Annotated in this window: 50 protein-coding genes and 1 pseudogene (1 of these 51 running past the window's edge); 21 read left to right on the forward strand and 30 right to left on the reverse strand. The window is 64.8% G+C overall.

Going from position 1 to position 56,647, the window contains the following annotated elements; all coding sequences use genetic code 11:
• Positions 1 to 815, reverse strand: partial view of an MFS transporter gene (locus NLM15_RS12195; RefSeq protein ID WP_254117186.1) — the 5' portion only. Its footprint begins 433 nt before the window's first position; the window shows 815 of its 1,248 coding nt (coding positions 1-815); the start codon lies at positions 813 to 815; its stop codon lies off the left edge, out of view.
• Positions 816 to 1,036: 221 nt separating this feature from the next.
• On the opposite strand from NLM15_RS12195, the gene NLM15_RS12200 reads away from it, so the two are divergent.
• Positions 1,037 to 2,311: a sorbosone dehydrogenase family protein gene (locus tag NLM15_RS12200; protein ID WP_254117187.1), complete on the forward strand. Its 1,275-nt coding sequence runs from the start codon at positions 1,037 to 1,039 to the stop codon at positions 2,309 to 2,311.
• A 125-nt stretch (positions 2,312 to 2,436) separates the two neighbouring features.
• Complete coding sequence (locus tag NLM15_RS12205; RefSeq protein WP_254117188.1) at positions 2,437 to 3,006, forward strand: c-type cytochrome; 570 nt, start codon at positions 2,437 to 2,439, stop codon at positions 3,004 to 3,006.
• 188 nt (positions 3,007 to 3,194) lie between these two features.
• On the opposite strand, the gene NLM15_RS12210 is transcribed toward NLM15_RS12205, so the two are convergent.
• The 4 genes from NLM15_RS12210 to NLM15_RS12220 form a co-directional block, all read right to left on the reverse strand.
• Positions 3,195 to 3,551 carry a response regulator gene (locus NLM15_RS12210; protein ID WP_254117189.1) on the reverse strand — a complete coding sequence of 119 codons (357 nt, stop codon included), beginning with the start codon at positions 3,549 to 3,551 and terminating at the stop codon, positions 3,195 to 3,197.
• 107 nt (positions 3,552 to 3,658) lie between these two features.
• Positions 3,659 to 5,158: a CYTH and CHAD domain-containing protein gene (locus NLM15_RS12215; RefSeq protein ID WP_254117190.1), complete on the reverse strand. Its 1,500-nt coding sequence runs from the start codon at positions 5,156 to 5,158 to the stop codon at positions 3,659 to 3,661.
• Positions 5,159 to 5,290: 132 nt separating this feature from the next.
• The gene (locus NLM15_RS43680) at positions 5,291 to 5,608 is read right to left on the reverse strand and encodes an HGGxSTG domain-containing protein (RefSeq protein WP_309144925.1); all 318 of its coding nucleotides are present in this window, start codon (positions 5,606 to 5,608) and stop codon (positions 5,291 to 5,293) included.
• Complete coding sequence (locus NLM15_RS12220; RefSeq protein WP_254117191.1) at positions 5,557 to 6,225, reverse strand: hypothetical protein; 669 nt, start codon at positions 6,223 to 6,225, stop codon at positions 5,557 to 5,559. The genes NLM15_RS43680 and NLM15_RS12220 overlap by 52 nt, the downstream gene beginning before the upstream one ends.
• 405 nt (positions 6,226 to 6,630) lie before the next feature.
• Between NLM15_RS12220 and NLM15_RS12225 the strand changes: the two genes are divergently transcribed.
• Entirely contained in the window at positions 6,631 to 7,605 is a 975-nt protein-coding gene (locus tag NLM15_RS12225; protein WP_254117192.1) for a tripartite tricarboxylate transporter substrate binding protein, read from the forward strand.
• 6 nt (positions 7,606 to 7,611) lie between these two features.
• Here NLM15_RS12225 and NLM15_RS12230 read toward each other — a convergent pair whose 3' ends face one another.
• The 4 genes from NLM15_RS12230 to NLM15_RS12245 form a co-directional block, all read right to left on the reverse strand.
• Complete coding sequence (locus NLM15_RS12230) at positions 7,612 to 10,152, reverse strand: branched-chain amino acid ABC transporter ATP-binding protein/permease (RefSeq protein ID WP_254117193.1); 2,541 nt, start codon at positions 10,150 to 10,152, stop codon at positions 7,612 to 7,614.
• Positions 10,149 to 11,024 carry a branched-chain amino acid ABC transporter permease gene (locus tag NLM15_RS12235; RefSeq protein WP_254117194.1) on the reverse strand — a complete coding sequence of 292 codons (876 nt, stop codon included), beginning with the start codon at positions 11,022 to 11,024 and terminating at the stop codon, positions 10,149 to 10,151. Before NLM15_RS12235 ends, NLM15_RS12230 begins: the two co-directional genes overlap by 4 nt.
• A 27-nt stretch (positions 11,025 to 11,051) precedes the next feature.
• Positions 11,052 to 12,296, reverse strand: coding sequence for an ABC transporter substrate-binding protein (locus tag NLM15_RS12240; protein WP_254117195.1), 1,245 nt, complete (start codon positions 12,294 to 12,296; stop codon positions 11,052 to 11,054).
• A gap of 145 nt (positions 12,297 to 12,441) precedes the next feature.
• Positions 12,442 to 13,359 carry an IclR family transcriptional regulator gene (locus NLM15_RS12245; RefSeq protein ID WP_254117196.1) on the reverse strand — a complete coding sequence of 306 codons (918 nt, stop codon included), beginning with the start codon at positions 13,357 to 13,359 and terminating at the stop codon, positions 12,442 to 12,444.
• Between the two features lie 218 nt (positions 13,360 to 13,577).
• Between NLM15_RS12245 and NLM15_RS12250 the strand changes: the two genes are divergently transcribed.
• Genes NLM15_RS12250 through NLM15_RS12260 form a run of 3 tightly spaced genes read left to right on the forward strand, consistent with a single transcriptional unit; the run spans position 13,578 to position 16,520 of the window.
• Positions 13,578 to 15,377 (forward strand): thiamine pyrophosphate-binding protein, encoded by a 1,800-nt coding sequence (locus NLM15_RS12250; protein WP_254117197.1) that lies wholly within the window; start codon positions 13,578 to 13,580, stop codon positions 15,375 to 15,377.
• Between the two features lie 43 nt (positions 15,378 to 15,420).
• Positions 15,421 to 16,125, forward strand: coding sequence for an SDR family oxidoreductase (locus tag NLM15_RS12255; RefSeq protein ID WP_254117198.1), 705 nt, complete (start codon positions 15,421 to 15,423; stop codon positions 16,123 to 16,125).
• Positions 16,126 to 16,136: 11 nt separating this feature from the next.
• Positions 16,137 to 16,520 (forward strand): cupin domain-containing protein, encoded by a 384-nt coding sequence (locus NLM15_RS12260; protein WP_254117199.1) that lies wholly within the window; start codon positions 16,137 to 16,139, stop codon positions 16,518 to 16,520.
• A 4-nt stretch (positions 16,521 to 16,524) separates the two neighbouring features.
• On the opposite strand, the gene NLM15_RS12265 is transcribed toward NLM15_RS12260, so the two are convergent.
• Positions 16,525 to 17,472 (reverse strand): lytic transglycosylase domain-containing protein, encoded by a 948-nt coding sequence (locus tag NLM15_RS12265; RefSeq protein WP_254117200.1) that lies wholly within the window; start codon positions 17,470 to 17,472, stop codon positions 16,525 to 16,527.
• A 179-nt stretch (positions 17,473 to 17,651) separates the two neighbouring features.
• Between NLM15_RS12265 and NLM15_RS12270 the strand changes: the two genes are divergently transcribed.
• The gene (locus NLM15_RS12270) at positions 17,652 to 18,683 is read left to right on the forward strand and encodes a L,D-transpeptidase family protein (protein WP_254117201.1); all 1,032 of its coding nucleotides are present in this window, start codon (positions 17,652 to 17,654) and stop codon (positions 18,681 to 18,683) included.
• Between the two features lie 451 nt (positions 18,684 to 19,134).
• Complete coding sequence (locus tag NLM15_RS12275; RefSeq protein WP_254117202.1) at positions 19,135 to 19,422, forward strand: hypothetical protein; 288 nt, start codon at positions 19,135 to 19,137, stop codon at positions 19,420 to 19,422.
• 98 nt (positions 19,423 to 19,520) lie between these two features.
• Here the strand turns inward: NLM15_RS12275 and NLM15_RS12280 are convergent, their stop codons facing one another.
• From NLM15_RS12280 to NLM15_RS12290, 3 genes are all read right to left on the reverse strand, one after another.
• Positions 19,521 to 19,796: a hypothetical protein gene (locus NLM15_RS12280; protein WP_254117203.1), complete on the reverse strand. Its 276-nt coding sequence runs from the start codon at positions 19,794 to 19,796 to the stop codon at positions 19,521 to 19,523.
• An 80-nt stretch (positions 19,797 to 19,876) separates the two neighbouring features.
• Positions 19,877 to 20,734: a VOC family protein gene (locus tag NLM15_RS12285; RefSeq protein WP_254117204.1), complete on the reverse strand. Its 858-nt coding sequence runs from the start codon at positions 20,732 to 20,734 to the stop codon at positions 19,877 to 19,879.
• 153 nt (positions 20,735 to 20,887) lie between these two features.
• Positions 20,888 to 22,078, reverse strand: coding sequence for a urate hydroxylase PuuD (locus NLM15_RS12290; protein ID WP_254117205.1), 1,191 nt, complete (start codon positions 22,076 to 22,078; stop codon positions 20,888 to 20,890).
• 233 nt (positions 22,079 to 22,311) lie between these two features.
• On the opposite strand from NLM15_RS12290, the gene NLM15_RS12295 reads away from it, so the two are divergent.
• Positions 22,312 to 23,652 (forward strand): PQQ-dependent sugar dehydrogenase, encoded by a 1,341-nt coding sequence (locus NLM15_RS12295; protein WP_254117206.1) that lies wholly within the window; start codon positions 22,312 to 22,314, stop codon positions 23,650 to 23,652.
• Positions 23,653 to 23,811: 159 nt separating this feature from the next.
• Here NLM15_RS12295 and NLM15_RS12300 read toward each other — a convergent pair whose 3' ends face one another.
• The 3 genes from NLM15_RS12300 to NLM15_RS12310 are packed head-to-tail and all read right to left on the reverse strand — an operon-like array spanning position 23,812 to position 25,993.
• Positions 23,812 to 24,612 (reverse strand): SDR family NAD(P)-dependent oxidoreductase, encoded by an 801-nt coding sequence (locus tag NLM15_RS12300; protein WP_254117207.1) that lies wholly within the window; start codon positions 24,610 to 24,612, stop codon positions 23,812 to 23,814.
• Position 24,613: 1 nt separating this feature from the next.
• Positions 24,614 to 25,168, reverse strand: a complete 555-nt coding sequence (locus NLM15_RS12305; protein WP_254117208.1) for a carboxymuconolactone decarboxylase family protein — start codon at positions 25,166 to 25,168, stop codon at positions 24,614 to 24,616.
• Positions 25,169 to 25,180: 12 nt separating this feature from the next.
• Positions 25,181 to 25,993, reverse strand: a complete 813-nt coding sequence (locus NLM15_RS12310; protein ID WP_254117209.1) for an SDR family NAD(P)-dependent oxidoreductase — start codon at positions 25,991 to 25,993, stop codon at positions 25,181 to 25,183.
• A 232-nt stretch (positions 25,994 to 26,225) separates the two neighbouring features.
• On the opposite strand from NLM15_RS12310, the gene NLM15_RS12315 reads away from it, so the two are divergent.
• Genes NLM15_RS12315 through cyoD form a run of 4 tightly spaced genes read left to right on the forward strand, consistent with a single transcriptional unit; the run spans position 26,226 to position 30,076 of the window.
• Positions 26,226 to 27,059: a cytochrome ubiquinol oxidase subunit II gene (locus NLM15_RS12315; protein WP_254117210.1), complete on the forward strand. Its 834-nt coding sequence runs from the start codon at positions 26,226 to 26,228 to the stop codon at positions 27,057 to 27,059.
• Entirely contained in the window at positions 27,049 to 29,049 is a 2,001-nt protein-coding gene (gene cyoB / locus NLM15_RS12320; RefSeq protein ID WP_254117211.1) for a cytochrome o ubiquinol oxidase subunit I, read from the forward strand. Before NLM15_RS12315 ends, cyoB begins: the two co-directional genes overlap by 11 nt.
• Positions 29,049 to 29,690 (forward strand): cytochrome (ubi)quinol oxidase subunit III, encoded by a 642-nt coding sequence (locus NLM15_RS12325; protein WP_254117212.1) that lies wholly within the window; start codon positions 29,049 to 29,051, stop codon positions 29,688 to 29,690. The genes cyoB and NLM15_RS12325 overlap by 1 nt, the downstream gene beginning before the upstream one ends.
• Complete coding sequence (gene cyoD, locus NLM15_RS12330; protein ID WP_254117213.1) at positions 29,687 to 30,076, forward strand: cytochrome o ubiquinol oxidase subunit IV; 390 nt, start codon at positions 29,687 to 29,689, stop codon at positions 30,074 to 30,076. Before NLM15_RS12325 ends, cyoD begins: the two co-directional genes overlap by 4 nt.
• Before the next feature lie 217 nt (positions 30,077 to 30,293).
• Here the strand turns inward: cyoD and NLM15_RS12335 are convergent, their stop codons facing one another.
• The gene (locus tag NLM15_RS12335; protein WP_254117214.1) at positions 30,294 to 31,079 is read right to left on the reverse strand and encodes a thermonuclease family protein; all 786 of its coding nucleotides are present in this window, start codon (positions 31,077 to 31,079) and stop codon (positions 30,294 to 30,296) included.
• Between the two features lie 202 nt (positions 31,080 to 31,281).
• Here NLM15_RS12335 and NLM15_RS12340 point away from each other — a divergent pair, with 202 nt between their 5' ends.
• From NLM15_RS12340 to NLM15_RS12355, 4 genes are all read left to right on the forward strand, one after another.
• On the forward strand, positions 31,282 to 32,880 hold the full coding sequence (locus NLM15_RS12340; RefSeq protein WP_254117215.1) for a GMC family oxidoreductase: 1,599 nt from the start codon (positions 31,282 to 31,284) through the stop codon (positions 32,878 to 32,880).
• Between the two features lie 7 nt (positions 32,881 to 32,887).
• Positions 32,888 to 33,337 (forward strand): hypothetical protein, encoded by a 450-nt coding sequence (locus NLM15_RS12345; RefSeq protein WP_254117216.1) that lies wholly within the window; start codon positions 32,888 to 32,890, stop codon positions 33,335 to 33,337.
• Between the two features lie 91 nt (positions 33,338 to 33,428).
• Positions 33,429 to 34,448 carry a S1C family serine protease gene (locus NLM15_RS12350; RefSeq protein WP_254117217.1) on the forward strand — a complete coding sequence of 340 codons (1,020 nt, stop codon included), beginning with the start codon at positions 33,429 to 33,431 and terminating at the stop codon, positions 34,446 to 34,448.
• A gap of 59 nt (positions 34,449 to 34,507) precedes the next feature.
• Positions 34,508 to 36,238 (forward strand): FAD-dependent oxidoreductase, encoded by a 1,731-nt coding sequence (locus NLM15_RS12355; protein ID WP_254117218.1) that lies wholly within the window; start codon positions 34,508 to 34,510, stop codon positions 36,236 to 36,238.
• A 260-nt stretch (positions 36,239 to 36,498) separates the two neighbouring features.
• Here the strand turns inward: NLM15_RS12355 and NLM15_RS12360 are convergent, their stop codons facing one another.
• Positions 36,499 to 39,975 carry an indolepyruvate ferredoxin oxidoreductase family protein gene (locus NLM15_RS12360; RefSeq protein WP_254117219.1) on the reverse strand — a complete coding sequence of 1,159 codons (3,477 nt, stop codon included), beginning with the start codon at positions 39,973 to 39,975 and terminating at the stop codon, positions 36,499 to 36,501.
• 163 nt (positions 39,976 to 40,138) lie between these two features.
• Here NLM15_RS12360 and NLM15_RS12365 point away from each other — a divergent pair.
• The 3 genes and pseudogenes from NLM15_RS12365 to NLM15_RS12375 all read left to right on the forward strand — a co-directional run bounded on the left by NLM15_RS12365 (position 40,139) and on the right by NLM15_RS12375 (position 43,661).
• A pseudogene (locus tag NLM15_RS12365) lies at positions 40,139 to 41,094 on the forward strand (hypothetical protein).
• 205 nt (positions 41,095 to 41,299) lie between these two features.
• A complete protein-coding gene (locus NLM15_RS12370; RefSeq protein WP_254117220.1) occupies positions 41,300 to 42,004 on the forward strand; it encodes a cysteine hydrolase family protein in 705 nt (234 codons plus the stop codon).
• A gap of 4 nt (positions 42,005 to 42,008) precedes the next feature.
• Entirely contained in the window at positions 42,009 to 43,661 is a 1,653-nt protein-coding gene (locus NLM15_RS12375) for a regulator (RefSeq protein ID WP_254117221.1), read from the forward strand.
• A 69-nt stretch (positions 43,662 to 43,730) separates the two neighbouring features.
• Here NLM15_RS12375 and NLM15_RS12380 read toward each other — a convergent pair whose 3' ends face one another.
• The 11 genes from NLM15_RS12380 to NLM15_RS12430 form a co-directional block, all read right to left on the reverse strand.
• Positions 43,731 to 44,027 (reverse strand): hypothetical protein, encoded by a 297-nt coding sequence (locus NLM15_RS12380; protein ID WP_254124218.1) that lies wholly within the window; start codon positions 44,025 to 44,027, stop codon positions 43,731 to 43,733.
• A 124-nt stretch (positions 44,028 to 44,151) separates the two neighbouring features.
• Positions 44,152 to 44,985 (reverse strand): carbohydrate ABC transporter permease, encoded by an 834-nt coding sequence (locus NLM15_RS12385; RefSeq protein WP_256565429.1) that lies wholly within the window; start codon positions 44,983 to 44,985, stop codon positions 44,152 to 44,154.
• Positions 44,982 to 45,920, reverse strand: coding sequence for a carbohydrate ABC transporter permease (locus tag NLM15_RS12390; protein ID WP_254117222.1), 939 nt, complete (start codon positions 45,918 to 45,920; stop codon positions 44,982 to 44,984). Before NLM15_RS12390 ends, NLM15_RS12385 begins: the two co-directional genes overlap by 4 nt.
• On the reverse strand, positions 45,917 to 47,266 hold the full coding sequence (locus NLM15_RS12395; protein ID WP_254117223.1) for an ABC transporter substrate-binding protein: 1,350 nt from the start codon (positions 47,264 to 47,266) through the stop codon (positions 45,917 to 45,919). Before NLM15_RS12395 ends, NLM15_RS12390 begins: the two co-directional genes overlap by 4 nt.
• A gap of 59 nt (positions 47,267 to 47,325) precedes the next feature.
• Entirely contained in the window at positions 47,326 to 48,105 is a 780-nt protein-coding gene (gene soxA / locus NLM15_RS12400) for a sulfur oxidation c-type cytochrome SoxA (RefSeq protein WP_254117224.1), read from the reverse strand.
• Positions 48,102 to 48,419, reverse strand: coding sequence for a thiosulfate oxidation carrier complex protein SoxZ (gene soxZ / locus NLM15_RS12405; RefSeq protein WP_254117225.1), 318 nt, complete (start codon positions 48,417 to 48,419; stop codon positions 48,102 to 48,104). The genes soxA and soxZ overlap by 4 nt, the downstream gene beginning before the upstream one ends.
• Entirely contained in the window at positions 48,419 to 48,886 is a 468-nt protein-coding gene (locus NLM15_RS12410; RefSeq protein ID WP_254117226.1) for a SoxY-related AACIE arm protein, read from the reverse strand. Before NLM15_RS12410 ends, soxZ begins: the two co-directional genes overlap by 1 nt.
• A 4-nt stretch (positions 48,887 to 48,890) precedes the next feature.
• Positions 48,891 to 49,337 carry a sulfur oxidation c-type cytochrome SoxX gene (gene soxX, locus NLM15_RS12415; RefSeq protein WP_254117227.1) on the reverse strand — a complete coding sequence of 149 codons (447 nt, stop codon included), beginning with the start codon at positions 49,335 to 49,337 and terminating at the stop codon, positions 48,891 to 48,893.
• The gene (locus NLM15_RS12420) at positions 49,330 to 50,601 is read right to left on the reverse strand and encodes an NAD(P)/FAD-dependent oxidoreductase (protein ID WP_254117228.1); all 1,272 of its coding nucleotides are present in this window, start codon (positions 50,599 to 50,601) and stop codon (positions 49,330 to 49,332) included. Before NLM15_RS12420 ends, soxX begins: the two co-directional genes overlap by 8 nt.
• A 54-nt stretch (positions 50,602 to 50,655) precedes the next feature.
• On the reverse strand, positions 50,656 to 52,842 hold the full coding sequence (locus NLM15_RS12425) for a molybdopterin cofactor-binding domain-containing protein (protein WP_254117229.1): 2,187 nt from the start codon (positions 52,840 to 52,842) through the stop codon (positions 50,656 to 50,658).
• Between the two features lie 10 nt (positions 52,843 to 52,852).
• A complete protein-coding gene (locus tag NLM15_RS12430) occupies positions 52,853 to 53,302 on the reverse strand; it encodes a (2Fe-2S)-binding protein (RefSeq protein WP_254117230.1) in 450 nt (149 codons plus the stop codon).
• Positions 53,303 to 53,630: 328 nt separating this feature from the next.
• Between NLM15_RS12430 and NLM15_RS12435 the strand changes: the two genes are divergently transcribed.
• Complete coding sequence (locus NLM15_RS12435) at positions 53,631 to 55,253, forward strand: B12-binding domain-containing radical SAM protein (RefSeq protein WP_254117231.1); 1,623 nt, start codon at positions 53,631 to 53,633, stop codon at positions 55,251 to 55,253.
• A gap of 4 nt (positions 55,254 to 55,257) precedes the next feature.
• Here the strand turns inward: NLM15_RS12435 and NLM15_RS12440 are convergent, their stop codons facing one another.
• Complete coding sequence (locus tag NLM15_RS12440; RefSeq protein ID WP_254117232.1) at positions 55,258 to 56,646, reverse strand: MFS transporter; 1,389 nt, start codon at positions 56,644 to 56,646, stop codon at positions 55,258 to 55,260.
• Position 56,647: the final 1 nt, after the last annotated feature.

Below are 56,647 nucleotides of genomic sequence, written 5' to 3' on the forward strand. Positions count from 1 at the left end.
GCGATCATCGCCAGCGTGAACGCGCCGAGCTGGTTGCCGGCCTCGACCCGCGACAATCCCTTGATCTCCATCAGCCACGGCCCGCCCCACAGGCCGCGCAGCACCAGCGAGGTCGCAAGCGACACCAGCGCCAGCGCGATCAGGCCGCGCAACGGCCGCGACAAGCCGAGCCTGAGCACCTCGATCATCTGCGACAGCGGCGAGGAATCGTCCTTGTGCTCGGCCGGCTGGCTCGGCACCAGCAGGAACACCGCGAGCGCCACCAGCAAGCCGCCGAGCGCGGAGATCCAGAACCCGGCGCGCCAGCCGTAAGCGTCGACCACGAAGGCGAGCGGGCTCGCCGACAGCAGCATGCCGATATTGCCGATCGAGAGGATCGCGCCCGACCACAGCCCGAACCGCGCCGCCGACAATTGCTTGGCCGCCAGCGTCATCGGGCACATCAGCATGCCTGATGTCGCGATGCCGAGCAGCACCTGCCCGACCGCGAAGCTTTCCGGCCCGGTCGCAAAGCCCGACGCGATCGCGCCGATCACGGTTCCCGCGAGCAGGCTCAGCGACACCGGCCGGACGCCGAAGCGATCCATCGCCGCGCCGACCGGGATCTGCGCCGCGGCAAAGGCAAAGGGATAGACCGAGGTGAGGCTCGCCAGCGCCTGCGGCTCCATGTGGAAATCCGCGGCCATCAGATCGAGGCTGACCGCGGGGATGGTGCGCAGCAAGGTCGAGAGCATGTGCCCGCAGGCCAGCGCGAGCAGCGCAAAAATCAACGCGCGGGTGCCATCGCCCGCTTCTTCCGTGGCAACCGCAGTCATCAGCGTCCCGTCCCGGCAAGGGTTTGGGCCGGGTTACACGATTGGGGGGAGGGTGCCAATGGCGGGAGGGGCGCTGTTCACGCAGGGGCGCCCAGACGTGATGTCAGGGGTCCTCGACGTCGTTCCGATTGCAATTGCTCTCGCAACTTCACACACTGTGCATCGGAAAAGCCGCGGACGCGCCAGCGTCTGAAGACGGCTTCCGCTTTGGGGAGATCACCATGATGGCTATTTCGTCTGCGTCGCGCAGCTTGTTGCTGGCCGGCGCTGTCTTCGGTGCGTTCACGCTGTCCGCCGCGGCGCAGCAGCCCGCTACTCCACCCGCCGCCGGCGCTGCACCTGCCGCCCAGCCGCTTCCGCCCGGTTCGCCCTTGATCGGGCGTCCGGACGGTGAGGCCGCCGCCAAGCTCGCCCCCGTCGCGCCGCCGCCGATTCCGGCGCAGGCCGACAAGCTGCCGCTCGCCAAGCTCAAGGTGCCCGCCGGCTTCAACGTCGAGGTCTATGCCTCGGGCATGGCCAATGCGCGCTCGCTCGCGCAGAGCGACAAGGGCACGGTGTTCGTCGGCAGCCGCCTCGTCGACAAGGTCTATGCCATCGCCAACAAGGACGGCAAACGTGCGGTCAAGGTGATCGCATCCGGCCTCTATCGTCCGAACGGGGTCGCCTTCAAGGACGGCACGCTCTACATCGCCGAGCTGTCGAAAGTCTCGAAGATCGACAAGATCGACGACGTCATCGACAACCCGCCGAAGCCGACCGTCATTTACGACAAGCTGCCGAAGGACGAGGCGCATGGCTGGAAGTTCATCGGCATCGGCCCCGACAACAAGCTCTATGTCCCGGTCGGCCAGCCCGGCAACAATGTGCTGCACGACGCCGATCACGGCCAGATCCGCCGCATGAATCTCGATGGCTCAGGCGCGGAAGTTTACGCGGTCGGCGTGCGCAACACGGTCGGCTTCGACTGGAATCCTGACACCAAACAGCTCTACTTCACCGACAACGGCCGCGACTGGCTGTCGGAGACGGTGCCGGAGGATGAGCTCAATCGCGTCACCAAGGCCGGCGAGGATTTTGGTGCGCCGTTCTGCTACCAGGGCAACATCATCGACCAGGAGCTCGGCTGGGGCAAGGACTGCAAGAACTACACCGCCCCGGTCGGCCTGATGGGCCCGCACACCGCGGCGCTCGGCATGCGCTTCTACACCGGCAGCATGTTCCCGAAGCCATACCGGAACGCGATCTTCGTCGCGCGCCACGGCTCCTGGAACAAGTCGCAGAAGCAGGGCGGTGACGTCGTCGTCGTCAGGCTGAACAAGGACGGCAGCGTGAAGTCGATGGAGCCGTTCCTGACCGGCTTCCTCGAGGACAACAAATATGTCGGCCGCCCCGTCGACGTGATGCAGCTGAAGGACGGCTCGCTGCTCGTCTCCGACGACTGGAACGGCGCGGTCTACCGCATCAGCTACGGCAAGCAGAAGCTCGCGGCGCAGTAGGGTCGCGGTCATAACTGCCGTCATTGCGGGCGCAGCGAAGCAATCCAGAAATCCCAACGCGGAAACACTCTGGATTGCTTCGTCACCTCATTCCTCGCAATGACGGAATACGCGGAAGGAAGCCAATGCACAAAACACTCACCGCCGCTTTGGTGCTGGCCTCCTTCAGCGTCTCCGCAAGCGCCGAAACCATCCAGGAGCGCGCCGCGCCCTGCCTTGCCTGTCACGGCGAGCGCGGCACCTCCGAGACCGAGAACACGCCCTCGCTCGGCGGTCAGCAGGCGCCTTACGCGCTGATCCAGCTCTTCATGTTCCGCGAGAAGCTGCGCGTGTTCGAGCCGATGAACGAGATGGCGAAGCCGCTGACCGACGACGATCTGCGCACCTTCTCCGATTTCATCGCCACGCTGCCGAAACCCGCGCCGCCGGCTGACGCCGCCGACGCCTCTCGGATGGCGCGCGGAGAGGCTTTGTCGAAGCAGAACCGCTGCAACACCTGCCACAACACCGATTACTCCGGAAAAGAGAACGTCCCGCGCATCGCCAACCAGCGCGAGGACTATCTCGGCAAGACGCTCGCCGAATACAAGGACAACACCCGCCACGGCTATGACGCCACCATGGCCGACGTGATGCAGACCGTCGGCAAGGACCAGATCGCCGACCTTGCGTATTATCTCGCGCATTACCGGTGAGAGGCGGGATCATCGCATGTGCCGAACGAGCGCGGCCTGCGTGTTTCGCCCGGCGATGTGGGCATCGTCCGGAGACGCCCGCTTTGGCGGGCTCCTCACCATGAGGATATCTCGCCGCAAAACATGCCCTCATCCTGAGGGCCCGCCGAAGGCGGGCGTCTCGAAGGACGGGCAGCAGCAGACCTCGGCTACAGCGCGGCTTCCTTCAGAAGCGCAGTCGGGTAAACGGGCTTTGTGAAGAACTTCGCGCCGGCAGGCAGAGGCCGCGGAAGCGGATTGCCCGAGATCACGATGATCCGCACCGCGGCATCATGCTGCTTGGCATAGTAGGCGAGGTCGACGCCATCCATCTTCCCGACCAGATTGATGTCGGTAATGATCAGGGACGGGTGCCTCTTCTTCAGCGCCAGGGTCGCGGTCTCTGCGTCCTCGCATTGCAGCACGTCGAAGTTCCGCTGTTCGAGCAGCAGCGCGAGCATCTCGCGCTGAATGTCATCGTCCTCGACGACGATCGCGGTCGGGCGAAACGGTTTTGACTGGCCCATGATTGCACCTCGCTCTTCTTATCAAATGTTAATTTGCGAGGGGGCAGTTCCGTTCCGTGCAACATGCCCTAAGTTCGCTTGCGGATTTCTGTCAGCCCCGTTGTCACTCAGTCGGCCGGTCCCACGCGGAGACGATGCAACCGATGCAGCTCCTTCGCCGCGTCCTTCATCAAGCCGTCAGCCGCCTCGCGTTCCTGTCCGACGATGAATCCCGCTGCGAAGGCCTGTGCGCGGCGGTTCGCGGGAGGCGCCGCCAACGCGGCGTCCGTCGCCAGCTCGCGATGCGCCATGAAGTCGTTCAGTGATCCCAGGGCGGATTGAATCTGCTTCAGCCGGCCGGAGAGATCCGCGAGCACCTGCTGGTCGCGATTCGCATACAGGCTCTTGAAGAAGTCGACGGCATAGCGAATCTTCTTGATCCTGATCCGCAGCTTGTGGCGCTGCTGCGGGGTGAGATCGTTCAGGTGCTTGCCCTGCTTTCGCGCCTTCCTGATGCGTCGATCGAGCAGGGCGGCGGCGTAGGTAGCGATCGTGCGGTCCTGATCGGTGCGAGATCCCCCGGACTCGATCCATTCCATCACATCGATCAGCAGGCGGCGATAGCGGGCCGACGCAGCGACGTCGCGGGCGCGCCGGAAGGCGGCCGCGCGTTGCCCGGAGAATTTCTTGCGAATCGCACGAGCGCCGCGTCGCGGGACGCCCTGGGCGGCAATCGGCTGAATGCTCTCCTTCAGGAACACGTCGATCTCGCGCGCCGGCGCCAGCTCGCCTGTGAGCCATTTGAGTTCGGTCTTCACCCGGGCCGTGCTTGCGCGCGGCAGGATATCGTCAAAGAGGGAGATCGCTGCCCGTAACCGCCGCAGGCCAACGCGCATCTGGTGGACCCCTTCGGAATCCATGCCGCGCACCGGATCTGCGTTCCCCGTGATGTGACGAAGTGTCGAATGCGCGATGACGCGGAAGGCGTCTTGCGGTGACAGTCCGGATTTCAGCTGGACCGGTTCGGCGTGTTGTACGCCGCCGCCACTGCCCGTCGCGAGTTGAAAACCGCGCTCGGCCTTCGAGCGAAGATCGAGCTCTGCGTCCGTTTTGCGTTCGACGGTCCGTGCCAGCCGGAACAGATCGGCGGTTTGCCCGGACTTCAATTCCAGCTCGAGTTCGGCGATGGGCCGCGAGCGACGGCCGGCGGCGATCCGGCCGCGATCGACCGCGAGCTCGATCCGGCTCTTTCGGACTCGCCTTGCCTGGGTTGTGCGATGAACGTTGGTCTGAAAGGCCGGCTTGAGCTTGTGAGGAAGTTTTCCGGTCGCGAGGTCCTTGAGCGGCGTATCTTTCGTCTTCGCGAGATCCGGCCGTGCGCCCGCAATCTCGTTCTCCCACTCGCCACGCGTCAAGCTTCCCGATCGGGCCGCTTTCACGGTCTGCACATAGTGTCCGTCGACGTTGCGAACCCGAAGGGTGAAACCATGTCGCCTGAGCTTGTGCTTGCCCGTGTCGAAATAGGTCGACACGAGCGTTTGATCGCGGCGTCGCCCGGCACCGTTATGCAGGATGGACGACAGTTTTTGCGGCGCAACGAGGAATTTCAGTTCCGTTTCGGCGTTCATCGGGAGCGTTTCCGTTGCCCCGATTCAAAGCGGGGTCAGCGCGGGAGTTCCGGTGCGGGAAGATTTCAGTTCGTGATCTGCGGGCATCAGAATTTCACGGAACCGGGCGCAGACATGTTCGAGAGGCCGGCATCAAGGTATGTCCCGCAGCAGTTTGAATGCCTGATCCAGCAGTGCCCGGACGCCATCCCGCTCCGCAGTCGCGGCGCGCGAGAAGAACCCGTGCTTCCAGGCATTCCGGTTGCCGCGAGGCGCTCGTGATCCCGGTGCGCCGCCATGCATGCGGCAACGCGATCTGCCTCGCATGGCCGGTGCGCAGCAGGGGCCGCCATGGCGGGTCCTTGCGCCGCAGCGGCGGCTTGCGCGCATAGGGCCGGTATTGCGGGCGTGATCGCTGCTCATGCGACGACGCCGCGCGCTGCGCCCGGCCTGTCGTCGTTGCAACGGCATTCCTGCGGAGCCGTCATTCTCGCATTCGGAAATGCGTCCGTCGTCCTGCCCTCCGCGACGGTCACGCTGGCGTGCTGCGTGACGTGGCCCACGATCGCCTTGCCACCTTCCTGCACCGACAAATTCTTCACCGTGATGGCGCGCTCATCGCCGCTGCGATGGCGGCCGAGCGCCTCGATCTGCGCTGCGAAGGTGCGTGCCAGCCGGGACAGTGCGCGTGTAATGCTCTCCTGCTGCGGAAGGTCGTCGGTGCAGGCAAGGCGACAGGCGGAGCGCATCGCCGCCATGTGGACGCACACCATCTGCGCCGCCAGCATGGACTCGATGGAATCCCTCGGCGCGATGCTCTTCATCGTCGAGATCATGAAGGCGAGATTGGCCTCGTCCGGCTTGTGTCCGATCGCGCTCGCCTTCACCAATTGCTTGAGGATGCCGTGCAGCGCGTCGCGGTCGACGGCGCCGAGCGCGTCGGCCAGCAGCCGTTCGCCGGCTTGCGGGTCGGGATGGTCGATCGCGATGCGGCGCTTGTAGAGCTTGATCCGCGGGCTCGCGATGAATCCGCTGCGATCGTTTGCCGCAACCGGCGGCGTGGCGTGGCGTTTCGGGGATGTCGTCATGGGCTGTGTCCTTGGCTGGCGCAGGCGCGCGCGATCGTTCGCTTGCCGCGCGCGATTACGAATTTCGAGATGTCGATGAAGGGTTTACGCGCAACTGCGTCGGCGTGGCCCTGGCCATTCCGGTGGTGACGCTGACGATTGTTGCGATGATGGCATTCTGCCAGTGTTTTGCCCGACGAGTCAAAGGACATTGCGAAGCGCGCAAGTCCTTGTTCTTGCACGCGCCGCCTACTGTGCATGGGGTTGTTTTCGCATTTTTTATCTGGATGCGGCTCCCACCTGCCGCGCGGCGGAATGCCGGCGCGGAAACGCGATTGCGAAATCCGGCGCGGCCGCTAATCATGACCGTCGAATACGCCGCATCGACACATGCAAGAGCGCAGCGCGGGTCCGGGGAGAGAACGAATGCAACGAACGCTTCGCCTGCTGGCGATTGTCGCCGGATTGTGCGTGACGACCGAGGCTCTCGCGCAAAAATATCCGGTGCGCCCGGTCAAGATCATGGTCGGCTTCAGTGCCGGCGGACCGGTCGACGTCGTCGCGCGCATCGTCGCCGACCGCTTGAGCAACAAGCTCGGGCAGCCCTTCGTGGTCGAGAACCGCGCCGGCGCCAACGGCATGATCGCCGCCGAGGGCGTGGCGCGCGCGGACGCGGACGGCTATACGATCCTCGCCTGCAACTCGTCCACGATTACGCTGAACAAGACGCTGTTCAAGGAGGCCCGCTACGACCCGCAAGGCGATTTCGCGCCGCTCACCACTGTCGTGTCCGCGCCGCTCGTCCTCGTGGTCAATCCCGAGAATCCCAAGACGGCGAATATCAACACCGTCGCCGATCTCGTCGCTGCGGCGAAAGCCGCGCCGGGCGCGCTCGCCTACGGCTCGGGCGGCAACGGTAACCTTGCTCATCTCGCCATGGAGCTGCTCAGCCAGAAGGCCGGCATCAAGCTGATCCACGTGCCCTATCGCGGCGGCGCGGCGTCGGAGGTCGGCATCCTCGCGCAGGAGGTGCTGGCGGTGTTCGATCCCCTGTCTGCGGTGCCGCTGGTCAAGGCCGGGAAGCTGCGCGCGCTCGCGGTGTCATCAGCCGAACGGCTGCCGTCGCTGCCTGACGTGCCGACCATCGCGGAAGCCGGCTATCCCGGCTTCGACATCTCGTTCTGGGTCGGCTTCTTCATGCCGAAGGCCGTGCCCGCGCCGATCCAGGAAACGCTGCATCGTGAGATCATCGCCGCCGCCAAGGATCCGGTGCTGCAGGAGCGGCTGGAGACGCAAGGCGTCGTGAGCGTGCTCAGCCCGGCCGACTACGCCGCCAAGATCGCGAAGGAGACCAAGGAGCTTGCCGAGGTCGTCGCGGCCGCGAACATCAAGGCGGAGTAGGGGACGCTACAGCCACAAAATCTGCTTGCGATAGCCGAGATCGTTGAGCAGCGGCGCCGCCGGCCCCTGGTGGAACACGGCGCCGCGCTCCAGCGCGAAGACGCGGTCGGCGAGCGCCAGCACGAGGTCGAGATTGTGCTCGACGATCACGATCGACATGTGGCGGCGCAGCTGGTCGAACACCCCGAACAGCTCCAGCGTCACGGCCGGCGCGAGGCCCTCGAACGGTTCGTCGAGCAGCAGCAGTCGGACATTGCCGGACATGGCGCGGGCGACCGCGACCATCTGCTGCTCGCCGCCCGACAGATAGTCGGCGGCGATGTTCATGCGCTCCTTCAGGCGCGGGAAGTAATTGAGGATCTGCTCCTCGTCCCAGACCACGCCGTCGCTGCCATCGGTCTTGCGCGCAAGGCGCCCGAGCGCGAGGTTTTCGCGCACGGTCATGCCGGCGAACAGGCCGCGGCCCTGCGGCACATAGCCGACGCCGCGCCGGGCGATGTCGGGGGCGGGCAGCCGCGCGATGTCGCTGCCGCGATAGTCGATGCTGCCTGAGGCCGGCGGCACGAGGCCTGCGATGGATTTGAGCAGCGTCGACTTGCCGGCGCCGTTGCGGCCGAGCAGCGCGACGATCTCGCCCTCGCGCACGTCGAGCGCGGCGTCGTTGAGGATGTGGCTCTTGCCGTAGAAGGTGTTGACCCGGTCGAGGCGCAGCACGGTCTCGTGCTCGCCGGATTCCTCGAGGCTGCGCCGATGCTCGACGGGAGGAATGCCCTTGCCGGTATAGATCTCCTGCACCCGAAGATCGGCCCGCACCGCCTTGGGACAGTCGGACATCAGCACTTCGCCCTGGTTCATCACGGTCACGACCTGCGAGAAGCCCAGCACGCGGTCGATGTCGTGCTCGACGATCAGCACGGGAATGTTGGCCGCGATGTTCTTGACGAGGTTGCAGACCCGCTCGCGCTCGGCGGCGGCGAGGCCCGCGAGCGGCTCGTCGAGCAGCAGCACCTGCGGCTTGCTTCCGAGCGCGATGCCGAGATCGACCAGCCGCTGCCCGCCATAGGAGAGCTCGCCGCCCTCGATCGCCTCGATACCTTCGAGGCCGAGGAACTTTGTCAGTGCCGCGGCCTCGGCGTGGATGTCCTTGTAAGCGTCGATGTCGTTCCAGATGTTGAAGCGCATGGAACGGCGCGCCTGCAGCGACAGACGCAAATTCTCGTAGATCGTGAGCCCGCGAAACAGGTTGGTGATCTGGAACGAGCGCGCCAGCCCCTGATGGCAGATCAGATTCGCGGGCACGCCGGCGATGTCGCGGCCTTGCAGGCGGATCGTCCCCTGCTCCGGCGCATAGAGGCCGGAGATGAGGTTGAACAGCGTGGTCTTGCCGGCGCCGTTCGGTCCGATCAGCGCGTGGATCTCGCCGGCCGCGACCGCGATGCTGGCATTCTCGACCGCGCGGATGCCGCCGAACTTTCGCGAGACGCCGCTGACTTCCAGCACCGTTCCCTTCAGCGTCTCGGGCCGCAGGAAATCCGGCAGCGGCAGGCCGTCATAGATCTTGCGGCGGCTCATCGCGGCCGTTTCTTCGGCCGGAGGGCGGAGGCGGCGCATGATCAGCGCGCCGATGCCGACGAGACCGCCGGGCGAATACATCACGAAGGCCACGAAGGTGAGACCGAACCAGAACAGCCAGTCGGAGGTCCAGATCGAGAACAGTTCTCTGAACAGGATGAAGAACAACGCCCCGAGCGCGGGGCCGAGCAGGCTGTGCATGCCGCCGATCACGACCATCGCCAGCAGCTCGCCGGCGAAGGGCACCGAGACCGCTTCGGCCGAGACGAGATAATTGAGGAATCCGATCAGCGCGCCGGCAAGGCCGGTGACGACGGCGGAGATCACGAACACCGCGAGCTTGTAGCGCTCGACCGGGTAGCCCTGAAAGCTCGCGCGCAGCTGGTTTTCGCGGATCGCGACCAGCACATGCCCGAACGGCGAACGCACGAGACGCATCAGCACGTAGAGCACGACGAGGCCGATCGCCGCGACCACGATGTAATAGTTGAGGGCACTGTCGAAGCTGATGGGGCCGATGCCGCCGCGCTTGAGCCCGCCAAGCCCGTCCTCGCCGCCGGTGAGGCTCGTCCAGCGGAAAGCCGTGGTGTAGACGAGCGCGGCCAGCGCCAGCGTGAGCAGAGAGAAGTAGACGCCGCGCCGGCGCAGGATCAGCATCCCGATCACGGTTGATGCGATGGCGACCACGACCATCGATCCCAGCAGCGGCAGCCAGATCTCGCCGGGGAAGTAGCGAAGCTGGATCAGGCCGGCCGCGTAGGCGCCAATGCCGAACCAGGCGCTGTGGCCGAACGAGACGAGGCCGGTATAGCCGATGCAGAGATTGAGCCCCATGGTCGCGATCGCGAGCCCGACGATCCATGTGCCGGTGTTGAGCGACAGGCCGAACGCCTTCAGCAGGAAGGGCAGCGCGACGACCGCAACGGCCGCGATCAGCAGCGGTTTCAATCTGGCGATGGTGGAGGCGCTCCTCATTCGAACTTCTCGATGCGCTCGCCGAGCAGGCCGCGCGGGCGCACCAGCAGCACCAGGAACATCAGGATGTAGATCGAGGCTTCGCCGGCGGCGGGTTCAAAGTGAATGGCAATGCCGCGCACCACGCCGACGAGCAGGGCCGAGATGACGACGCCCCAGAAACTGCCGAGCCCACCGATCACGACAACGACGAAGGCCACCGTCATGATCTCCGCGCCCATCGCCGGATGCACGGTGGTGATCGGCGCAAAGAAGGCGCCGCCGAGCGCAGCCATGCCAACGCCGAGCATCACGATCCCTGTCATGTAGGGCTGCAGGCGAATGCCGAGCGCGGCGACCATGTCCGGCCGCTGGATGCCGGCCCGCACCACACGGCCGAACGAGGTCTTTTGCAGCAGCAGCCAGATGCCGAGCAATATCGCGGCAACGACGGCAAGGATCAGGAGACGATACCGGGAAAACAGGAAGTCGCCGACGATGACCGAGCCGCGAAAACTCTGCGGGATCTCGGTCGACACCGGTGCAGCGCCCCAGATCATGCGGATCGCCTGTTCTGCGACCATCGCGAGGCCAAAGGTGACCAGCAGGCTCAGGATCGGATCGGCCGTGTAGAAGCGGCGCAGGATGAAGCGCTCGAACAGGATGCCGAGCAGGGCGACCGCGAACGGGGAGATCACCACGGAAGCGCCGAAGCCGAGGCGCTTCGTCAGCTCGACACAGACATAGGCGCCGAGCGCATAGAACGCGCCATGCGCAAGATTGACGATGCCGCCGACGGAGAAGATCAGCGACAGCCCGAGCGCGATGAGCAGGTAATAGCCTCCGAGCACGAGGCCATTCACCACCTGTTCCAGCAGGAACTCGAACTGCATGTTGCGTCCTTGCCGCGCGTGTGCGCGTCAGGCCTTCATCTCGCAGGGATTCTGTTCCCGGGTCGGATAGATCGTCTCCAGCGGATCGTTCGCCGCCGGCACCACATCGCCGAGCACCAGCATGTCCCACTGGTCCTTCATCTGGTCTTTCGGCTTGACGGTGAACGGATAGGCCTCCTGCACGAGCTGGTGATCCCAGCTGCGGAAATAGGCTTTTCGCGCCTTGCCGATGTCGAACTGGGCCTGCTTCTCGAAATAGGCGATCAGCTCGTTGCTATCGGTCGACTTCGTCGTGTTGATCGCCTCCGCCAGCAGCTTCAGCGTCACATATTCGATCCAGGCGTGGTTCTCCGGCGGCTTGCCATATTTTTTGGTGAAGGCCGCGACGAAAGCCTGCGACGTCGGATTGTTCAGCGTGTGATACCAAACCGTCGGCCAGGTACCGCTGAGATTGCCCGCGCCCGCGGCCCAGGCATCGCCGGTGTTGAGATTGAAGCCGACCAGCGGATAGGGGAAGCCGAACTCGGCATATTGCTTGACGAGATTGGTGACCTGGTTGCCGGCGAGGTTGCAGCAGACCACGTCGGGCTTGGCCTGCCGCACCTTGAGGAGATACGGGCTGAAATCGGTGACGTCGGTGGCGATCAGCTCGTCGCCGATCAGGTTGGCCTCATGCGCGCCGAAGAACGATTTTGCGGCTTTCAGCAGGTCGTGGCCGAAGATGTAGTCGGCCGTGAGCGTGAAGAACTTCTTGCCCTTCACCATGCCCTTCTGCGACAGCGCGGTGCCGACCGCGTTGACCATCACGGTGTTCGGGATGTCGCAGTGGAAGGAGTACTTGTTGCAGTTCTTGCCGCGCAGCGCGTCCGAGCGCGCGCCGGTCGAGAAGAACACCTTCTTGTTGCGCTCGGCGACCTGCATGATGGTGAGCGAGGAGGCCGAGGAGATCTCGCCGAGCAGCACCACCGCGCCGTCCTGCTCCAGCATGCGCTGGGCCTTGGTGGCGGCGGTCGCGGGGTTGATCGAGTCTTCCGAGAGCAGGTCGATCTGCTTGCCCATGATGCCGCCGGACGCATTGATCTCTTCGGCCGCGAGCTTCACCCCCAGCTGGGCGTAGCTGCCGATCACGCCGAGAAAGCCGGTCAGCGGCGTCAGGTGCCCGATCCGGATCTTCTCGGCCTGTGCCCTGACGATGGATGGAAACCCGAGCGCGGACGCGCCGGCGAAGGCTGCGCCCGTCCGTAACAACGTCCGTCGGCTGGTGCGGATCATGTCTGTCTCCTCCCCGGGGTGCATCGCGTGCCTCCCTTTCAAAACCGAATATCCGGTATTGTGAGAGACGTTCTTTTAATGCTGGATGATAATCCCGAACGCCATTGCCGGTGTCAACCGGCAAAATCGCCGCTCGGGTTGCGGCTCAGGCTTTTTGCGTGAGCGCCTTTTGCGCCGAGCCCTTGGCGCCGAATTCGGCCGAGAGCCGGTCGGCAGCGGCCTGCACGACCTGCGCACTGGCGTGCAGCGCCTGGTTGGAGAGCCGCCAGATCGGGCCGGAAATGCCGAGCGCACCGATCACCTGTCCGGTGAAATCGGTGACGGGCACGGCGACGCAGCGCACTTCCGGATTGAACTCGCCATCGTCGAAGGCGACGCCTGTGCGCTGCACCTCGGCAATCTCGCGCATCAGTGCGCCGGGATTGCTGATGGATTTGGGCGTCGGGGGTTTGAGTTCCACGCGATCGATGAACCGCTTGAGCTGCTCGGGACGGAGCGAGGCCAGAATGATCTTGCCGAGCGCGGTGCAATGAGCCGGCCGCACCACGCCGACACGATCGGTCAATTGAAACGCGCCGGGACCGCTGGTGCGCGCGATCACGACCACCGCATCGCCCATCCGCACGGCGAAATGGCTGCTTTCGCTGGTCTGGAGCGACAGCTCCTCCAGCACGGGCGTTGCGACATTGACCATCTCGATCTCGTCGAGCGCGGATGCCGCGAGCGCAAACAAGGGGCGTCCGATGCGGTAGCGCTTGTTGTCCTTTTCCTGGCGAAGGTAGCCGAGCGAGACCAGCGTCTTTGCCAGATGAAACGTGGTCGAGTTGTGCAGGCCGACGAGCTTGCTGAGCTCCGCAAGCCCAATTCCCTCGCGATGGCGCGCCACCTCCTCGAGGATCGAGAAGGCGCGGCCGAGCGACTGAACGCCGCCGCCGCGCTGCTTGTCCTCGGCGTCATCGTCGCTTTCGGGCGTGGGGCTGGGGACCAGTTTCGCAATCGCGGCCTTGCGCGGGCTTGCGGGCTTCTCGCCGGTCGTCGGCTTGGTGCGCGATCTCAAGGACAAGGCCCCTTCTTTCAAATCCGTCGTGACTCGATGCTGCGACAGTAGCACGCAACCACGCAGCCGTCGGAGCCGAGCCCGCGTTTCCTCAGGTCAACAGACTATCACAATATAAATTGACGTACAGCATTATGAGAAATAGGGTGCCCGCGGCTCAGCGACGACCGTCCCATTCTCTGCATCGGTCCATAAGAAGTCGTGGGTCGGCAGGAGACGGGTTGATGTCGAAGAACATGCTCAATGGCGCCCAGGTCATTGTCGATTATCTGATCCAGGAGAAGGTGCCGCAGGTGTTCGGGCTATGCGGCCACGGCAACATCCAGTTCATCGACGCGCTGTACGAACGCTCTCAGGAGATCAAGACGATCTCCGTGCATCACGAGAGCGTCGCCGGCTTCATGGCCGACGTCTACTACCGCGTCTCCGGCAGGCCGACCGCGACTTTCACGTCCTGCGGGCCGGGTTCAGCGAACCTTCCGATCTCGCTCGCCAACGCCTTCCTCGACTCCGTGCCGTTCATGGCGATCACCGGCAATGTGCCGACCAGCCAGTTCAATCGCGGCGCGTTCCAGGAGATGTATCGGCACTATCAGGCCGACTTCCCCTCGACCGTGCGCACGATGTGCAAGAAGGTGTTTCAGCCGACGCGCGGCGAGATGGTGCCGCTGGCGGTGCGGCAGGCCTGGAAGACAATGGTCACGGGACGACCGGGGCCCGTGGTGGTCGACGTGCCCTTCGACGTCTTCATGGAATCGGCCGCCGAGGAGGCGCCGAAGGCGATCGAATGGAGCGCCAACATCTCCAGCCGCTGCGGCGCCGATCCCGAAGGTGTCGAGAAGGCGGTCGACATGCTGCTCGCGGCGGAACGGCCGGTGATGCTGGTCGGGCAGGGCGTGCGCTATGGCGGCGCGGCCGACGAGCTGCGCAAGCTCGCCGAGCGGCTTCAGATTCCGGTGGCGGCATCAGCGAGCGGGCTCGGCGCCCTCGACGTCAATCATCCGCTCGCGCTCGGCCTCGTCGCACGCGCCGGCCACTATCAGGCCAACCACGCCGCGCGCCAGGCCGACGTGCTGCTCGCGCTCGGCGTCCGTTTCGACGATCGCACCTCGAGCTCGTGGATTCCCGGCTATTCCTTCACGATCCCGCCGACGCGGCTGATCCATGTCGACATCGATCCTGAAGAGATCGGTCGCAACTATCCCGTTGCGCTCGGGCTGATGGCCGACGTGCGCACGTTCCTGCGCCAGGTCCACGCCGAGCTCGATCGCCGCGACAACCTCTTCAAAAAGTCCGATGCGCGCAAGAAATGGCTGGCGCAGATCGATGGCTATCGCAAGGAGTGGGACAAGTTCGTCGCGCCCGGCTTCTCCGACGACACCACGCCGATCAATCCGCAGCGCGCGGCGGCCGAGATCGACAAGGCGCTGCCGGAAGACGCGATCCTCGTGTCGGACATCGGCGTGCATCACAACTGGCTGCTCGGCTTCTGCAAGCCGAAGCGGCCGGATTCGCTGATCGGCTCGATGGGCTTTGGTCCGATGGGCTTTGGCGTCGCCGGCGTGATGGGCGCGAAGTTTGCGGCGCCCGATCGCCCCTGCGTATCGGTGTGCGGGGACGGCGCCTTCTTCATGCACGCGAACGTGCTGGGCACGGCGGTCGAGTACAATCTGCCCGTGGTCTGGGTGGTCTGGAACAATTACGCCTATGCCTCGATCCGTGGACTTCAGCGCGGCTACCTCGGCGGACGTGAGCTTGCGACCGACTTCAGGCATCCCGAGACGGGCGAGCGCTACAATCCCGACTTTGCGGCGATGGCGCGCTCTTGCGGCGTCGAGGGCGTGCGGGTCGACCGGCCCGGCGATCTTGGCGAGGCGATCCGCAAGGGCATCGCCGCCAACAGGCCTTATCTGATCGATGTCGACATCGCCGCCGACGTCAATCCGTCCGGCGCCGGCGTCTGGGAGTTGCCGGGCCTCGGCCAAAGCAAGGCCGGTATCGGCACGCGCTTTCAGCCGGGCTGATCGCGCGGGCTCACCAATCAAACAGGAATGTCGGGAGATCGGAATGACGCTCGCAGGCAAAAAGGTCGTCGTGGTCGGCGGCTCCTCTGGAATCGGGCTCGCCACGGCAGAGCTTGCCAAGAGTCAGGGCGCGGACGTCATCATCGCCTCGCGCAGCGCGGCAAAGCTTGATCCCGTCGCCGAGCGGCTGAAGGTGACGGCTATCGCTGCCGACGTCACCAGCGACCAGAGCGTCGCTGACCTGTTCCGCCGCATCGGCGCCGTCGATCATGTCGTGCTCACCGCCGCGCAATTGCGCACCGGCCCGTTCAGGACGGTCGCCATGGACGACGTGCGCGCCACCATGGAAGGCAAGTTCTGGGGCGCCTGGCGCGTTGCGCGCGAGGCCGAGATCCGTCCGGGCGGCTCGCTGACGCTGGTCACTGGCTTTCTCAGCGTCCGGCCGCGGCCGAACTCGGCGATCATCAGCGCCGCGAACGGCGCGCTGGAATCGCTGGCCCGCGCGCTCGCACTCGAGCTTGCGCCGGTGCGGGTGAATGCGGTGTCGCCCGGCGTGATCGACACGCCGATCCGGGCCGCGATGCCGGAAGCTGCGCGGAAGGAGATGCTGGCGAAGACGGCTGCGGCGCTGCCGGTCGGCCGCGTCGGTGCGGCCGAGGACATCGCCTGGCAGATCCTGAGCTTCATGGCGAACGGCTTTGCCACCGGCTCGATCGTCTATGTCGATGGCGGCGCGCTGGTGAACTAGGGAGCACGATCATGGCCGAGCAAAGCAATGGCGCCTTCATCCGCAACATCGCCGAGGTGCCCTGGCGCGAATTCCCCAATCACTTCGGCGGCGCGCTGTCGAAGCCGCTGGTGATGCCGGAGACCGCCGGCTCGCGCCACATCGATTATCGCATCTCCATGTACCAGCCGATGGCCCATGTCGCACGCCATCACCACAAGGTGCAGGAGCAGGTCTATCACGTGCTCGAAGGCGAGGGGCTGATGGAGATCGCGGGCAAGAACCATGTCGTGCGCAAGCACGACGTGATCTTCCTGCCGCCCGGCGTCGAGCACGCGATCTCGAATTCCGGTCTGACGGATCTCGTGTTCCTGGTGGTGACGTCACCGGTGACCGACGACGACAAGCCGGTGTGAGCGGTCAGCGATCGCTCGATGCGAAACGGACGGCGCGGGCCTTCGCGCTTTTTCCGGCCGCGCGCACCGCAATGATGATGCGCGCCTTGCCGTGGGTGCTCTTCCGGATCACGGAGGCAAGACGCTTGCGTGCACGGTTGGCGGTCGATCGCGCCGCCATTTGCTCGGCCTTGCGAATGATGGCGGCAGCGGAGGGTGTCAGGTTCACCGGAACCCAGGCGACGTCCTTCGTCTTGGACAGGCTGCCGATGCCTTCGCATGGCGCTTCGCGTGGCAGGTCGATCCGGATCGCGAGGGCTTCCGCGCGCTCGGTCCAGTCCTCGGCCCTGGTGCCGGTGATGATGCGGACATAGTCGCGCGTCTCGCGCGGCAGCTCGCTTTCCCTGGCAAGCCACTTCTGGATGCGGCCGGGGCCGGCGTTATACGCGGCCGCGGCAAGGCCGAGATTGCCGAAATCGTCGCGGAGCTTGCGCAGGAATCTGGCTGATGCCGGCAGCGCCTTCATCGCATCGAAGGGATCGTCGAGCCCGACTTCGGCGGCAGTCTCCGGCATGAACTGCGCAACGCCCTGTGCGCCGGCCTGGCTGACCTCGTTCGATTTGAAGCGGCTCTCCTGCCAGATCAGGCGGGCGAAGAACGGCACCGGAATGCCGCTCGTCTCGGCGGCCTGGCGAAGTGCATGGCAGAATCGTTCGGTCGGCGAAGCCGGCGCCTGCACGACAGCTTCGACTGCGCGCGGCGGCTCGGGTGTCTCTTCATAGGTCGCGCGCGCATTGGCGAGCTCGATGGCTTGCACGCTCGCGAGGAAGAGCTCGACAACTGGAACAAGTGGCGAGGCTTGAGTGTTTTGAAGAACAACGCGGTCGAAAGTTGATGTCTGCCGGGACGGCGACGGATCGAGGTCACACATCAGAATCAGAAACGCGGCGCAAGCCGCGACGACAAATCGCATTGCTGGGGCAACCTCGAACTGTGGGTGAACGGCCAGCGATGCGCCGGCAATAAGGAGTTCTTAACCGTCCGATTGCGGCAAAGCTGCGGTCTCGCCGGTTCCGTCGGTGTTACTACGGTGTTCCCGAAGTGAAACTCTCCGCGGTTTTTGCGGAGCGTTGGTGAATTGGGACGAGCGACATGACGCGGTGGATGCTTGGTGCGGTGATTGCGCTGTGGGTGACCTGTCCGGCACTCGCGAACAATCTCGATGCGACCGCAGTGAACGACGCCGCGCGTCCGGCAAAACAGCCTGCGACCGACAAGGTCAACGCATCCGTTGTGAAGCTTCAGGTCATGCTGGACCGTGCGCAATTCTCGCCCGGCGAGATCGACGGCAAGCTCGGCGAAAACGCGCAAAAGGCGTTGAGAGCATTTGCCGAGCAGAACGGTATCGCATCCGACAAGACGATAGTGCCGGAGCTCTGGGACAGGCTGAGCGCGGCGAGTGAAGGTCCCGTTGTCGTCGAGTACAAGATCGCCGACACCGATGTGAAGGGACCGTTCCTGAAGGTGCTGCCGGGCAAGCTGGAGGACATGAAGTCGCTGCAGGCGCTGAGCTACACCAGCCCGCTCGAGGGGCTCGCCGAGAAATTCCACATGAGCGAGGATTTGCTCCGATCGCTCAATCCAGGCAAGTCCTTCGACAAGGCCGGCGAGACGATCATCGTCGCAAACGTCTCGGCACGGCGAGAGCTGCCACGCATTGCGCGGCTCGAAGTCGACAAGAAGAATGGGACATTGAAGGCGTTCGACGGGACCGATCGTCTGCTCGCGTTCTATCCGGCGTCAATCGGCAGCCCGGATCGTCCGACGCCGAGCGGCACGCTCAAGGTCACCAGCACCAGCGAGAAGCCGACCTACCGCTACAATCCCGACTACAAGTTTCGCAGCGTCAAATCCAAGGCGCCGTTCGACGTCAAGCCGGGCCCGAACAATCCGGTTGGTGCGTACTGGATCGGCCTGTCGGCGCAGGGGTATGGTATCCACGGCACGGCGGAGCCCGACAAGGTCAGCAAGTCCGCGTCGCACGGCTGCATCAGATTGACCAATTGGGACGTGCACACGCTCGGCGACAACGTCAAGCGCGGCACGCCGGTCGTTTTCCTCGATGCGCCCACGGACTCGTCATCGAAGCAGGGGAAGCCTGCCGCCAGGCGCGCCGCGAACTAGGGCGTGTACTCATAAACCCGATCAGCCCACGCGGAGGTAGGGCTCGTGTCCGTTTAGTCTTCAAGACCGGACATCGCCAGTTCGCCCTAGCTAGCCCGCTAAGGGCCAGAAGCTGACTTAACGGTCTGCAAACCCTAGTCGTCAGAGAGCTGCCAGCTAAGAGGGTCCTCGTGCTACTTTAGCGGGCATGTCACCCTTCAGCATTCGCTCCACCCTTATGCTCGTCCTCGTCGTCGGGGGCACGTCAAGCGCCTACATGTTCCTCGGCCTCAGCCTCGTCGTGGTACTGATAGCGTTGGGCCTAGCCTGCCTTGTATACGTTCCATTCGCTAAGCGATACGGATGGGGCAATGAGGGGCGTCTCACGAGACATCTCAGTCGTCCGCCATTCGAAGACGAAAGCCGCAGAGCCAGTTAGGCGCCAGAGCGTTCGTACCCTGGAGGAACAGGGATGACTGTTTCAGAGGAAGTCCGAGTTTGGCGGTTTCGCGTGCGAGGCTTTGCGGTTGCTGGAGTTGTATGTCTCGCCCTGATTTTCTTGCTGAAGATTTTCGATCCAACCGAGTTCGTGAAAAGCTTCATTCGTCCGCTTGTTCTGCTTCTGATTTTCCTTTGGTTGTGCGGGCTATATTGCACCTACCGGTATTGGAAAGATTTTAGAGAAGATGAAGTCCGGCGCGGCGGATCAGAGCAAACCGCTCGCGCAAAATGGCATAAACTGCACCCACCCCTTGGCTAAATGCTGGATAGGCCGCTTTGGGTCACAAGCCGCCGATCACGCTCAATGTGGCAGACTTCCGCTTTGCATTCGCAAGCCGACGTTTATGAGTACACGCCCTAGTCTTTCGGGAAGTCCTTACGCATCGCGATCTCTGCGGCGTCGCCAGGCGACAGCACGGTCTGGTCGAACGCGGCTTGCGGCCTCGTCATGATGTCGTAGAGCGAGATGCCCTTGATGGGCTTTCCCATGAGCTCGCGGACGCAGTCGGCGAGCGTGCCGTTGTAGACGAGATAGGGCGGACCTCTGTCCTTCTGTCTCTCGCCCTTCAGCGACGGCCACTTCTTCAACTCGGCCGGCGCGTCATAAGCGATCGGCGATCCCTCTTTGAACATGCGCTTGGTCTCAGGCAGTGTGAAATGCCTGAAAACCTTACGGCCTGCCCGGTAAACGCTTGTTAAAGAATTAGTTCAAATCAGCCGGCAACGAAGGCGAGCAGGGTGCCGTTGGCCCTTGCCGGCGGTACGCAGATCGCGGCCCCGCTGCGCACAGCCACTGAGCCCAGCGCCTTCTCGGTCGCCGCGAGATCGCCGCTGACGAGCACCAGCGCCGCGCCGCCGCGCTCGGAGAGACCCGTGAGCGGCACGCCGGGATAGCGTTTGCCGAGCTGGTCCAAGGTCAAATAGACGAAGTCGGCACGATCGCCGCCGGAGGGCACGGTGACCGCGCCGTCCGCATCGGCCTTCGGTTCGCGGTCGATCAGCCGTCCGAGATGCGCGGCCTCCTTCGCGGGCTCCGACGTTGTGATCAGCGTCTGCTTGATCCGCCTCGCCGCATTGGCATGCGTCATCAGTTCAGGGATCCACACGGTTTCGCGGGTCTTGTGCTGGCAGGCGAAGATGCGCACGCCGCCGGGCGCTTCCGCGGTCGGCCAAATGAAGGTGCGGAATTTTGCTGCCGACACCGTACCGTTCGGCAGCGTCACCGGCCGTTCGAAATCGGTCGGGCCGATCGGCGTGAGGCCGCGTGCGCGGATCTCCTCCGCGCCGGCTGCGGAATCGACCGCGGTGAAGGCGATGCGCTCGATGCCTTCGCCGCGCTTGTCGAGGAAGGCGCGCGCGGGCGCGTTGTGCTCGGTCGCAGCCAGCACGCCGAGCAGCTCCATATAGTCGGGGTCGAACATGATGGTGTAGTTGCCGGTGCCCATATGGGCACTGTGGGTGCCGCGCGGCGAGACGGTGAAGCCGAGCTGCCGGTAATTCTCGGCGGCCTTGTCGAGGTCCTGAACCATGACCACCGCGTGGTCGATACCGATGACGTTCTTGAGGGCCACTGTTCTTTCCCCGCGACAATTGCAAACTGACTTTGCGTCCGCATCGGCGGCCCGCTGGCCTTGTCTACGCCGGATGGGCGGTCAAGTCATTTTCAAATCGACGGGAAATGCGGAATTTCATTCCGCGAAATGCGCGGTCGACGCGCGTTGGCGTCAGCGCGCCTGCTCGATATAGGCGGCGAGGATGGCGCGCTCCTCGCTGGTCATCTCGGTGATGTTGCCCGGCGGCATCGCACTGGACCACGCCGCCACGCGGCCGATCAGGCGGATGTTGCGATGGATGTGCTCGGGCGCTTCGAGCAAAATGCCTTTGGGCGCGGTCACGATGCCGGCCCAGACCGGTTCGGCCGCGTGGCACATGCTGCAGCGGGACATCACGATCTCCTCGACATTGGCGAGCGTCGGCTGCGCCGGCAGCGCGCTTGTCTTGACCTCGCGCGGTCCAGCGGCGGAGAGGAAGAGGATCGCGATCACGCCGGCTGCCGCCACGCCCCACACCCACCACGGCGATCTGCGCCCGGCATGCCGCTCGTTGAAGAAGTGGCGGATCACGGGGCCGAGGGCCAGGATGATCGCGACGATGATCCAGTTGAAGCGCGTGGCGTAGAGCAGGGGATAGTGATTGCTGATCATCAGCACGACGACGGGGAGCGTCAGGTAGTTGTTGTGAACCGAGCGCTCCTTGCTGGCTTTGCCGAGCTTGGGGTCGAGCGCCTGGCCCGCGATCAGGGCGGCTACGATCTTCTTCTGGTTCGGGATGATCAGCGCGAAGACGTTGGCGACCATGATGGTGCCGATGATCGCGCCGATCTGATTGAAGGCGCCGCGGCCGCTAAGCACATGGGTAAAGGCGTAGGTCAACGCGACCAGGAACAAATAGCCGCCGATGGCAAAGGGTAGCTCGCGCTGCGCGAGCCCGCTGCGGCAGGCGGCCTCATAGAGCAACCATGCCAGCGCAAGACTGCAGAAGCTGAACAGCCCCGCCTGGAATGGCGTGAGGTCGAGGATCGACTTGTCGACCAGGAACAGGTCGGCCTCGAGATAATACACCACCACCATCAGTGCGAAGCCGGACAGCCAGGTGGTGTAGGCCTCCCATTTGAACCAGGTGAGTTCGTCCGGCATCTGGCTGGGCGCAACCAGATACTTCATGATCCGGTAGAAGCCGCCGCCATGGACCTGCCAGGCCTCGCCCTGCACGCCGTCCGGCAGGTCGGTCTTCGGCTTCAGGCTGAGATCGAGGGCGATGAAGTAGAAGGAACTGCCGATCCAGGCGATCGCCGCCACCACGTGCAGCCAGCGGAGCAACAGGCTCGCCCACTCCGATATGATGGATCCCCACATGATTACCCCATCGGGTGCGACCCGGATGCCGCAGCTTTGATGACCGCAACCGGCGGCCACGCCCTTACAATGTGTCGCACCGATCTGCCGCATTTTCCAGTACGATGGGCTGCGGCTGATGCACATCGTGCGGGCATGAGCTGACGTGGGATTCGGCAGGCGTTCGACCTGCGGCAGAACGTTGTGTCGATAAGCATTGACGCTTGCGATAGGCAGGCCGGGAGGAAGACGACGTGAAAAACAGGATCTCGACTGCGGTGATGTCGGCGGGATTGCTGGTCGCGATTGCGGCTGGCGCGCAGGCCGAGCCGGTTCTCCAGGGCAATGACGCCTACGGCGATTGGCGGGCCGACAAGCCCGGCACGGTCAGGTTGATCCGGCCGCAGGATCTGGTTCGGCCCGGCGCCACCCGGTCGGTTGCGAGTACGTCGTATGTGGTGCCGCGTCCGCCGGAGGCCGCGCTCCACGTGCCGGCAGGCTTCAGGATCGAGCTGTTCGCCGAAGGCCTGCGCGCTCCACGCATCGTGAGGGTTGCGCCGAACGGTGATGTCTTCGTCGCGGAGACGCGTGCCGGCAACATCCGCGTGCTGCGCGCCGGCGAGGGCGGCAAGGTCGCGACCAACGAGATGTTTGCCAGTGGCCTCAGGCGGCCGTTCGGCATCGCCTTCTTCCCGAACGGAGACAATCCGCAATGGGTCTATATTGCCAACACCGACAGCGTCGTCCGTTTTCCTTATCAGGCCGGCGATCTCAAGGCGCGCGGCAAGGCGGAGACGATTGTGGCAAGCCTGCCGCGCGACGGCAGCCATTCCACCCGCGACATCGTCTTTTCGCCGGACAACAAGCGCATGCTGGTTTCCGTCGGCTCGCTCAGTAACGTCGCCGAGGGCATGGGCAATCCACCAGGCGGGTTGGATGCTTGGTCGAAGGCGCAGCCGCTTGGCGCGGCCTGGGCCAGCGAGACCGAGCGCGCCACCGTTCTGGCCTTCACGCCCGATGGCAAGGAGCGGAAGATCTATGCCACCGGCATCCGCAACTGCGTCGGCCTTGCGGTCCAGCCGCAGACCGGACTGCCCTGGTGCTCGACCAACGAGCGCGACGGCCTCGGCGACGATCTCGTCCCGGACTATGTAACGAGCGTGAAGGAGGGCGCGTTCTACGGCTGGCCCTGGTTCTATATCGGCGGCAACGAAGACCCGCGCCATGAAAATGCGCGGCCGGACCTCAAGGACAAGGTGACGGTGCCTGATGTGCTGATCCAGCCGCACTCGGCCTCGCTGGGCATGACCTTCTATCAGGGCACGCAGTTTCCATCCGAGTATCAGGGCGACGCCTTCGCGGCCGAGCACGGCTCCTGGAACAGGTCCAAGCGCACCGGCTACAAGGTGATCCGCATCAAGATGAAGGACGGCAAGCCGACCGGCGAGTACGAGGATTTCGTCACGGGGTTCGTCGTGAATGACACGGAGGTCTGGGGAAGGCCGGTCGGCGTTGCCGTGGCGAAGGATGGATCGCTGCTGGTGTCGGAGGACGGCAACGGCACGATCTGGCGGGTGACAAGCGCGCCGCGATGACGGGTTTTCTTCGCCTCTCCCCGCGCGCGGGGAGAGGCCGACGCGCGCAGCGCGGCGGGTGAGGGGGAGTCTCCGCGAGTCTATCTGTCACCGACCTTGCGGAGAGTCCCCCTCACCCCGACCCTCTCCCCGCAAGCGGGGAGAGGGGGAAGGAAGGACCTACCCCCGCCTCACGCTCGCGCCGCCATCCACCGGCAGCGTCACGCCGGTGATGAAGTTCGCCTCATCTGAGGCCAAAAACAGCGCGGCGTTCGCGACGTCCCACCCGGTGCCCATCTTCTTGCGCAGCGGCACCTTGCTGTCGCGCTCGGCTTCGACTTCGGCGCGGGTCTTGGACCATTCACGGGCGCGGGTGTCGACGGCCATCGGCGTGTTCATCAGGCCCGGCAGGATGACGTTGGCGCGGATGCCGTATTCGGCATTCTGGTAGGCGAGCTGTTCGGTGAAGGCGATCATCGCCGATTTCGTCGCCTTGTAAGCGACGTAAGGATAGGTCGTGATCGCCGCCATCGAGGAGATGTTGATGATCGCGCCGCTTCTTTGCGCGCGCATGATCGGGATGACTTCCTTCGCCGCCAGAATGCAGCTCTTCAGATTGATGGCGACGACGCGGTCGAACGCCTCCTCGGTGATTTGAAGCAGCTCGGCATCGCCCCCGGACAGGCTGACGCCGACATTGTTGTGCAGCACGTCGATCCGGCCCCAGCGCGCCTGCGCGTCCGCCACCATCGCCTTGATGTCGGCGGATCTGGTCACGTCGGCCTTGAAGGCCGCGGCGGTGCCGTGCGTCGCCGCGATCAGGTCGACCGTTTCCTGCGCCGACTCCAGATGATGATCGACGCACAGCACCCTGGCGCCTTCGCGCGCGAAGGTGAGCGCCGTGGCGCGGCCATTGCCCATGCCTTCGCCGGGGCTCTGGCCGGCGCCGACGACGATCGCAACCTTGTCCTTCAAGCGCATCTCACTTCACTCCCGGGATCGGGTACTGCTGGAGTACCTCTTTGTAATACGGTTCGTTGTCGATCTTCATGGTGGCGAGAACGCGCACCACGCCGCAATAGAAGGCAATGGTCAGGACGAGATCGACCATGTGCTCGTCGGACAGGTGCTGCTTGATCTCGGCGAAGGTCGCGTCCGACATGGCGAGCTCGCGCACCATCTCTCGGGCGCCTTTCAGGATCGCCCTGGCCAGTGGCTCGAGCTTCGACGGCTTGCCCTCGGTCTCCGCCATCAGGCCGGCGATGTCCTCGTCGGTGACGCCGAACTCCTTGCCGATCTTCACATGATGGGTGAATTCGTATTCCGATTTCTCCATCCAGCCGACCTGGAGAATCGCGAGCTCGCGCAGGCGCGGGTCGAGCTTGCTCCTGAAGCGGATATAGCCGCCGATGCCGTTGAAGGCGCGCGCCATCTCCGGCGAGTTGACCAGCAGCTTGTGCAGATTGGTGTTGCGCTTGAGCATGTCGCGATATTCGGGCGCGACCTGGTCGGCCTCGAGATAGGGCAGGCGGGCCATTGCTGGTTTCCTTCAGTGTTCTTGTGACTCGCGTTCGGGGGCTTGCAGCGTGACGCCGCCGTCGACGACCAGCGCCTGGCCGGTGATGTAGCGGGCAAAATTGCTGAGCAGGAATTTGACGGCGTGGCCGACGTCCCAGCCGGTGCCTTCCGTCTTCAGCACGGAGGCCCTGGCCCGCTGCGCGCGAGCCTGCTCGCTTATGCCGCGGGCATAGACCATCGGCGTGTACATCGGCCCGGGGCAGATGCAGTTGACGCGGATGTTGTCGCGGCCGTGATCGACCGCCATCGCGCGCGTGAGACCGATGATGGCGGCCTTCGAGGTCGTGTAGGTCGTGAGCCCGCGCGGCCTGAGCGCCGAGATCGATGAGATGTTGACGATCGCGCCGCCCCTGGCGGTCTTGATCATGGCGGGAATCGCATGCTTCGACAGCAGGAACATGGTCTCGACATTGACCTGCATGACGCGGCGATACTGCTCGGGAGTCTCGTCGACCACGCTGCCGCGGCTGCCGATGCCGACATTGTTGTCGAGGAAATCGAGCCGGCCCCAGCGGTCAAGCGCGGCCTCGACCAGTGTCCTGCAATCGGCTTCGCTGGTAACGTCGCCGCCATGCGCTGCTGCCGTGCCGCCTTCGGCCGCGATCATCTCGACGGTGCGCTCGGCGAGCTTGAGGTCGCGATCGGCCACCAGCACGTTTGCGCCGGCGCGGGCGAGCAAAATTGCTGCAGCGCGGCCGTTGCCGATGCCGTCGCCCGCGGCGCCGCCGCCGCTGATCAAGGCGACCTTGCCGGCGAGGCCGGCATCGTCCTCAGGGCCCTGCATGTCGTTTCATCCCGCTGTTTTTTGGTGACGATAGCAACGGGGGGCAGGGGTGAGAAGGCCGGCCGTCCCGCGCAGATGTCATTGACATCGCACGGAATTGCATGCCGCCGCGCGGGATCGGGCGGTTCTGGAAGACAGCTTCCGGAACCGTCGCCATACAACTGCGTTTGTTGCGGGGAGATTTTCGCGTTACGCTTTCCGTCGGGGCTTCCCAATCGCCAGCGGTGTATCGATGAATCTGCTCGATCCACAAGGGCCGGTGGCTGTCGCCAACAGCACCATCCTGGTCGATTCCGTCTTCATCATGCTCGTGATCGTGGTGCCGACCATTTTCGCGATCCTGGCGTTTGCGTTCTGGTTTCGCGCCTCGAATCCGAAGGCGCATTACCAGCCCGACTTCGTCTATTCCGGCCGCGTCGAAATGGTGGTGTGGGCGATTCCCGCGCTCACCGTGATCCTGCTCGGCGGTGTCGCCTGGATCGGCTCGCACCAGCTCGATCCCGCCGCGCCGGTGCCGGGCACGGGCAGTCCGGTCCGCATCCAGGCTGTCTCGCTCGACTGGAAATGGTTGTTCATCTATCCGGATCAGCGCATCGCCACCGTCAACACGCTGACGGTGCCGGCCGGCGCCGAGCTGAATTTCCAGCTGACATCGTCGAGCGTGATGAACACGTTCTTCATCCCGCAGCTCGGCAGCATGATCTACACCATGAACGGCATGGTGACGAAGCTGAACCTGCGCGCCGACAACGAGGGCAAGTTGCAAGGCCTTTCGGCGCATTTCTCCGGCGACGGCTTTCCCGACATGATGTTCGACGTCAACGTGATCTCGCCACTCGCTTTCCCGGACTGGGTCGCGACCACGGCGAAGACCGATGCCGTGCTGAACGAGGAGAGCTACAAGAAGCTGATGCAGCAGGGCATCGAGAAGGGCAGGCCGACCTACCGGCTCGACGATCCCCGGCTGTTCGACCTGATCGCGACCCAGCACATTCCGCCAGGGCCCGGCCCGGAGCTGATCTCCGATGCCGGCAGGCCGCACAGTGGAGGCCACGATGCTCGGTAAGCTCGATTGGTCGGCGATCCCGTTCGACCAGCCGATACCTCTCGTCGCGGGTGCCGTGGTGCTGGTCGCGATCCTCGGCGTGCTGATCTGGGTCGTCGTGAAAGGGCATTTGCCGTATCTCTGGCACGAATGGATCACCAGCGTCGATCACAAGCGCATCGGCGTGATGTACATCTTGCTGGCTTCGGTCATGCTGCTGCGCGGCGGCAGCGACGCCATCATGATGCGGATCCAGCAGGCGATCGCCTACCAGTCGCAAGGGTATCTGCCGCCGGAGCATTACAACCAGATCTTCTCGGCCCACGGCACCATCATGATCTTCTTCGTGGCGATGCCGTTCGTGATCGGGCTGATGAATCTGGTCGTGCCGCTCCAGCTCGGCGTGCGCGACGTCGCGTTCCCGACCCTCAATTCCGTCGGCTTCTGGCTGACCGCGACCGGAGCGCTGCTGGTCAATCTCTCGCTCGTGATCGGCGAGTTCGCCCGCACCGGCTGGCTCGCCTTTCCGCCGCTCTCGGGGCTGTCCTATTCGCCCGGCGTCGGCGTCGACTACTACGCCTGGTCGCTCCAGATCTCCGGCGTCGGCACGCTGGTCGCCGGCATCAACCTCGTCACGACGGTGCTGAAGCTGCGCACCAAGGGCATGAACTATCTGCGCATGCCGATGTTCTGCTGGACCACGCTTGCCTCCAACCTCCTGATCGTGGCGGCCTTCCCGATCCTCACCGCCACGCTCGCGATGCTGCTGCTCGACCGCTACCTCGGCTTTCATTTCTTCACCAACGAGGCCGGCGGCAACGTCATGATGTTCATGAATCTGATCTGGGCCTGGGGACATCCGGAAGTCTACATCCTGGTATTGCCGGCCTTCGGCATCTTCTCCGAGGTGGTGTCGACCTTCTCAGGCAAGGCGCTGTTCGGCTATCGCTCGATGGTGCTCGCGACCATGGCGATCTGCGTCATCTCCTTCATGGTCTGGCTGCACCATTTCTTCACGATGGGCGCTGGCCCCGACGTCAACGCCATCTTCGGCATCGCCAGCATGATCATCGCGATCCCGACGGGGGTGAAGATCTACAACTGGCTGTTCACGATGTATGGCGGCCGCATCCGCTTCGCGACGCCGATGCTGTGGTCGGTCGGCTTCATGGTCACCTTCATCATCGGCGGGCTGACGGGCGTGCTGGTCGCGGTGCCCCCGGCGGACTTCATGCTCCACAACAGCATGTTCTTGGTGGCGCACTTCCATAACGTCATCATCGGTGGCGTGCTGTTCGGCGCCTTCGCCGGCTTCGAGTACTGGTTCCCGAAGGCGTTCGGTTTTCGTCTCGACGAGCGCTGGGGCAAGCTGGCGTTCTGGTTCACCTTCCTCGGCTTCTACGTCACTTTCATGCCGCTCTACATTGCCGGAATGCTGGGCATGACGCGGCGCCTGCAGCATTACGACGTTGCGGCGTGGCGGCCATGGATGATCGTGGCAGCGTTCGGCATGGCCGTGCTGACGATCGGCGTGATCTGCCAGATCATCCAGCTCGTGGTCAGCATCCGCAACCGCGAGGCGCTCCGCGACCGCACCGGCGATCCCTGGGACGGCCGCTCGCTGGAATGGGCGACCTCGTCGCCGCCGCCGGTGTTCAACTTCGCCTTCCATCCCGACGTGCGCGGCGAGGATGCCTATTGGGACATGAAGGCCCGCGCCCAGCAGCAATCGCTGGGGCATGAGAAGCCCGAATATCATGACATCGAGATGCCCCGGAACTCGCCGACCGGTTTCATCTGCGCGTTCTTCGCCACCATCATGGGCTTTGCGCTGATCTGGCATATCTGGTGGATGGTGATCCTGGGCGGCATCGGCGCGTTCGCGACCTTCGTCGTGTTCGCCTGGCGCGACCATGATGAATACGTCATTCCGGCCGAAGAGGTCGCTCGCATCGACCGCGTCAATATCGAGGAGCGGCGCAGCCTCGTCAGCATGGCGGGAGCGATCTGATGTCGATGACCGCAACTGCCGGCCGCGCGCATGCCGATCCCCATCACATCGGCGTCGTCGTCGAGCATCCGGGACCCGCGTCGAAGCGGATCGTGACCGCCTACGGCTTCTGGGTGTTCCTGCTCTCCGACATCGTGATGTTCTCCTGCTTCTTTGCGGCCTATGCGGTGCTGCACGGCCAAACCGCCGGCGGCCCGAGCGGCGCGGAGATTTTCGAGCAGAAGAACGTCGCGATCGAGACGGTCTGCCTGCTGCTGTCGAGCTTCACCTGCGGCATGGCCAGCATCGCAGCCGATGTCCGCAACCGGTTCTGGTTCTACCTCGGCATGGCCGTGACCTGCGTGCTGGGAATTATCTTCCTCGTGATCGAGTTCCGCGAGTTCGCCGACCTCATCGCGCGCGGCTATGGCCCGACGCGTAGCGCGTTCCTGTCGTCGTTCTTCTCGCTGGTCGGATGCCACGGGTTGCATGTGTCGGCCGGCGTTCTGTGGCTGCTCACCATGATGGCCCAAGTGTTCGCCAAGGGATTCCGTGCCGATGTCCTGCGCCGGATGATGTGCTTTGCGCTGTTCTGGCATGCGCTCGATATCATCTGGGTCGGAGTCTTCTCCGTCGTTTACCTGCTCGGGAGTGCCGTATGAGCGATCAGGCGCATGTACCGGCCGGCCACGACCTCGCACCGGGCGATGAGGAGCAACACAGCGTCGGCGCGCGCATCCTCGGCTACGTGGTCGGGCTTGTCCTCGCGCTGCTGCTCACGGCAACGTCGTTCTTCATCGCCGGGACCGATCTGGTCTGGCAGCCCTCCATCCCCGTTGCGCTGATCGTGCTGGCGATCGCGCAGATGGGCGTGCATCTGGTGTTCTTCCTGCACATCACGACGGGCCCCGACAACACCAACAACGTGCTGGCGCTCGCCTTTGGCCTTCTGGTCGTCTTCCTGGTGGTCGGCGGGACAGTCTGGATCATGGGGCATCTGAACGCGAACATGCCGCCGATGGACCACATCATGCAGATGCGCCGCTAGGGCGCGGGTCAAAAAAGAAGAGCCGCTTGTTGTGACAAGCGGCCCAAGTCTAGGGAGGAAACGCCCGAGCAAGGCAATCGGCCAAAGCCGGATTGCTGCCAAGGAACGCTCGCGCAAAGCGCTTGCGTACACATATAGGTGTAGCAACTCCGGATAGAGTTCAATTCCGGATCAATACTGTCTCCGGCTACCGGTCACATCACCGTGACGGGCGTCCTCATTTGGGCCGGCGGCAATTGTAGGCCTTGCGGAAGCCGGCGGCCTGCGCGTCGTCCTCCGAGCAGAACCAGCGGTCCGGCTTGGTGGTCGCGGGATAGCTCGGGCAGCCCCTGAGATGATAGATGCCGATATTGCCGGTGACGCGTGCGCGCACGGCGAGCTTGCCCTTGATGCTGCAGTTCGGCGGCATCGTCAGCTCGTCCGGAAACAGCACCGCGCGGATTTCCTTGTCGCGGTCGGCGCGGCAGGCGGCGCCCAGCAGCGCGCCGTCCTTCTTGCCCGTGCGGAACTCTTGCGGTGCAACAAAGCAGCCCTTCCAAATGCCGGCTGAGGCGGTTTTGGCTTCGGTCGCGGCGGGCTTGACGTTCGCCTTGATCGGTTCGCGGGCGATGGCATAGCCAAGCTTGACCAACTGCTCGTTCAACGTGACCTTGTCGCCCTCGGCCGTGCAGATCGCGCGGTGGCGTTTGCCAAAACTCTTTTCCGGACCGACATCGTCACAGCGCACGGTGCGTTTGTTGATCAGCTTCGCCAGCTGGTCGCGGGCCTCGACGCCGCAGGTCCAGGGATCGGCGTGATCGTCGATGCAGACCTGGTCCAGCTCGGGCGCGTCGACGCCGTCGAGGCGGTAGGTGACGTCGCCGAGCTGGATCGAATTGGCGTCCCGGACGGTCGCAGCCGCCGTTAGCGCGGAGGCAGGTCCGGAAGCCAGAAACCCGGACAGAGCGAGAAACGAAACAAGCGCGAAAGCGCGGGCGGCGGCAAATAAATTCCCAAAGGACATAACTTCTCGCTATCGATGGCTCAGGCGCCTCGTTCCTAGCATCCGGACGTCGCGATACCAATGGTCTGCGCCCAGCGAAGTGCGACATTCCCGCGCCAGCCTTTACTCTTCGGCCGGTCTGCCCCTATCGTTCGGCACGATAAACAAGCCTGCGCAGGCCGAATCGCCCTTGAAGCGGCGAGGGCGGGAGGAAGAAGCTTCGATGAAAGAGCCCGTGGACGTCCTGATCATCGGCGCCGGCGCTTCAGGCGCGGCGGTGGCGTGGTCGCTGGCCGAAACCAAGATGCACATCCTCTGCCTGGAGCAGGGCGGCTGGATGAACCCGGCGGAATACCCCAGCACGGGCCGCGACTGGGAGGCCAAGTTCTACGGCGAGTGGTCGTCGAGTCCGAACGTCCGCGGCCGTCCCGAGGACTATCCGATCAACGACGACAATTCGCCGATCAAGGTCGTCAACTACAACGCGGTCGGCGGCTCGACGGTGATGTACACCGCGCACTGGCCGCGGCTGCATCCCTCCGATTTCAAGGTAAAGACGCTCGACGGCGTCGCTGACGACTGGCCGATCGACTACGACGCGCTGACCCCCTTCTTCGAAGAGAACGACCGCATCATGGGCACGTCGGGACTATCGGGCGATCCGCTGTCGCCCCTGACGCATCCGCCGATGCCGCAGCAGCCGATGGGATTGACGGGCGCGATCATCGGCAAGGCCATGAACACGCTCGGCTGGCACTGGTGGCCGTCGGACACGACCGTCGCGACGATGGATTATGAGGGCCGCGCACGCTGCATCAATCTCGGCCATTGCACCCCCGCCTGCGCGCAGGGTGCGAAATCATCGACCGACATCACTTATTGGCCGCATGCGGTCCGCGCCGGCGTCGAGCTGCGCACGCATTGCCGGGTGCGCGAGATCACCACCGACGAGAACGGCATGGCCTCTGGCGTCGTCTATTACGACAAGGATGGCGTCGAGCAATTCCAGCCGGCGCATGTCGTGATCATCGCCTGCAACGGCGTCGGCACGCCACGCCTGCTGCTCAACTCGAAATCTGATCGTTTCCCCAACGGCCTTGCCAATTCGTCGGGCCTCGTCGGCAAGAATCTGATGTTCCACCCCTATGCGCAGATCTACGGCTACGTGAAGGAGCCGACCGATAGCAACCGCGCCCCGCCGACCTGCCTGTGGAGCAAGGAGTGGTATGACACCGACCTGTCGCGCGGATTCGTGCGCGGCTATGGCGTCCAGTTCGTGCGCGGCGCCGGGCCGGTGTTCGAGGCTGTCGTCAGCGAGCAGAAGGGCATCCTGCCCTGGGGCGAGGATCACCACCGCGTCTTCCGCAAGCTCAATGGCCACCGGCTGGGTTTCTCGGCGATCTGCGAGGATCTGCCGGAGGAGCACAATCAGGTCACGCTCGATCCGGTGCTGAAGGACAGCCACGGCATTCCCGCGCCGAAGATCAACTACACCATCAGCGAGAACAGCCGGAAGATGATGGAGCATGCGCTGGCGCGCGGGCGGGAGATTCTCGAGACGGCGGGGGCGACCGACATCTGCGTCAACTCGCCGATCCCGTGGGGCGGCTGGCATCTGCTCGGCACCGCGCGGATGGGCACCGATCCCGAACGCTCCGTCGTCAACGAATGGGGCCGCACGCATGACGTGAAGAACCTCTTCATCGTCGACGGCAGCATCTTCGTCACCTCGGGCGGCGTCAACCCGACCTCGACCATCCAGGCCCTCGCGCTCTACATCGCCGACCAGATGAAGCAGCGTCTCGCCAACTTGTTCGATTGAGGCCGTCATGTTTGAAAGTCATCAACTCACGCGTACTCAACGCGACGACCTCCGCACCGTCGCAGCAATGATCGTGCCCGCCAGCGACGAGTACAAGGTGCCCGGCGCCGACGATCCCGCGATCCAGGCCGATATCCTTGCAACGCTCGGCCGCGACGCCAAATTGGTGACGGCGGCGCTGGACCATCTGGCGCGGCTCGCAGGTCAGCCGCTCGCTGAGCTCGATGCCGCGAGGCGCGATGCTGTGGCGCAGGAGTTTCGCAAGCACGGCGGCGCGGCGGCCGCGACGCTCGTTCGCGTGGTGCTGCAATGCTACTACCGCGACGACCGCGTGCTGCGTTCGCTCGGGCTCGAGTTGCGCGCGCCGTTCCCCCAAGGCTATGTGCTCCCGGATGGCGACTGGTCGCTGCTCGACCCGGTCAGGGAGAGGGCCGGCACGCTGCGGCGGGCGCCCTAGCCACCTGGGCAGTCCAGCCTTGCGCCCCAGGCGGGTCCCTTGCGCGGGACGGAACAGGCCACCATCTGTGTGAGCCTCAAGGACTATTGCCATGCTGGATTTCACATCAGATATCGCCGATGACACCGTGTCATCGCGAACGACGCCTGCTGCCCCGGTCGATGACCGGGCCTTGCTGGACGCCTATTCCAATGCCGTGATCGACGTCACCGACCGCGTCGGCCCTGCGGTCGTGCGCGTCGAGACCGGGCCGAAAGTGCCGAACGGCCGCGAGCGCGGTGGGCTCGGCTCGGGCATCGTGATCTCGCCGGACGGGCTCGTGCTCACCAACAGCCATGTGGTCGGTGCCTCCAAAGAGATCCGGCTACGGGACGTCGAGGGACATGTCGGCGATGCCCGGGTGCTCGGTGTCGATCCCGACACGGATCTGGCGCTGCTGCGCGCCAACGGCGTGCGCGACTTGCCCTATGCCGCGCTCGGCAACTCCAAGACCCTGCGCCGCGGCCAGCTGGTGATTGCGATCGGCAATCCGCTCGGTTTCGAATCGACCGTGACCGCCGGCGTGGTCTCGGCGCTGGGGCGCTCCATCCGCTCGGTGAGCGGGCGCACCATCGAGGACGTGATCCAGACCGATGCCGCGCTCAATCCCGGCAATTCCGGCGGGCCGCTGGTGTCGTCGAATGCCGAGGTGATCGGCATCAACACCGCCATCATCAATGGCGCGCAGGGCATCTGCTTCGCGGTCGCCAGCAACACCGCGCAGTTCGTGCTGTCGGAGATCATCCGCCACGGCTATGTCCGCCGCGCCTATGTCGGCGTGGCCGGACAGACCGCGCCGGTCCCGCGGCGGCATGCGGTGCTGGCCGGCGTCGAGAACAAGATGGGCGCGCTGCTGATGCAGATCGAGCCCGGTGGTCCGGCGGCGAAGGCGGGCTTGCTACCCGGCGACGTCGTCATCAAGCTGGACGGCGTCGAGATCAACGGCGTCGACGATCTGATCCGCGTGCTCGACCGCGACCGGATCGGCCGGCGGCTCGCCATGGACGTGCTGCGGCTCGGCCGCCTGCGCGCGATCGACATCGACCCGATCGAGCGCAAGCCGGCCCGCTAGCATTGGGCAGGCGAGGCGGGGTATGACGGTGTCATGCCTCGCCTCCGGACCCTTGCCGCATGATTCCGGCACACGAGACCTACGACGTCATTGTCATCGGCGCGGGCGCCGGCGGCATGACGGCTGCGGCCGTTGCGGCTGCTGAAGGCCTGCGCGTCCTGGTGATCGAGAAGACCGCGTTCGTCGGCGGCACCACGGCCTGGTCCGGCGGCATGGTCTGGATCCCCGCCAATCCCAAGATGAAGGAGGCGGGGCTGTCCGACAGCATCACGGACGCCGTCCGCTATCTCTCAGGCACGGTACCCGAGCCCGCCAATGCCGGCTTGCGCGCCGCCTTCCTTGCGCGGGGGCCAGAGGCGGTCACCTGGCTCGAAGCCAACACGGAGCTGCGCCTCCAGCCGGTGAAAACCTATCCGGATTATTATCCGGAGCGGCTGGGCGCGACATCAGGCGGACGCGTGCTGGAGCCGGTCGCGTTCGACGGTCGGCGGCTGGGCGCGCATTTCGCGCGGCTGCGCGCGCCGCTGCCGGAGTTCACGCTGTTCGGCGGGATGATGGTCAATCGTCTCGACATTCCGCATCTGCGCGGGGTCGGAAAGTCGCTGCAATCGACCCTGCGCGCGGCGCGGCTCGTCTCGGAATACGCTTGGCAGCGGCTGCGCAGCCCGCGCGGGACGACGCTGCATCTCGGCAATGCGCTCGCCGCGCGGCTCTATGCGTCGCTGCTGGCGCGGCAGGTCGAAATCCTCTTCAGCGCGGACGTCGACGACTTGTCGATGCAGGGCGATCGCGTCAGCGGTGTCGTCATTCGCCATGGCTCGCGCGATCGCCCGATCGCCGCGCGACGCGGTGTGGTGGTCGCAACCGGCGGCTTCTCGCACGACGCGACCTTGCGCAAACGCTTCTTCCCGCCTGCGGCTGGTTTCGTCTCGGCGACAAGCACGTCGGGTACAGGCGACGGGCTTCGGCTTGCGGCCACGGCCGGTGCCGTGCTCAACACGGAGGCGACGAGCCCGGCCTATTGGGTGCCCGCCTCGCTGTTCAGCCGTGCTGACGGAAGCCGTGGCGTGTTCCCGCATACGGTCACCGATCGCGCCAAGCCCGGCGTGATCGCCGTCAATGCTGCGGGCCGGCGCTTCGTCAACGAAGCGCTGTCGTACCACGAGTTCGTGCTCGCCATGCTGCGCGACGGCAATGGCGAGCCGGACCGGCCATTCTATCTGATCTGCGACCGCCCGTTCCTGTGGAGCTACGGCCTTGGCCGCATCAGGCCATTCACGCGTGGCGTGCGGCGCTATGTGGCGAGCGGTGAGTTGATCGAGGCGCCTGACATCGCGCAGCTTGCAGCGAAGATCAGCATTAAGCCATCCGTGCTTACCGCGACGATTGCGAGCTACAACGTCGATGCGAAAGAGGGGCGTGATCCCGAATTCGGCCGCGGCAGCACCATCTATCAGCGTCATCTCGGCGACGCCGCTCACAAGCCCAATCCCTGCGTCGCGCCGATCCTCGGCGCACCGTTCTTCGCGATGCGCATCTATCCGGCCGATCTCGGCACCGCGATCGGCATGAAGGTGGATGCGCAAGGACGCGTGCTGCGCGAGGACGGCACGCCGATTGTCGGCCTCTATGCCTGCGGCAACGACATGGGCTCGATCATGAACGGCAACTATCCCGGCCCGGGGATCACGCTCGGGCCGGCGCTGACGTTCGGGTATATTGCGGGGAGGCATCTGGCGGAGGGGATCGAAGCGCCGACGACGCCGAGCGTCGCCACGACGTCGGTCTAGCCATCCTCACCACTGTCATGCCCCGCGAAAGCGGGGCATCCAGTACGCCGCGGCCTATCGATTGAACCACAACCGTCTCGGAGTACTGGATCGCCCGGTCAAGCCGGGCGATGACACCGGGTGTGTGGCCCGGCCGTCCCACAACCTCGTCATTGCGAGCGCAGCGAAGCAATCCAGAAATCCCGCCGAGGCGGCAGTCTGGATTGCTTCGTCGCAAGGGCTCCTCGCAATGACGTGTGGAGAGAGCGGGCGTCTAACCGCTACTCCGCCGCCGCGGCAAAGCGGCTGTTCTCCAATTCCGCTTCCAGCCGCGCCTTCTCGGCTGCCGCCAGCTTGATGTTGGCTTCCTTGACGTGGCCGAAGCCGCGGATCGTCTCGGGCACCCGCGCAAGCCGCGCCAGCATCGGGATCTGCTCCGCCTTCAGCCCGGCCATCCGCTGATCGATCATCGCCAGATAATCCGCGACCAGCTTCCGCTCGGTCCGCCGTTCCTCGGTGCGGCCAAACGGGTCGAACGCGCCGCCGCGCAGGAACTTCAGCTTGGCCAGCACGCGGAAGGCGTGGAGCATCCAGCCGCCGAACTCCTTCTTCTGGAGATGCCCGGTGGTCTTGTCGCGCTGGGCGAAGATCGGCGGCGCGAGGTGGTACTTCAGCGTGAAGTCGCCGTCGAACTTCTCCGACACCTTTTTCGCGAAGCTCCCGTCCGTGTAGAGCCGCGCGACCTCGTACTCGTCCTTGTAGGACATCAACTTGAACAGGTTCTTTGCAACGGCTTCGGTCAGCTCTTTGGAGGCGGGCGAGGCGGCGTTCTCCGCCTTGCGCACCTTGGCCACGGCCGCGAGATAGCGGTCGGCATAAGCCTTGTCCTGATAGCCGGTCAGGAACTCGGCGCGCGTGGCGACGACGTCGTCGAGCGACTTCGTCGGTGCGGAGGCCCGGCTCTTGAACTGGAGCACGCTGCGGACCCGCGACATGTCGTGGGCGGCGAGGCGGCCCCAGGTGAAGGCGAGCTTGTTCATCTCGATCGCGGCGCCGTTGATCTCGATGGCGCGCAGCAGCGCCTCCAGCGACAGCGGGATCGCGCCCTTCTGGAAGGCGAAGCCGAGCATGAAGGGATTGGTCGCGATGCTGTCGCCCATCAGCGCCGAGGCGATGCCGGTGGCGTCGATGATGTCGAGGTTCTTGTCGCCGACGGCGTCGCGCAGCACAGTCTGCATCGTGCCCATCTCGAAGTCGAGGTCGGGATTCTGTACGAAGCTGGCGGTCGGCTGCAGGTCGGCGTTGATATAGGCCTTGGTCACGCCGCGCTCGGCGCGGCTGAGCGCGGTTGGGCCGGCCGAGACGATCATGTCACAGCCGAGGATGACGTCGGCGCCGCCAGTGGTGATGCGCACCGCGGAAATGTCCTCGGGCTTCGCTGCGATGCGGACATGGCTCATCACCGCACCGTTCTTCTGCGACAGGCCGGTGAAATCCAGCGCCGAGCAGCCGCGGCCGTCGACATGGGCCGCCATGCCGAGCAGCGCGCCGATGGTGATGACGCCGGTGCCGCCGATGCCGGTGACGAGGATGTTGTACGGCGCATCCAGCTCGCGGGCAGGCGGCAGCGGCAGATCGGCGAACAATTGCCCGGAATCGACCGCCGAGGTCTTCATGCGCTTGAGCGTGCCGCCATGCACGGTGACGAAGCTCGGGCAGAAGCCCTCGACGCAGGAAAAGTCCTTGTTGCAGTTCGATTGGTCGATCTGGCGCTTGCGGCCGAACTCGGTTTCCAGCGGCTGCACCGAGACGCAGTTGGAGGCCTGCGAGCAATCGCCGCAGCCTTCGCAGACCAGCTCGTTGATGAAGGCGCGCTTGGCAGGATCGGGATAGAGCCCGCGCTTGCGGCGGCGGCGCTTTTCCGCGGCGCAGGTCTGGTCGTAGATCACGACCGTGAGGCCCTTGATGTCGCGCAGCTCACGCTGCACGGCATCGAGCTCGCGGCGGTGATGGATGGTGGCACCTTGCGGGAAGTAATTTCCTTGCGGGTATTTGCCCGGATCGTCGGAGACGATCGCGAGCCGCTTGACGCCTTCGGCCCAGACCTGATGCGCGATCTGCGCGACGTTGAAGGCGCCCTCGGCCGGCTGGCCGCCGGTCATCGCGACGGCGTCGTTGTAGAGGATCTTGTAGGTGATGTTGATGCCGGCGGCCGATGCCGCGCGAAGGGCAAGAAGCCCGGAATGGGTGTAGGTGCCGTCGCCGAGATTTTGGAAAATGTGCTGCTCGGTAGTGAAGGGCGACTGTCCGATCCAGTTCACGCCCTCGGCGCCCATGTGCGAGATCAGATCGGTGCGGCGGGTCGGCATGCTCAGGGCCATGCCGTGGCAGCCGATGCCGGCCATGGCGCGGCTGCCTTCGGGCACCCGCGTCGAGGAATTGTGTGGGCAGCCCGAGCAAAAGAACGGCGTGCGCGCGAGCTTGATCTGCGTGCTCGTGGTGACGGGAGCGTCAAAGGCCTCCAGCCGGGCGAGGCGCTGCTCCAGCACCGGGCTGTGATGGCCGAGCTTGCGCAAGCGCGCCACCAGCGCCCCCGCGACGATGGTCGGCGTCAGCTCGCCCTCGCTCGGCAGCAGCGGTGCGCCGCGCTCGTCCCGCTTGCCGGTGACGGTCGGACGCTTGGACGCATCGATGTTGTAGAGGATGCGCATCAGCTGGTCTTCGATGAAGCCGCGCTTCTCCTCGACCACCAGCACGTCCTGAAGGCCTTCCGCAAAGCGCTTCGCGCCGCTTTCCTCCAGCGGCCAGGTCATCGCGACCTTGTAGATGCGAAGGCCGAGGTCCTGCGCGTCCTTGTCGGTAATGCCGAGGTCTGCCAGCGCCTGGCGCAGATCGAGATAGGCCTTGCCGGTCGCGACGATGCCGAGCCGGGCCGGCTTTGAATCGAGCACGATGCGGTCGAGCTTGTTGGCGCGGGCGAAGGCCTGCACCGCGGCCATCTTCGGGCCGAACAGGCGCTTCTCCGCCTCCAGTGGCGGATCGGGCCAGCGGATGTTGAGGCCGCCGGGCGGCATCTCGAAATCGTCGGGGAGCAGGATCTTGATGCGCTCGGGATCGCTGTCAATCGAGGCCGAGCTCTCGACGGTCTCGCTGATCGCCTTGAAGCCGACCCAGCAGCCGGAGAAGCGCGACAGCGCAAAGCCGTAGAGGCCGAGATCGAGATAGTCCTGGAGCGTTGCCGGGTTGATCACCGGGATCAGCGCCGCCGCGAACACCTGCTCGCTCTGATGCGCCAGGGTCGAGGACTGGCAGCCGTGGTCGTCGCCGGCGAGCGCCAGTACGCCGCCATTGAGCGAGGTGCCGGCCGCGTTGGCATGCTTGAGCGCATCGACCGAGCGGTCGACACCGGGGCCCTTGCCGTACCAAATGCCGAACACGCCATCGACCTTGGCGCCGGGAAACAGGCCGACCTGCTGGCTGCCCCAGACCGCGGTCGCAGCCAGATCCTCGTTCAGTCCGGGAACGAAGGCGATGTCGTGCTGCTGGAGGTGCGCCTTCGCGCGCCACAGCGCGTGGTCGTACATTCCGAGCGGGGAACCGCGATAGCCCGAGATGAAGCCGCCGGTGTTGAGCCCCTGGAGCCGGTCGCGTTCGCGCTGCAACATGGGCAGGCGGACCAAAGCCTGCGTGCCGGACAGGAAGATCCGCTTCGATTCGAGCCGGTATTTGTCGTCCAGCTCGACCTGCATCAGCGTCATTTCAGGAGTCCTCGTCTCTTGCTCGGCGTGGGGTTTGCGCTGCGGGAGGGATAGCGGCGGCGCGGCGCGAATTGTGACAGTCAAAAGCATGCACGGGCGAAGTCAATATCGCTGGCCGCATCCGTGGCGCTCCTGCTAGTCATGGCTTCCAGTGGAGAACATCATGGCCGCAAACGCATTCGACACCGCGATCACCGAGACCGCCGAGGCGCTGATCGGGCCGTGGCGCCAGCCGCGCCAGATGCTGCAAGCGCAAACTTACGATGCGCATGCGTCGATCCACGATGACACGACCGCGCAGAAGCTCGGCTTCAAGGGCGGCACCATCGAGGGTCCGACACATTTCAGCCAGTTCGCCCCGCTCGGTGCGCGGCTGTGGGGACAGGCCTGGTTCGAGAGCGGATGCCTCTCCGCGCATTACCGCAGCGTCTGTTACGAAGGCGAGGAGGTGCAGGCGATCCTGTCGAACCGCTGCCCGGCACGAGCCAGTGCCAGATCCAGATCGTCAAGCGCGACGGCACCGAGGTGCTGCGGGGCACGGCCTCGGTCGGCGAACCGCAGGCCGCAACCGCGCTCGAGGCGCGCCTCGGCGAGCTCAAGCCGCTCGCCGATCCCGTGATCCTCCGCGACGTCAAGGTGGCGCAGACGAGCAAGCGGCAGACGGTGCGGATGGCGTTCGACCAGAACATGGGCGACCTCTATCCGTTCTCCCTCCGGCAAAAGCTCGCCGTCATCACCGAGAACTCGCCTTATTATTCCAGCGCGGACAATCCGTGGGGCAGGGCCGTCATCCCTATGGAGATGCTGAGCGTGCTGTTCCAGTACCGCTCCAAGGACGAGCCGTTGCCCACGAAGGGTCCGGCGGTCGGCCTGTTCGCCGACCAGGAGATCAGGCTGATCAAGGGTCCGCTCTTTGTCGATGAGGCGTACGACGTCGAGCGTGAGGTTGTCGCGCTCTCCGGCAGCCGCCGCACTGAAAGCGCCTGGATGAGGACGCGCGTGTTCGACAAGACGGGCAGGGTGGTCGCGACCATGCTGCTCAACATGGCGACGCTGAAGGAGTCGTACGCGCGGTATGAGGAAGAGTATCGCCAGCTGTATGGAGATACTGGCCGCTAAGAAGCGAGCTTTATAGCCGCTCATCCTTTGGGCAAATGCACGTCGCAAAGCCGTCGCACAGGGAATAAGCAGACGTCGATCGCCGACGTAACCTTCTGACTACGCAACGAATTCCCGCGCTACCTGCGCCCCACCGCAATTGTACACAATGGCACGGCGCTTGCAGAACTCCTCGTAAAGCGAGTTCTCGCGAGGGGCGGGCGTCATGTTGAACTCAAGCAAGCCGACACTGGGCGTCATCAGCGCCGAGCCCGAGCCGATCAGGCTCGACTGGTCGTCGACCGCGCTTCTCATCATCGACATGCAGCGCGACTTCATGGAGCCCGGCGGCTTCGGTGAGACGCTCGGCAACGACGTCAGCCAGCTCGCGCGCGCGGTGAAGCCGATCGGCGCGGTGCTGAAGGCGGCGCGCGACACCGGCATGCTGGTGATCCACACCCGCGAGGGGCATCTGCCCGATCTCTCCGACGCGCCGCCGGCAAAGGTCGAGCGCGGCGCGCCATCCTTGCGCATCGGCGATCCCGGCCCGATGGGGCGCATCCTCATTCGCGGCGAGGCCGGCCACGACATCATTCCCGAGCTTTATCCGCTCGACAGCGAAGTCGTGATCGACAAGCCCGGCAAGGGTGCGTTCTACGCCACCGAGCTCACGGATGTGCTAGAGAAATACGGCATCGAGAATTTGCTGGTGTGTGGCGTCACCACCGAAGTGTGCGTCAATACCACCGTGCGCGAGGCCAATGACCGCGGCTATCGCTGCGTCGTCATCTCGGACGGCTGCGCATCCTACTTCCCCGAGTTTCACGAGATGGGCCTGAAGATGATCAAGGCCCAGGGCGGCATCTTCGGCTGGGTCGCGAGCTCAGCCGCTGTCTTGGAGGCAATGCAGGTTTCGACCACACAGGGGTAACATCATGAGCACATTGACGGGGATGGCCGGCAAATCCGAGTTCAAGCCGGCACTATGGACATCGGGCGACTGGAACGCGTTCTTCGGCTTCGGCACCAACATCCTCGTCAACATGCTGGTGCTCACGGGCCTGCTGCGCTTCGTCCTGAAGATGCCCGATAGTCTCGTGTTCGGCCGCATCCTGCCCGCGCTCGGGCTGATGATGTGCCTCTCCACCTTCTACTACGCCTATCTCGCCTATCGCCTCGCGCAGAAGACCGGCCGCAACGATGTCTGCGCGCTTCCATCAGGCGTCAGCGTGCCGCACATGTTCATCGTCACCTTCGTGATCATGCTGCCGATCACGATCAAGACCGGTGACCCGCTCAAGGGCTGGTCCGCGGGCCTGGTCTGGGTGTTCTTCCAGAGTTTTATCCTGATGATCGGCGGCTTCATCGCGCCATTCATCCGCAGGATCACGCCGCGCGCGGCGCTGCTCGGCACGCTCGCCGGCGTCTCCGTCACCTTCATCTCGATGCGGCCGGCGCTGGAAATGTACATGACGCCGCAGATCGGCCTCGTCTGCTTCGCCATCATTCTGCTGAGCTGGTTCGGCGGCGTGAAGTACTGGCGCGGCATTCCCGCAGGTCTCGTCGCCATCGCGGCCGGCATGATCATCGCCTGGGGCTCCAACCTGTTCGGGCTCGGCCTCGGCGGATTGAGCATCGCGGGCGTCGGCGCTGCCTTCGCCAATTTTGGTTTCTCGGTGCCGATCCCGGCCGTGGGCTACGTCTTCTCCGGCTTCGAATTCCTTGGCATCATCCTGGTCACCGCCATTCCGTTCGGCATCTATGACCTCGTCGAGGCCATGGACAATGTCGAAAGTGCGGAAGCGGCCGGCGACGAATATCCGACCACGCGCGTGCTTACCGCCGACGGTGTCGTCAGCCTGATCGGCTGCCTGATGGGCAATCCCTTCATCAATGCCGTCTATATCGGCCATCCCGGCTGGAAGGCCATGGGAGGCCGCATCGGCTATTCGGCTGCGACCGGCATCATGGTGGTGGTGCTGGCCTGGTTCGGCATCATCTCGGTGCTGCTGGCGCTCGTGCCCGTCGTCGCGATCTCGCCGATCCTGCTCTACATCGGCATGCTGATCGGCGCGCAGGCGTTCCAGACCACGCCGGTCAAGCACGCGCCCGCGATCGTGCTGGCACTGACCCCGCATCTCGCCGCCTGGGCGAAGCTGCAGATCGACACCATGCTGGGTTCGACCATGATGGCGGCAACATCGATCGGTGGTCTCGCTGCCGACAAGGCAGACGCAGTCAAGGCCGCTGCGATCGCCGCACTGCCGCAGCAGGGCGTGTTCTATCACGGGTTGGAGGTGATGGGTGGCGGCTCTATCCTCGGCGGCCTCATCCTGGGCGCGATCGGTGTCTTCATCATCGAACGCGACTTCGAGAAGGCATCCGCCTTCGCGCTCGTCGGTGCGGTGCTCACCTATTTCGGCTTCATGCACGGCGAAGCGGTGGGTATCGGCGGCGGCTTCGGTGTCACGCCTGCGGTGGCGCTCGCTTACGCCGCGATGGCGGCCGGCCTGTTCGCGGCGAGCAAGCTCGGCGCCGGCGAACCATATGCCGCGCATCCGGAGATGCACGCCGCACCGGCGGAGTAGGCCGGGTCAACAGAAGTCTGCGGACGGGCGGCGTCGCGTCGCCCGTCCGCATTCTGCGTCGGCCAACAATTACGCGTTGGATTCCATACTCACCAAAACTTCCCCGGCTATGATCTCGGGGTCTCCAAGGTCGAGGTCGTGCAGGCTTGCCTTAACGAAATCCAGCACTTTGTCGTTCGCCGCATTGGCGCTTTCGCGATCCTTGAATATCATCACAGCGACGCCGACGCCTTCGCCTCCATCCAGTACATAATAAGATCTGAAGCCGGGCGATTCCCTTAGGATGTGACCGATGCCGCTTTTGGCGCGGCGAGCAGCATCCGCAACCGAACGAACCTTGGTGTACTTTCGAACGAACATGTACATCAGGGCACCCATGTGTCTCAGTTCCTGCCCCACGCATCAAAGCATATGAGGACGCTGCTGGACTAGGGCTACTTCCGCGAGGGGGCGCAGGCGCACTTGTCGGGGGAGACTTCCGGCGCGGAATTTACCCGCCCTTGACCGCTCCCGCCGTGAGCCCGGCGACGATCTGCCGCTGGGCCAGCACCGTCAGCAGCAGCACCGGGAAGGTGACGATCAGTGCCGCCGCCGCCAGCGGGCCCCAGCTCAGCTGGTCGAACGAGATCATGTTGTAGACGGCGACGGGCAAGGTGCGGGTCTCGCGCCCCGCCAGCACGATGCCGAACACAAAATTGTTCCAGGAGAAGATCACGGCGAGGATGAAGGCGACCGCGATGCCGGGCTTGGCGATCGGAAGCGCGACGTGACGAAAGACCTGCCAGCGGCCCGCGCCGTCGATGAGGGCGGCTTCCTCCAGCTCCATCGGCGTCGTCTCGAAATAGCCGATCATGATCCAGATCACGATCGGCACCGTCACCACGAGATGGATGATGATCTGCGGCACCAGCGTGCCGAGCAAGCCGAGCCACTGGAACAGCAGGAACAGCGGGATCAAATAGGACAGGCCTGGTGTGATGCGGGCGATCAGGATCACGATCGCGGATTTGTGCGCGGCCATGCGCGCGATGCCGTAGCCGGCGGGTACGCCGACAATCAGCGCCAGAAACGTCGCGCTGCCCGTCACGATCAGGCTGTTGATGAAATAGGTCAGGAAGCGGTTGGAGGCGAGCACGTCGGCATAGTTCTTCCAGGCGAAACGCTCGGGGATGAACACCGGCGGGTAAGCGGCATTGTCGACCTCGAACTTGAGCGACAGCGAGGCCATCCAGAGGAAGAACAGGATCGCCGGCGACACGATGATGAACACCGAAAGCCACAGGCCGATCCTGCCGATGATCTGACGCAGGTTGATTTGGCTCATGCGCCCCTCGCGATCTCGGTCCACAACATGCGCTGGCGGGCATAGAGCATCACCGCTGCGAGGGCGACGATGAGGAGGAAGAACACCACGGCGATCGCCGAGCCGTAGCCGAGGTCGTAATAGGTGAAGGCGACGCTGTAGAGGTAGATGTTGATCGTCTCCGATGCCGAGCCCGGTCCTCCTTGTGTGATCGCGAAGATGATGTCGAAACTCTTCACCGCGTCGATCATGCGGATCATGCCGGCGATGAACAGGAACGGCATGATCAGCGGCAGCGTGATGAAGCGGAACACCTGCCAGAAGCTGGCGCCGTCGATCTGCGCGCTTTCATAAGGCTCGGTCGGGATCGCGGCGAGGCCGCCGAGCACGATCAGCATGACCAGCGGCGTCCATTGCCAGGTCTCGACCAGCACCAGCGAGGGAATGACGGTTGCGGGGTGGAAGACCCAGAGCTGCGCGGGGATTCCGACCAGCGACAGCAAATAGTTCAGCACGCCGAGCTGCGGATGGAACATCATGGTCCAGACCAGCGCGATCGCCACGGGCGTTGCCATCATCGGCATGATGAAGACACCGCGCAGAAAACCGCGGCCGGCGAATTTCTGGTGAAACACCACCGCCGAGAGCGTGCCGAGGACCAGCGGCAGCACCACCGACAGCGCCGTGTAGACCAGCGTATGGCCGACCGCTTCGAGAAAACGGGGATCGCTGGTCAGCCGCAGATAGTTTGAGAACCCGACGAAGGTGGTCGGCGAGCCGACCTTCCATTCGTTCAGGCTCATCCAGATGGTGAAGACCCACGGGAAGATGATGATCGCGAGTACGACGACCAGCGCCGGCACCACGAACGGCCAGTAGGACGGCGGCCGCAACTCCTTCTCCGGCGCGGCACCCGATTGTGCCGCGGCCGGAGTCGACTGTGTCAACGCACTCACGCTTTTTCGCTACGCTCCAGGATCGGCCGAAACTGGTCGTGGGCCTTCTTCAACTCCGTAGCAGGGTCGGTGCCTGCGAGTGTCGAGGTGATTGCAGCGCCGACAAGATCGCGGAATTCGGCGACCGGGATGATCACGGGAAGGCCGAGCTTGCTGATCTTGGCGGAGTCGATCACTGACTGCAGCCACTCCTTGGGCATCTTCACGCCGCTCTGGACTTCGGTGTCGTTCAGGATCGAGTTGCGGAAGGGCACGCCGCCGCCGGCCTGCAGCAGCCGGGCGCCCTGTTTCTTTGAGACCACCCACTGGCAGAGCAGATAGGCGGCTTCCTTGTTCTTGCTCGCCGCGGCAATGCCGATGCCGTCGCCATAGGTGGCCGAGTACTGGCCCTTCGGTCCGGCAGGGACCACTGTGTAGCCGACCTTGCCGACGACACGCGAAGCGGCCGGATCCTCCAGCGGCGGCGCCCAGCCGACGCCGTCGATCCACATCGCGGAGCGGCCTTGCGTGAACGAGGCCATCGACTCCATCCAGTTGAAGCCGGCGACGCCGGGCGGAGCGACCTTGGTCAGCAGCGTCTGATAGAGCTTTGTCGCCGCGACCGCCTCCGGGCCGTCGGTGAGGATGTTGCCCTTGGCGTCGAGGAATTCGCCGCCATAGTTGAGGAAGAAGTTGGTCCACAACGTCATGTTGGCGTTGCGCAGGCCGCGCCCGACGAAGCCGTAGGTACCTTCCTTGGTGTCGGTGAGTTTTTCGGCGGCCACGACCATCTCGTCGAGGGTCTTGGGGACGGCGACGCCCTTCTTCTGGAACAGCTCCTTGTTGTAATAGAGGATGAAATAGTCGACCGACCAGGGCAGCGACAGCATCTGGCCCTTGTCGTTCTTGGCGTATTGCAGGCCGGCGGCCGAGAAATCGCTCTCGACGAGATCGGGCGCGGTCAGCGCCGGATCCTTCATGAAGGGCGTCATGTCGGCGAGCCAGCCGGCTTTCTCGAACTGCCGCTTCTGCACGTGATAGCTGAGATGGACGACGTCGAAGCTCGGCCGGCCCGAGGTCAGCTCGATCACCACTTTCTGGCGCTGCTGCTGCTCGGGGATCTGTTCGGATTCGACCTGGATGCCGGTGAGCTCGGTGAACTCCTTGATGTTCTTTTGCAGGTTGTCGCCGCGCGGACCCTTGGCGAGGATCACCTCCAGCTTGGTCCCGGCATATTTCTTCCAGTTGACCTCGGCGCGCGCCGGCAATCCGGTCAGGCTGAGCGCGCCGGCCGCGGCGGTGCCTGTCAACAGCGTACGGCGCGAGATGTTGTGGTTGGCCACTTCAAGTCCCTCCCTTAGAGTCATTTTCTTTGGAAGCGATACTAGCGGCCGCGCCACGCCTGCCTAGTCCTAATCTTGAGGACTCAGGGACGCACGGCCGGCGCTTCCATCGGCAGGCCGTGCGCCCGCGACATCAGGAAAAGTTCGAGCGCGACCAGTTCGGGCGAGCCGTAATCATAGGCCTGGGCGCGGACGCCGGTCATGCAACTGCGCAACCGGCGCTCGATCGACCCCAGCGTCTGCCACTCAAGGCGGTAGAGCGGATAGCCGGTCGGCTGCCCCTGCGTGATCGGCGCGCCCGCAAGACGCTTGTCGAAATTGTCGTCGTGGCAATTGGTGCAGGCGAGGTTGAGCTGGCCCTCGCGCTGCATGAAGAGGTCGCGGCCCTGTTCGACAAAGGGTTTTAGCTGCGGATCATCGCCGGCGGTGATCGCGACGCCGCGGGACTGGTGGGCGACGAAGGCGGACAGCGCCAGGAGGTCGCGGCTTTCGTAGGGGAGGGCCGTCGCCTGCTGATGATCTACGCGACAAGAATTGATGCGCTGGTCGAGCGTGACGGGACGCGCCAGTGCCTTGTCGAAGGCTGGATAGCGTGCCGCGACGCCCTTCATGCTGCTGCGTGCATCGCCATGGCAATCCGCGCAGGCCTTGTCGGCACTGCCGGCCTTCTTCGTCCAGAGCGCCTCGCCGTCGAGCACGAACAGCATGCCGGGATTGGACGTGTCGTCATCCTGCATGGCGCGGGTATCAGGGCCCATGAAGGAATAGCCGGACCGGCGCGCATCGGGCGGGATTTCACCGGCGAGCAGGACAGGGGCCGTGGCGAGCAGCGTTGCTGCCGCTATCGCGCGCCAAATGGTCATTCGACCGTGATCGATGCGGACGCGGTTGACGAATAGCCGTTGTCGCCGATCCATTCAAACTCGAACTTGCCGCTCTCCTTCGCGACCGTGAAGAAAGACAAATACGGGTTGGCCGCAATCGCCGGAAACAGATCAGCGCGAAAGATCTCGGTGCCGTTGTAGCGGCACGAAAAGCTCGTGATGATGTCGCGCGGCACCAGCGCGCCGTCCGCGGTGTGGCGGAAGCCGGTCTCCATGATGTGCGAGGTCAGCGTGCGGATCTCGATGATGTCGCCGCGCTTGGCCTTCGAGGGAACGTTGATGAGCGCGGCCATCAGTTCATCTCCTCGGTGCAGGCGGCGAGCGTCACGACGACATCGGCGGCGACCTGCCAGAACGTGTCGTCGGACAGGCGCGCGATTGCCACCACCTTCTGGGTGTCGGCGAGCCGGATCCGGGTCGAGACCTGGGCGCGTCCGGAGGACGAAGTGAGATGGAAATTGCCGATGTTCGGCTGCGGGTTCTTCTCGTTGAAGACGTGGATGCTCTTGACGTAGTCGTCCGCCGTCATCGGACTTGCGACGCTCACCGTCATCGGCACCGTGTTGCCGTTCTCGACCAGCGGCGGAATGTCGAGCTTCACCCTGCCGTTGCGTATGGGCGCTTCGCCGACGACGTTGCGGATCGCCGTGGTGAGCATCGCCGGCGTTGCCTCGAGCGGCCGCAGCGTGACGATCGGGATCGTCCCGGCGGCCGTGACGCCTCCGGCAAGGCTCAGGAATTGTCGTCGCGTGGTTGGCATGCACCTAGTCCCGAAGCGTTGCAAGAAAGGCCACGATGTCCTCGATCTCCGAGGCCGACAATATCGGCTTGCCGGCGAAATTGCGCCCGACGCGCACCAGGCCGTCGTTGCGATAATAGGACGGCATGATGGTCTCCGGGTTGAAGCGCGACGCATCGACCAGCCGGAGCCGCAACTGGCTCGCCGTCCAGCGGTTCCCGGCGCCGGCGAGATCGGGCGCGAGGTCGCCCTGGAACCGCGTTTCCGGGAAGGGGCCGGAATGGCAGAGGATGCACGTGGTCGCGCGCGCGAGCACCAGCGCGCGGCCGCGCGCCGCATCGCCGGGCGCAGCGGTGAGCGACTCGGCAATGCCATCGCCGGTGACCTTGTAGGGCACAAGCTCGTCCGCGCTCGCAGCGCAGGCAAGGCTGGCGGCGATCAGCGCCGCAATATGGAGGGATGCCCTAGCCAAAGGTGTCCGCCGCAATGGTTTGAAACCAGCGTTCCGCCTCGGCGGCCTCGCGGGCGCGCAGTTCGCGCGGTGCGTCGACCGGGCTCGTCGCGCCGCCCTCGACCTCGGCAAAGATGTCGCCCCTGGGCTGGTAGTTGCCCGCGAGGGAGAAGCCGTAACCGGGCGCGACGGTGTTGTAGCAGACGCCGGTCAGTCGCGGCGCCTCCGGTGCGCGGCCCGCGAACAGGTTGACGATGGCGGCGGCGCAAGCCTTGCCCTGCGCGCTCGCGGCCGATGCCGATTTGGGGATGCCGCCGCCGAGGCAGGCGTCGCCGATGACGTGGATGTTCTTGACGCGTTTTGACTCGAAGGTCACGGGATCGATCGGACACCAGCCGGTCGCATCCGTAGCGCCCGCGATCTCGGCAACGCGCCCGGCGCGCTGCGGCGGGATGATGTTGGCGACATCAGGCGCGTAGTTACCGAACTCTGTGACGATGGTCCGGGTCGCCGGATCGACCGAAGTGACGCGGCCGCCTTGCGATAGCGCCACGCGCTCGATCATGTCGCCGTAAAGCTCTTTCCACGCCTTCTCGAATAGCCGCTGCTGCGAGAAACTGTCCTTGGCATCGAGGATCAGCACCTTCGAGCGCGGCTTCTTCGTCTTCAGGTAATGCGCGATCAGGCTGGCCCGCTCGTAAGGCGCCGGCGGACAGCGCGAGGGATTGGCGGGGATCGCAATGGCGACCGTGCCGCCGTCCGCCATTGCTTCCAATTGTCGTCGCAGCAACATTGTCTGCGCGCCGGCCTTCCAGGCGTGCGGCATCTTCTCCGATGCGGCCTCGTCGTAGCCGGGCAGGCCCTCGAAATGAAAGTCGATGCCGGGCGACAGCACGAGGCGGTCGAAAGGCAGCGCAACGCCATCGGCCGTCATGACGCTGCGCAGCTGCGGCTCGATTGTGGTGACAGTCTGGCTGATCACGGTGACGCCCTCGGCGGCGAGCTTGTCATAGCTGAACTGCTGCGCCTCGATCTCGCGCAGGCCCGCGATGACCTCGTTGCTGAACGGGCAAGAAGTGTAGACCGCATTGGGTTCGATCAGGATGACTTGCAAGTCTCCCTGCGTGCGCTTGAGCGCGCGGGCGCAGGCCGCGCCGCCAAAGCCGCCGCCGACCACGACGACGCGGCCCGCCGATTGCGCGCGCAGGATCGAAGGGATGGCGAGGGATGTAGCCGCGACGGTGATGCCGAGGACGGCATTCCGCCGCGTCACCGGCACATTCATGTGTCTTGTCCGGAAAATTGCCGCGGCGGCCATTGTGGCCGCCGCGGCGCTCTTTTAGGCGAAGGTGATGTTCTGGTCGCGCAGCGGCACCGAGCGGATGCGTTTGCCCGTCGCCGCGAAATAGGCGTTGAGCACCGCCGGCGCCGCAACGCCGATGGTCGGCTCGCCGACGCCGCCCCAGAACCCGCCGCTCGGCACCATCACCGATTCCACCTTCGGCATCTCGTTGATGCGCATCGAGTTGTAGGTGTCGAAGTTGGTTTGCTCGATCTTGCCGTCCTTGACGGTGCAGCCGCCGTAGAACAGCGCGGAGAGGCCGTAGACGAAGGAGCCCGCGATCTGCCGTTCCACCTGCGCCGGATTGACGACGTAGCCGGGATCGGTGGAGGCGACGATGCGATGGACCTTGATCTTGTTGCCGTCGGTCACCGAGATTTCGGCAGCGCCGGCGACATAGCTGCCATAGCCCATGACCTGCGCAATGCCGCGATAGACGCCCTTCGGCGCGGGCTTGTCCCAGCCGATCTTCTCGGCCACGGCATTGAGCACCGCCAGATGCTTGGGATGATTGCCCATCAGCTTGCGGCGGAATTCGAGCGGGTCCTGGCCTGCGGCCTGGGCCAGCTCGTCCATGAAGCACTCCATGTAGATCGCGTTGTGATTGACGTTCACGCCGCGCCAGAAGCCGGGCGGAACGTGCGGGTTGCGCATCGCATGCTCGACCAGAAGGTTCGGCACCGAGTAGCCGAACGCGGCCTCGCCTGATTGCGCGACGCCCTGGAATGCGGCCGGGTCCATGCCGTTTTGCAGCGCTTCGGGGCGCAGCGAGAACAGGATCGACTGCCCGGACAGGCGGTAGTGCAGCGCGATCAGATTGTTGTTGGCATCGAACGCGCCGGTCATCTTGCACTGGGTGATCGGGTGATACCGACCGTGCGCCATGTCCTCTTCGCGCGACCACAACAGCTTGATCGGCGTACCCGGCATCTGCTTGGCGATCATGACCGCCTGGCGGACGTAGTCGGTCTGGCCGCGCCGGCCGAAGCCGCCGCCGGGCATCACCTTGTGCACGTCGCACTTCTCCGCCGGCAGGCCGGACGCCTCCAGCACCGCCGCGAAGGCTGCTTCGCCGTTCTGCGTGCCGCACCAGACCTCGCACTTGTCAGCCGTGTAGACCGCGGTGGCGTTCATCGGCTCCATGGTGGCGTGGTTCTGGTAGGGATAGCTGTAGACGGCTTCGACCTTCTTGGCGGCGCCGGCAATCGCCGCCTTGGCGTCACCGTTCTTGTTGCCGACATAGGCCGGTTGCGCGTCGTCGAGGCCCTCGGCCAGCCACTTCGCAATCGACTCGCTCGAGACCTTGGCGTTCTCGCCCTCGTCCCAGACGATCGGAAGTGCTTCCAGCGCGGTCTTGGCGCGCCACCAGGTGTCGGCAACGACCGCGACCGCGGTATCGCCGACCTTGACGACCTTCTTGACGCCTTTCATGCCGGCGATCTTGGCCTCGTCATAGCTCTTCAGCTTGCCGCCGAACACCGGACAGTCCTTGATCGCGGCATTCAACATGCCCGGCAGCTTGACGTCGACGCCGTAGATCATCGTGCCGGTGGTCTTGTCGGCGGTGTCGAGCCGCAGCAGGCCCTTGCCCGCGATGGTCCAGTCCTTGGGGTCCTTCAGCTTGACCTCGGCCGGCGGCGTCAGCTTTGCCGCGGCTTCGGCGACCTTGCCGTAAGTCGTCGTCTTGCCCGACGCCTTGTGGGTGATGACGCCCTTGGCAACGGTGCATTCCGAGGCCGGCACTTTCCATTCGTCGGCCGCGGCCTGGATCAGCATCACGCGTGCGGTAGCGCCGCCCTTGCGGACATAGTCCTGCGAGGAGCGGATGCCGCGGCTGCCGCCGGTCGAGAAATCGCCCCAGACGCGCTTGCGGGCGACGCTCTGGCCGGGGGTCGGATATTCGGTCGTGACCTTGGTCCAGTCGCATTCCAGCTCCTCGGCGACGAGCTGGGCGAGGCCGGTGAGCGAGCCCTGGCCCATTTCGGAGCGGGCGATGCGGATCACCACGGTGTCGTCGGGCCTGACCACGACCCAGGCGTTGACCTCGGGCGAGCCGTCGGCTGCGCGGACCACGGCGGGGCCGCCGAAGGGCAGGTCGAAGCCGATGGCGAGGCCGGTGCCCACGGCGGCGGTGCCGATGACGAAGGCGCGGCGGTTCATCCGGGGAGAAACATGCTTGTTCATGGGCGGCTCCTTACGCGCTGGCGATCGTGTGGATCGCTTCGCGCACCTGCTGGAAGGTGCCGCAGCGGCAGATATTGGTGATGGCCTCGTCGATATCGGCGTCGGTCGGCTTCGGCTTCTCGCTCAGCAGCGCCGCCACGGCCATGATCATGCCGCTCTGACAATAGCCGCATTGCGGAACGTCCTGGGCGATCCAGGCCTTCTGCACCTTGTGCAGCGTGTCGCCCGACGCGAGCCCCTCGATCGTGGTGATCTTCTTGCCTTCGGCCTCGCTGACCGAAACGCCGCAGGAGCGGATGGCGACGCCGTCCATGTGGACGGTGCAGGCGCCGCATTGCGCAATGCCGCAGCCATATTTGGTGCCGGTCAGGCCGGCATTCTCGCGGATCGCCCACAGCAGCGGCGTATCCGGCTCGACGTCGAGCGTAAAGGTTTTTCCGTTGATTGTTAGGTTTGCCATCGCAAGTCCCCTGATTGGCCCAATCCACCGATTGGACTCAGGGAACAATGTGTCCGGCAAATTGGAACTGTTCAAATCAATAGTCCGAGGGGGGCCATCGAAAATTCTCATGGGTGCGGGAAGATAGCGCACCGGGCGGTGTTGCGACCTCCCGCTCGGGCGCCGTCGGAACGCAGCCTGAGTGCCCCCTATCCATGAACGCCGGTCTATGGCCTGATGCGACGTTCGGGCGCGTTCCCGGCGTCGGAACAGGCCACAGTTTGTCCCTTTTGCCGGGGTGCAAGACGGCAACGCTTTGCTACACTGCACCCGAGTCAGAAGGAGTTCCATGAACGTGACGACCCCCTGCAACGTGCTGATGCTCTATCCGCTGTTCTCGGCAGAGTCCTTCTGGACCTTTGGTGAATCCTGCAAAGTGTTGGGCGTGAAGCGCCCTGCCGCTCCTTTGGGCCTGATCACCGTCGCCGCGATGTTACCCGAGAACTGGACGGTCCGGCTGATCGATTGCAACACCACGTCCTTCGGCGAGGAGGATCTTTCCTGGGCCGACGTCGTGTTTACCGGCGGAATGATGCCGCAGCAGGCCGACACGCTGCGCCTGATCGAAACGTGCCGTGCCGCAGGCAAGCCCGTGGTCGTCGGCGGTCCCGATCCGACCTCGAGCCCTCACATCTATGAGAGGGCCGACTTCCGGGTGCTCGGCGAGGCCGAGAGCGTCATCGACGACTTCATCGCGGCTTGGGACAGCGGCGCTCGCTCCGGCGTCTTCACGGCGCCGAAATTCCAGGCCGACGTCACCAAAACGCCGGTGCCGCGTTTCGACCTGCTCAAGTTCGAGGACTATCTCTATCTGGGTGTGCAGTACTCGCGCGGCTGTCCGTTCACCTGCGAGTTCTGCGACATCATCGAGCTCTACGGACGCGTGCCGCGCACCAAGACGATCGAGCAGATGTTCGTCGAGCTCGAGACGCTTTACCAGATGGGATATCGGGGCCATCTCGACTTCGTCGACGACAATTTCATCGGTAACAAGAAGTCGCTGCGGCAGTTCCTGCCCAAGCTCGCCGAATGGCAGCGCGCGCATGGCTATCCCTTCGAATTGTCCACTGAGGCCTCGGTCAATCTGGCCGACGACGCTGAATTGCTCGACTTGATGGGCGCGGCCAATTTCTTCGGCATCTTCGTCGGCATCGAAAGCCCGGATCCGGCGACGCTGGTCGCGATGCGGAAGAAGCAGAACACGCGGCGCAACATCGCCGAGAGCATCCACAAGATCTACGCCGCGGGCATGCTCGTCACCGCGGGCTTCATCGTCGGCTTCGACAACGAGAAGCTCTCGATGGCGGATGCGATGGTCGACTTCATCGAGGAGGCCGCGATTCCAGTCGCCATGGTCGGCTTGCTCTACGCCTTGCCGAACACTCAGCTCACGCGCCGCCTGGAGCGCGAAGGCCGGCTGCATCCAGGCCACGATCTCGCGCCGACCCTCGGCGCCGATCAGTGCACCAGCGGGATCAACTTCGATCCCGTCCGCCCGTTGCGCGACATCCTGACGGACTACAAGTCGGTGCTGGAGCGGGTCTACAGCCCGGCGGCCTATGCGGGCCGCATCGACAAGTTGATGACGCTGCTCGACCGGTCCAGACAGCGCTCCGAGCTGGCCGAGGGCGACATTCGCGCCAGGATCGGAGCGATGGAGACCGTGCACCGTGTGGTCACTGCGCTTCCCGAGGCGCGCGGACCGCTCTGGCAGACGTTCATGAACTGCGCCAAGCGCGACACATCATCGGCGCGGATCGCGGTGCAGATGATCGCGGCCTATGCGCATCTCGGGCCGTTCTCGCGCAAGGTGATCGAGGCGATCGACGGGCGCCTTGCTGCGCTCGACGACGAGGCTGTCGTCCCGGCGGCCGCGACGATCGACGCGACGGCGGCCCGGCATCTGGCCTGAGGGGCTACTTCACCGCAAGCCGCAGGAAGCTCATCACACTGCCGAGCGCGGCGAAGCCGGCCCCCAGCGCCAGAGCCACCGTGGCGCCTTCGTGGCCCGCGAGAGCAAAGCAGGCCGCCGCGAGCGCGGCGCCGGTCGTCTGTCCCGTCAGCCGTGCGGTCGCGACGATGCCGGAGGCGCTGCCGCTGCGGTGGGGCGGCGCGCTCGACATCACCGCTTTCATGTTCGGCGCCTGGAAGAAGCCAAAACCCATGCCGCAGATCACCATCCGCCAGATGATGTCGGGGATGGCAGGATTGGACGGGAGCATCGCGAGCAGCGCCATGCCGAGCCCGAGCAGCACGAGGCCGACGCCGCCGAGCAGGCCGACGGCGTGTCGATCGGAGAGGCGGCCGGCAATCGGCGCCATGATGCCGACCACCAGCGGCCACGGCGTCATGAAGAAGCCGGTCTCGACCTGCGAGCGGCCCAGCACGTCCTCGAAATAGAACGGCAGCGAGACGAAGGCGAGGCCCTGTACGGCGAAGGAGCACACGGCCGTCGCAGCCGACAGCGCGAACATCGGCCGGGCGAACAAATCGATCGGCAGCATCGGCGCCGGATGATCGGCGTGGCGGCGCGTCAGGATGAAGCCGAGCGCGAGGGCCGCGACCAGCTCGACGCCCACGACCGCCGGCGACAGATTGTGCGCGGCGCTGCCGATGCCCGTGATGAACAGCCCGAGGCAGGCGGATGCCAGGATCGCGCCCAGGAAGTCAAAGCCGTGATCGGCCCGCGGCGTCTTCGGCAGCATCGCAAAGCCGATCCCGATCGCGACGAGGCCGAAAGGGATATTGACGGCAAACAGCCAGGGCCATGGGCCGACCGCGAGAATGGCGGAGGCGACCGAAGGGCCGAAGGTGAAGGCGGTCGCGACCACCAGCGCGTTGTGGCCGAAACCGCGGCCGAGCATCCGGCCGGGATAGACGAAGCGCACAAGCGCCGTATTGACGCTCATGATGCCGCTGGCGCCCAGGCCTTGCAGCGTGCGCGCGACCAGCAGGCTGTCCAGCGACCACGCCACCGCGCAGAGCAGCGAGGCGATGGTGAACAGGACGAGGCCGCCGAGATAGATGCGCTGGTGGCCGACGATCTCGCCGAGCGCGCCGAGCGGCAGCAGCGTCGCCACCAGCGCAATCTGGTAGACGTTGACCACCCAGACCGACTGCTCCGGCGTGACGTGCAGGTCGGCGGCAATGGCCGGCAGCGCGATGTTGGCGATCGCGGTGTCGAGCGAGGCCATCGCCAGCGCGGTGAAGATCGCGGCGATCGCCCAGCGGCGCTGCGCGGCCGGCAGGCCGTCGGCAATGGGATGGTCAGGCTCGCGCGCGGCGGCAGGTAACGTGATTGTCATT

This window comes from Bradyrhizobium sp. CCGB20 (assembly GCF_024199855.1).
GTDB lineage: Bacteria > Pseudomonadota > Alphaproteobacteria > Rhizobiales > Xanthobacteraceae > Bradyrhizobium.

Bases quoted from the DNA above. Each gene is read 5' to 3' on its own strand.
- NLM15_RS12215 (WP_254117190.1), bottom strand. From the start codon at position 5,158: ATGAACGCCGAAACGGAACTGAAATTCCTCGTTGCGCCGCAAAAACTG.
- NLM15_RS12315 (WP_254117210.1), top strand. From the start codon at position 26,226: ATGAATCTGCTCGATCCACAAGGGCCGGTGGCTGTCGCCAACAGCACC.
- NLM15_RS12335 (WP_254117214.1), bottom strand. From the start codon at position 31,079: ATGTCCTTTGGGAATTTATTTGCCGCCGCCCGCGCTTTCGCGCTTGTT.
- NLM15_RS12290 (WP_254117205.1), bottom strand. From the start codon at position 22,078: ATGTGGGGATCCATCATATCGGAGTGGGCGAGCCTGTTGCTCCGCTGG.
- NLM15_RS12395 (WP_254117223.1), bottom strand. From the start codon at position 47,266: ATGACTCTAAGGGAGGGACTTGAAGTGGCCAACCACAACATCTCGCGC.
- cyoD (WP_254117213.1), top strand. From the start codon at position 29,687: ATGAGCGATCAGGCGCATGTACCGGCCGGCCACGACCTCGCACCGGGC.
- NLM15_RS12220 (WP_254117191.1), bottom strand. From the start codon at position 6,225: ATGACGACATCCCCGAAACGCCACGCCACGCCGCCGGTTGCGGCAAAC.
- NLM15_RS12430 (WP_254117230.1), bottom strand. From the start codon at position 53,302: ATGGCAAACCTAACAATCAACGGAAAAACCTTTACGCTCGACGTCGAG.
- NLM15_RS12370 (WP_254117220.1), top strand. From the start codon at position 41,300: ATGTTGAACTCAAGCAAGCCGACACTGGGCGTCATCAGCGCCGAGCCC.
- NLM15_RS12230 (WP_254117193.1), bottom strand. From the start codon at position 10,152: ATGAGGAGCGCCTCCACCATCGCCAGATTGAAACCGCTGCTGATCGCG.
- NLM15_RS12250 (WP_254117197.1), top strand. From the start codon at position 13,578: ATGTCGAAGAACATGCTCAATGGCGCCCAGGTCATTGTCGATTATCTG.
- NLM15_RS12240 (WP_254117195.1), bottom strand. From the start codon at position 12,296: ATGATCCGCACCAGCCGACGGACGTTGTTACGGACGGGCGCAGCCTTC.
- NLM15_RS12375 (WP_254117221.1), top strand. From the start codon at position 42,009: ATGAGCACATTGACGGGGATGGCCGGCAAATCCGAGTTCAAGCCGGCA.
- soxA (WP_254117224.1), bottom strand. From the start codon at position 48,105: ATGACCATTTGGCGCGCGATAGCGGCAGCAACGCTGCTCGCCACGGCC.
- NLM15_RS12305 (WP_254117208.1), bottom strand. From the start codon at position 25,168: ATGGCCCGCCTGCCCTATCTCGAGGCCGACCAGGTCGCGCCCGAATAT.
- NLM15_RS12200 (WP_254117187.1), top strand. From the start codon at position 1,037: ATGATGGCTATTTCGTCTGCGTCGCGCAGCTTGTTGCTGGCCGGCGCT.
- NLM15_RS12225 (WP_254117192.1), top strand. From the start codon at position 6,631: ATGCAACGAACGCTTCGCCTGCTGGCGATTGTCGCCGGATTGTGCGTG.
- NLM15_RS12410 (WP_254117226.1), bottom strand. From the start codon at position 48,886: ATGCCAACCACGCGACGACAATTCCTGAGCCTTGCCGGAGGCGTCACG.
- NLM15_RS12260 (WP_254117199.1), top strand. From the start codon at position 16,137: ATGGCCGAGCAAAGCAATGGCGCCTTCATCCGCAACATCGCCGAGGTG.
- NLM15_RS12360 (WP_254117219.1), bottom strand. From the start codon at position 39,975: ATGACGCTGATGCAGGTCGAGCTGGACGACAAATACCGGCTCGAATCG.
- NLM15_RS12255 (WP_254117198.1), top strand. From the start codon at position 15,421: ATGACGCTCGCAGGCAAAAAGGTCGTCGTGGTCGGCGGCTCCTCTGGA.
- NLM15_RS12385 (WP_256565429.1), bottom strand. From the start codon at position 44,985: ATGAGCCAAATCAACCTGCGTCAGATCATCGGCAGGATCGGCCTGTGG.
- NLM15_RS12440 (WP_254117232.1), bottom strand. From the start codon at position 56,646: ATGACAATCACGTTACCTGCCGCCGCGCGCGAGCCTGACCATCCCATT.
- NLM15_RS12310 (WP_254117209.1), bottom strand. From the start codon at position 25,993: ATGCAGGGCCCTGAGGACGATGCCGGCCTCGCCGGCAAGGTCGCCTTG.
- NLM15_RS12340 (WP_254117215.1), top strand. From the start codon at position 31,282: ATGAAAGAGCCCGTGGACGTCCTGATCATCGGCGCCGGCGCTTCAGGC.
- NLM15_RS12275 (WP_254117202.1), top strand. From the start codon at position 19,135: ATGACTGTTTCAGAGGAAGTCCGAGTTTGGCGGTTTCGCGTGCGAGGC.
- soxZ (WP_254117225.1), bottom strand. From the start codon at position 48,419: ATGGCCGCGCTCATCAACGTTCCCTCGAAGGCCAAGCGCGGCGACATC.
- NLM15_RS12280 (WP_254117203.1), bottom strand. From the start codon at position 19,796: ATGTTCAAAGAGGGATCGCCGATCGCTTATGACGCGCCGGCCGAGTTG.
- NLM15_RS43680 (WP_309144925.1), bottom strand. From the start codon at position 5,608: ATGCCGTTGCAACGACGACAGGCCGGGCGCAGCGCGCGGCGTCGTCGC.
- NLM15_RS12210 (WP_254117189.1), bottom strand. From the start codon at position 3,551: ATGGGCCAGTCAAAACCGTTTCGCCCGACCGCGATCGTCGTCGAGGAC.
- NLM15_RS12235 (WP_254117194.1), bottom strand. From the start codon at position 11,024: ATGCAGTTCGAGTTCCTGCTGGAACAGGTGGTGAATGGCCTCGTGCTC.
- NLM15_RS12300 (WP_254117207.1), bottom strand. From the start codon at position 24,612: ATGCGCTTGAAGGACAAGGTTGCGATCGTCGTCGGCGCCGGCCAGAGC.
- NLM15_RS12350 (WP_254117217.1), top strand. From the start codon at position 33,429: ATGCTGGATTTCACATCAGATATCGCCGATGACACCGTGTCATCGCGA.
- NLM15_RS12325 (WP_254117212.1), top strand. From the start codon at position 29,049: ATGTCGATGACCGCAACTGCCGGCCGCGCGCATGCCGATCCCCATCAC.
- NLM15_RS12355 (WP_254117218.1), top strand. From the start codon at position 34,508: ATGATTCCGGCACACGAGACCTACGACGTCATTGTCATCGGCGCGGGC.
- NLM15_RS12435 (WP_254117231.1), top strand. From the start codon at position 53,631: ATGAACGTGACGACCCCCTGCAACGTGCTGATGCTCTATCCGCTGTTC.
- NLM15_RS12345 (WP_254117216.1), top strand. From the start codon at position 32,888: ATGTTTGAAAGTCATCAACTCACGCGTACTCAACGCGACGACCTCCGC.
- NLM15_RS12380 (WP_254124218.1), bottom strand. From the start codon at position 44,027: ATGTACATGTTCGTTCGAAAGTACACCAAGGTTCGTTCGGTTGCGGAT.
- NLM15_RS12205 (WP_254117188.1), top strand. From the start codon at position 2,437: ATGCACAAAACACTCACCGCCGCTTTGGTGCTGGCCTCCTTCAGCGTC.
- NLM15_RS12420 (WP_254117228.1), bottom strand. From the start codon at position 50,601: ATGAATGTGCCGGTGACGCGGCGGAATGCCGTCCTCGGCATCACCGTC.
- NLM15_RS12270 (WP_254117201.1), top strand. From the start codon at position 17,652: ATGACGCGGTGGATGCTTGGTGCGGTGATTGCGCTGTGGGTGACCTGT.
- NLM15_RS12265 (WP_254117200.1), bottom strand. From the start codon at position 17,472: ATGCGATTTGTCGTCGCGGCTTGCGCCGCGTTTCTGATTCTGATGTGT.
- cyoB (WP_254117211.1), top strand. From the start codon at position 27,049: ATGCTCGGTAAGCTCGATTGGTCGGCGATCCCGTTCGACCAGCCGATA.
- NLM15_RS12425 (WP_254117229.1), bottom strand. From the start codon at position 52,842: ATGAACAAGCATGTTTCTCCCCGGATGAACCGCCGCGCCTTCGTCATC.